Consider the following 57,671-nt stretch of genomic DNA (forward strand, 5'->3'; position numbering starts at 1 on the left):
TCTACTTTGCCCACCATCGACTGATGGAAATTGACCTGGGTAAAACGGCCTAAACTGTTACCCATGTCCTGGTACATGTGTCACCCATGTCTCCGGTCCATACAGCCACACAGAGAAAGGTGGCTCGGCTGCCGCAGGCAGACGAAAGCACTTCAGCTCTGAACGTCGCAGGCAAACCAGGAGCATCGCGCACAGGGTGCGCTCCTACGGCTGAGGGCGACGCCGGAACTTGGCGCCGCCTACAATGCGTAATCCCCAGCACCCCGGATCCCCCCATGCGCCCGTTCCGCGTCAAACGCTACCTGCTCACCGGCCTGCTCACCTTCATCCCGCTGTGGGTCACCTGGCTGGTGTTCAAGTTCGTGCTGGGCATGCTGGCTGGCATCGGCGCGCCGCTGGTGGCGGGCCTGCTGGGTACGCTGGCGCTGGTGGCGCCGCATGCGGCCGAATCACTGAAGATGGAGTGGCTGACCTTCATCCTTGCGCTGGTGATCACGCTGGTGGCGCTGTACCTGCTGGGCTTCATCGCGAACCGGGTGATCGGCCAGCGCTTCCTCAGCGCATTCGATGGCCTGCTGGCACGCATTCCGATCGTGCAGACCATCTACGGCGGCACCAAGAAGTTGATGGCGGTGCTGCAGAACAAGCCCAGCGGCATGCAACGCGTGGTGCTGATCGACTTCCCGCGCCGTGGCATGAAGGTGGTCGGCTTCGTCACGCGCATCATGGTCGAGGAAGGCAGCGGCCGCGAGATGGCGGCGGTGTATATCCCGACCACGCCCAACCCCACCGGCGGCTATCTGGAACTGGTGCCGGTGGACGAGCTGACGCCGACCGACTGGACCATGGACCAGGCAATGGCCTTCATCATTTCCGGTGGTGCGGTGGCGCCCGATACGCTGCCGGGACCGCCCGCGCAGCTGCGCCACGCTGATCCGGAGAACCAGGCATGAGCCTGCGCCATGTCTGGTGTTGCGCCCTGCTCGGCCTGGCAGCCAGCGCCACCCACGCCAGCGCAGCGAACCGCGCGGACTGGACCACGCCGACCGAAGCGGCGCAGTTCCGCACCACGCCGAGCTACGCCGACACGCTGGCCTATCTGCAACGCCTGCAGCGCGCGGCACCGGGGATGATCCATCTGGAGACTTTCGGCACCACGCCGGAGGGCCGGCCGATGACGGTGGTGATCGCCAGTGCCGATGGCCGCTTCGATCCGGCCAGCGCGCGGGCCGCGCACAAGCCGGTGGTACTGCTGCAGGCCGGCATCCATCCCGGCGAGATCGAGGGCAAGGACGCCGGCCTGATGCTGCTGCGCGATATCGCGATCAGCGGCAAGTATCCGCACCTGCTCGACCATGTGGTGCTGGTCTACATCCCGGTGTTCAGTGTGGACGGCCACGAGAATTCGTCGCCCTACCACCGGATCAACCAGAACGGCCCGGACAGCATGGGCTTTCGCGGCCAGTCGCAATACCTCAACTTGAACCGCGACTACGTCAAGGCCGATGCGCCGGAAATGCGCGCCTGGCTGAAGCTGTGGCAGCGCTGGCTGCCGGACTTCCTGATCGACGTGCACACCACCGACGGCGCCGACTACCAGTACGACCTGACCTGGTATGTCGAGGACCCGCACAAGCTCGATCCGGCGGTGAGCCAGTGGCAGCACGACGCCATCGTCAAGCACGCGATGCCGGCGTACGAGCAGCGCGGCCACCTCGCCTCGATCTACCTGGAATTCAAGGACGGTACGGATCCGCGCAAGGGCATCCGGAATTTCGGCTCCGGCCCGCGCTTCTCCACCGGCTACGCGGCGCTGCAAAACCGTCCGGCGCTGCTGATCGAAACGCACATGCTGAAGTCGTACGCGAATCGCGTGCACGCGGTGTACGACCTGGTGGAGCTGATGCTGGAGCAGGTCAACCGCGATCCCGGCGCCCTGCTTGCGGCGACGGCAAAAGCCGATGCCGACACCATCGCCCGCGCCGGCAACGCAGATGCCACGGTGCCGCTCACCTTCAAGGGCGATCCGATATCCACGCCGTACACGCTGAAGGGCTTTGCGTTCACGCTGAGCCACAGCGACATCTCCAACAGCGAGTGGATTCACTACCAGCCGGGCCAGCCGAAGACGTACACCATCCCGAACTGGAACGGCCTGCTGCCGGATATCGCGGTGACGCCACCGGCCGCCTACGTGGTACCTGCGCAGTGGCGCGTCGTCATCGACAGGCTCGATGCACATGGCATCGCCTACCGTCGCACCAGCCAGCCGATGACCATCCATGCCGAGGGCTATCAACTGGATGAGCCGCGCTGGGCGAACAAGTCGTTCGAAGGTCATCTGATGCTGCGCGACTTCAAGCTCCGCTCGCTGACACGCGAAGTGACCCTGCCGGCCGGCTCGGTGATCGTGCCGCTGAACCAGCGCGCCGCCAACGTGGCGATCCACCTGCTCGAACCGCAGGCGCCGGATTCGCTGCTGCAGTGGGGTTATCTCGACGCGATTTTCGAAGCCAAGGAGTACGGCGAACCGCGCGTGCTGGAAAAGCTGGCGCGCGAGATGCTGGCGAAGGATCCGGCACTGAAGGTCGCCTTCGAGCAGAAGCTGCACGACGATCCCGCCTTTGCCGCCGACAGTTACGCGCGGCTCAACTGGTTCTTCCTGCGCTCCCCTTGGTACACAGCCCAGCAGGTGGGGCAGTACCCGGTGCTGCGGCTGGATGCGGCGGAACTTGAAGCATTGCCCGACGCTTCCCACGCCCACCCCTGACCTATGACACTGTGCGACCCATGACGTTTGGCCTAGCGTCGACCGCCTTGACGGCCGCCAGGGGAAAGCGCGGGGCCCGCTCATGAAAGCTTTCCGGCGACCTGCCGGCATCCACCCAAACAGAGGGATATCCATGACCAAGCAGTATCTGAAGCCCATCGTGCTGGCGATCAGCGTGGCGCTTGCCCTGACTGCCTGCGGCAAGCAGGAATCCGCGCCGGCGCCGGCCCCGGCTGCCAGCAGCACCACCACAGCGGCGGCAGCCACCGCAACCGCCGCCGTGGATACCGGCAAGAGCATCTTCGACGTCAGCGAGCTGGACCCGAAGATCAACGCCTGCGCCGACTTCAACGGCTTCGTCAACAACCAGTGGGTGGCCGCCAACCCGATCCCGGCTGACCGCACCCGTTGGGGCGCCTTCGACAAGCTGGCCGAAGACAGCCTCAACACCCAGCACACGATCGTCGAGAACGCCGCCAAGGGCGCCAGCCAGGCGGCCGCCGGCTCGATCGAGCAGAAGATCGGCAACCTGTACAAGTCGGGCATGGATGACGCGGCGATCGACAAGGCCGGCTTCGATCCGATCAAGCCCAAACTGGGTCAGATCGACCAGCTGAAGAACAGCAAGGACGTGGTCGATTACCTGAACAGGAACTTTGCCCTCGGCGACATGCAGGTATTCCAGTTCGGCGCCGGCGCCGATTTCAAGCATGCCGAAACGCAGATCGGCTACACCTTCCAGGCCGGACTGGGCCTGCCGACCAAGGACTACTACACCGACCCCAAGCAGGCTGAGCTGCGCAAGGCCTACCTCGACTACATCGCCAAGACGCTTGCGCTGACCGGCGTGTCCGCTGCCGACGCGAAGCAGCAGGCTGATGAAGTGATGGCGTTCGAGACGAAACTGGCGGCCGCCTCGCTGGCGCCGGTCGAACTGCGCACGCCGGAAAACCAGTACCACTTCGTCAGCATCAGGGAAGCAGACAAGATCACTCCGCATTTCAGCTGGGAGAACTTCTTCAAGGCCCAGGGCGTCACCATCGACAAGGGCTTCTCGCTGTCGCAGCCGAAGTTCTTCGCCGAGTTCGACAAGCTGCTGGCCAGCGCGCCGGTCAGCCAGTGGCAGGCCTACCTGCGCTTCCACACCATCGATGACGCCTCCGACGCGCTGAGCAAGAACTTCCGCGACAACAAGTTCGCGTTCTACGGCAAGACCCTGGGTGGCCAGCCGGAACAGAAGGCGCGCTGGAAGCAGGTGCTCGGCACGGTCAACGGCTCGATGGGCATGGCGCTGGGCGAGCTGTACGTGAAGCAGGAGTTCACCCCGGAAGCGAAAAGCCGTGCCGAAGAGCTGGTGACCAACGTGCGCAATGCACTGAAGGCGCGCATCCAGAACCTCGACTGGATGAGCGATGAGACCAAGGCCAAGGCGATCGCCAAGTGGGATACCTTCCTGCCGAAGATCGGCTACCCGGACAAATGGCGCAGCTGGGACGGCCTGAACATCACCCCGGACAACTACTACGCCAACCTCGATGCGGCGGCGAAGTTCAATTACGACTACGACATCGCCAAGATCGGCAAGCCGACCGACCGCAAGGAATGGGGCATGACCCCGCAGACGGTCAACGCCTATTACAACCCGACCGACAACACGATCAACTTCCCGGCCGCGATCCTGCAGCCGCCGTTCTTCAACGCCAAGGCCGATGACGCGATCAACTACGGCGGCATCGGCGCCGTCATTGGCCACGAGGCCAGCCACGGCTTCGACGACGAAGGCAGCCAGTTCGATGGTGCCGGCAACAACGTCAACTGGTGGAGCAAGGACGACCGCGCCAAGTTCGACGCGCGCACGGCCAAGCTGGTGCAGCAGTTCAATGACTACACGCCGATCAAGGACCAGCCGGACGCGCACGTCAACGGCAAGCTGACCCTGGGCGAGAACATCGCCGACCTGGGCGGCTTGAACGTGGCCTATGACGCGCTGCAGGCGGCACTCAAGCAGCACCCGGAAGAAGCCGGCAAGAAGATTGATGGCTACACCGAGGACCAGCGCTTCTTCCTGAACTGGGCCCGCGTGTGGCGCGGCAACATCCGCGAGAAGCAGGCGCTGCTGCGCCTCAACACCGACCCGCACGCACCGGCTTCGCTGCGCGCGATCGGGGCGCCGTCGAACATGCCGGCGTTTGCCACCGCGTTCCAGTGCAAGCCCGGCGATGCGATGGTGCGCGGCGACGACAAGCAGGTGAAGATCTGGTAACCCGCCGCACATCCAGGCCGCAGTGCATCGCGACCTGACCACCCCGAGGCCCCGCATGCCCATGCGGGGCCTCTTGCTGCCGGCCCCGGGGCATCCGCCATGGTGCCTGCCCCCCTGACCTTTGACACTGTCTGCCCCATGACGTTTGGCCTAGCTTGAACGGGCATGTGTCCGCGTCTCGGGGGGATCCAGCGACGCGGCCGGACAAGCACACTCATCATCACTTCAAATGACAAAGGGAACTCCATGACCAAGCAGTATCTGAAGCCCGTGGCACTGGCCCTGGCCGTCAGCCTGGCGTTGACCGCCTGCGGCAAGCACGACGAAGCCAGCAATGCGCCGGCACCGGCCAGCACCGCACCGGCAGCCGCCAGCACCACCGCCGCGGCCGATCTGGGCAAGAGCATCTTCGATGTCAGCGAACTCGGCGCCGGCGCGCAGGCGTGCCAGGACTTCAACAGCTTCGTCAACGCCAAGTGGGTGGCGGCCAATCCGATCCCGGCCGACCAGACCGTGTGGGGCGCCTTCAGCGTGCTGCACGAGAAGAGCCTGGCCGACCAGCATCAGCTGGTGGACAACGCCGACAAGAACGCCGACAGCGCCAAGGCCGGTTCGATCGACCAGAAGATCGGCTGGCTGTACCACTCCAGCATGGACATGGACGCGCGCAACAAGGCCGGCTTCGATCCGATCAAGCCCGACCTCGCCGGCATCGACGCGCTGAAGTCCAACAAGGACCTGCCCGAGTGGCTGAACCAGTCCTTCGCCAAGGGTGATGGCGCGGTGTTCGCGTTCGGTTCGGGCGCCGACTTCAAGAACGCGAAGATGCAGATCGCGTACTCCGAGCAGAGCGGGCTGGGCCTGCCCACCACCGACTACTACACCGATGCGAACAAGAAGGACGTGCGCGACAACTACGTCAAGTATCTCGCCAAGCTGTTCGAGATGACCGGCAGCAGCGCCGCCGACGCGGCCAAGCAGGCCGCCCTGACGATGAAGTTCGAGACCGACCTGGCCCAGCACTCCATCCCGCGCGTGGAAATGCGCAAGCCGGAAAACCAGTACCACTTCGTGACCGTCGCCGAAGCGAACAAGCTCACCCCGCACTTCGACTGGAACGCGTTCTTCAAGTCGCAGGGCGTCACCATCGACAAGGGCTTCTCGCTGTCGCAACCGAAGTTCTTCGCCGAGTTCGACAAGCTGGTCGCCAGCGCGCCGATGGACGAATGGAAGGCCTACCTGAAGGCACGCACCATCTCCAACTCGGCCCCCGCCCTGTCCGAGCCGTTCGTCGATGCGCAGTTCGATTTCTACGGCAAGTCCCTGCGTGGCCAGCCGGAACAGCAGCCGCAGTGGAAGCGCTCGCTGGGTTCGGTCAACAGCGCGATGGGCCAGGCCCTGGGCCAGTTGTACGTCGCCAAGTACTTCACCCCCGAGGCCAAGGCCCGTGCGGAGGAGCTGGTCACCAACGTGCGTGACGCGCTGAAGACGCGCATCCAGAACCTCGACTGGATGAGCGCGGAAACCAAGACCAAGGCGCTCGACAAATGGTCGAAGTTCCTGCCGAAGATCGGCTATCCGCAAACCTGGCGCAACTGGGACGGCCTGACCATCAGCAAGGACAGCTACTACGCCAACATGCAGGCGGCCAGCAAGTTCAACTACGAGTACGACATCGCCAAGATCGGCAAGCCGACCGACCGCCAGGACTGGGGCATGACCCCGCAGACGGTCAACGCGTACTACAACCCGACCGACAACACGATCAACTTCCCGGCCGCGATCCTGCAGCCGCCGTTCTTCGATGCCAAGGCGGATGACGCGATCAACTACGGTGGCATCGGCGCGGTGATCGGCCACGAGGCCAGCCACGGCTTCGACGACCAGGGCAGCCAGTTCGACGGCGATGGCAACAACGTCAACTGGTGGACCGACGCGGACAAGAAGCAGTTCGAAGCGCGCACCGGCAAACTGGTTGAGCAGTTCAACGCCTATGCGCCGCTGGCCGATCATCCGGAACTGAAAGTCAACGGCACGCTGACCCTGGGCGAGAACATCGCCGACCTGGGCGGTCTGAACATCGCCTATGACGCGCTGCAGACCGCGCTGAAGAAGAACCCGGCCGAAGCCGCCTCGAAAATCGAAGGCTATACGCAGGACCAGCGCTTCTTCCTCAACTGGGCCCGCGTGTGGCGCGGCGACATCCGCGAGAAGGCGCAGATGGTCTATCTGAATGCCGATCCGCACTCGCCGATGAAGTTCCGCGCGATGGGCGCCCCGTCCAACATGCCGGCCTTCGCCACGGCGTTCCAGTGCAAGCCGGGTGATGCGATGGTGCGTGGTGACGACAAGCAGGTGAAGATCTGGTAATCCCGCGGCACATCATGGCGCCGTTCATCGCGCCATGAACCCGAAGGCCCCGCATGCGAATGCGGGGCCTTTTTCTTGGCGCGTCGGTGCCGATTCCGGTCGGTTCCCCATCGATCGCGTCTTCGGGTATTGCAAATCATTCTCATTAAAAATATCGTAGGACCCTTCTCCGGTCGTCATCGCCACGCGGTGGCGTGCCGGAACGCTGACCAGTTTCCCGACGCTTGAATGCCGGCTCACGCGGATTCTCATCTGCGCGCTTCCGGCTGACCTGAAAACCTGCACCCAGCCACTGCAAGACCCTTGCATCCGCCAGACCTGCCAGGCCCTGCCCGCATGCAAACCTGTTCACCCACGGAGTTCCCATGACACCGATCAAATCGCGCAAACACCTCGTCGGCTCACGCAAGCAGGACTTGACGACCAGCGCGCTGAAAGCGGCGACCCTGTTCACCGGTCTGGCACTGGCTTTCCCCGCGGCGGCCACGGACACCACGCCTGCCGCTTTTTCCGACGCCCAGGTGGCCCAGGCCAAGAACCTGCCGGGCGTCAAAGTGGAAGCCGTCACCGGCAACGACTACCGCGTCGACAGACTGTCGTCGCCGAAATACACGCAGCCGCTGCTGGACACCACGCAAACGATCAGCGTGATCACCAAGGAGCTGATCCAGCAACAAGGCGCCACCACGCTGACCGAAGCGCTGCGCAACAGCCCGGGCGTGGGCACCTTCTACGTCGGCGAAAACGGCAGCACCAGCACCGGCGACAGCATCTACATGCGTGGTTTCGACACGTCGGGCAGCATCTTCGTCGACGGCGTGCGTGATCTCGGTTCGATCTCGCGCGACGTGTTCAACATCGAGCAGGTGGAAGTGGCCAAGGGTCCGGCCGGCACCGACTACGGCCGCACTTCACCTACCGGGTCGGTGAATCTGGTCAGCAAGCAGCCGCAGCTGGGCAACGGCCTGTCCGGCTCGATCAGCTACGGCAGCGGCCAGCACCAGCGCGCCACCGCCGACTGGAACCAGACCCTTGGCGACAGCTCGGCGTTCCGCCTCAACGTGATGGGCCAGGACAGCGGCTCGCCCGCTCGCGACAGGATCGAGGCCAACCGCTGGGGCGTCGCGCCATCGCTGGCGTTCGGCCTGAAAACGCCGACCCGCGTCTACATCGACTTCCTGCACGTGCAGCAGAACAACCTGCCCGACGGCGGCGTGCCGACCATCGGCCTGCCCGGCTACAGCAGCCCGGATGCGACCCGCCCGTTCCTGACCAACGCGCCGAGGGTGGATCCGCAGAACTTCTATGGCACCCGCTCCGATCACGACGACGTCAAGGCGGACATGTTCACGCTGATCATCGAGCACGACTTCTCGCCGGACGTGGCACTGCACAACACCACGCGCTGGGGCCGCACCCATGAGGATTACCTGCTGACCTCGTTCATGGGTAGCGCGGCGAACCTGCTGACACCGGACCCCGATGACAGCTCGACCTGGACCATCGCGCGCAGCAATCCGACGTTCAAGGATCAGACCAACCGCATCATCACCAACCAGACCAACCTCACGGCCAATTTTGAAACCGGGGTGGTCACCCACAACCTCAGCGCCGGTATCGAACTGAGCCGGGAGAACGCAGATACCACCGGCCAGGCTGCGCTGGCCGGCTCGGCCTGGCCGGCCGCGAACCTGTATCACCCCGATGCCGATGTCAGCGGCCTCGTGCATGCCCGCAACGGCGCCAACGCGCACGGCCGCACGGACACCCAGGCGGCCTACCTGTTCGATACGCTCAAATTCAACGCGCAATGGCAGCTCAACGCCGGCCTGCGCATGGACCACTACCAGACCGACTTCCGCAGCATGGTCGTGTGCGGCTCGCGCAACGGCCCGGCCTGCGGCGCACTGCCAGCCGGCAGCGTGCTGCCGGGTGTGGACGCCGGCAAGTCCGGCAACCTGCCGAACTACAAGCTCGGCGTGCTGTACAAGCCGGTCCCGAACGGCAGCATCTACGCCAACTTCGCGGTGTCGCAGGAGCCGCCCGGTGGCAACACGCTGACCCTAAGCAGCGCAGCCAACAGCGCCGACAACCCGAACCTCGATCCGCAGAAGGCCCGCACGGTCGAACTGGGCACCAAGTGGGACCTGCTCGGCGAGAAACTGCTGCTGACCGGCGCGCTGTACCGCACCACCGTCAGCAATGACCTGGTGCAGGATCCGGTCGACCTGCAGTACTACCAGATCGGCAGGAAGCGGGTACAAGGCATCGAGCTGAGCATGGTCGGCAAGCTCACCGACGACTGGGCGGTAAGCGCCGGCTACACCACCATGGACGCCACGGTCACCACCGGCAAGGCGGTGTCCAACGATGGCTCCAGCGACCTGGCCTATACGCCGAAGAGCGCGTTCACCGCGTGGACCACCTGGCACCTGCCGTTCAACCTCACCCTCGGCGGCGGTGCACGCTACTCCGGTGCCATGAAGCGCGGCACCGACGGCGCGATCGGCACGCCGGCGTTCACCGGGGCGTACTGGGTGTTCGACGCGATGGCCAGCTACCCGGTCAACAAGCACGTCGACCTGCAGTTGAATCTGTACAACCTGTTCGACAAGGACTACGTCGCCGCGATCAACAAGAGCGGCTACCGTTACACCCCGGGCACACCGCGCGCGGCGATGCTCACCGCCAACATCCGCTTCTGACCATGCGACTCACCACCCTGCTCCGGTTGGCGCAGGGTTTCCGGAAACCGCCATGCTGCTGCATATCCCCGACGTACTCACGCGCGAACAGGTCAGCCGATTCCGTGCCGAGCTGGATGCCGCCGACTGGACCGACGGCCGCGAAACCGTCGGCGCGCAAGGCGCGCAGGTCAAACGCAACCGGCAGTTGCCGGATGCCTCGCCGCTGCGCCGGCGACTGGGCCAGTTGGTGTTGCAGGCGCTGGCCGACCATCCGCTCTATCACGCCGCGACGCTGCCGCTGCGCACCCTGCCGCCACGCTTCAACCGCTACGAAGGCGGCGGCGCATACGGTTTCCATGTCGACGGCGCGGTGATGGCACTGTCCGCCGACGCGCAACTGCGCAGCGACATTTCCTGCACGCTGTTCCTCAGCGAGCCGGACGAGTATGACGGCGGCGAACTGATCGTCAGCGATACCTACGGCGAGCACGAGGTGAAACTGCCTGCCGGCGACCTGATCGTGTATCCGTCCAGCAGCCTGCATCGGGTCACGCCGGTGACCCATGGTGCTCGCGTGGCCGCGTTCTTCTGGGTGCAAAGCCTGATCCGCGACGACGGCCGGCGGCGCCTGCTGTTCGAGCTGGATACCTCGATCCAGCGCCTGACCCGGTCCGGCGCCGACGCGGCTGCCGTGCTCCAACTCACCGGGGTCTACCACAACCTGCTGCGTCAATGGTCGGAGACCTGAGCCATCGCGCGAACCGTGCGAATGCACTCAACGGTTCCCACCGCGCGCCGCGGAGCGGATAATTGTCGACCCCCTGCAACAACGCGGCTGAAACATGTTTGTTCCTGGTCAACGCTGGATCTCCTCCGCTGAACCCGAGCTCGGCCTCGGCACCGTGTTGCGTGTCGAAGGACGCGGCGTGCAAGTGCTGTTCGCCAAGGCCGGCGTGTTGCGCCCCTATGCGGTGGATTCGGCGCCGCTGCTGCGCGCCGAATTCCGCGCCGGCCAGCGCGTCGCCGGCAAGGGCATCGCCTTCCTGGTCGAACGGGTCGAGATCCGCGACGACCTGCTGATCTACCGTGGAGAGGGTCGCGAGCTGCAGGAAGGTCAGCTGGACGACGAGCAAAGCGTGAGCCAGGCCGACGACCGCCTGATCGGCGGACGCACCGACACCGTGGCGCAATTCCAGCTGCGCCTGGAAGGGCTGAAGCGGCGTGCCGAGGCACGCCGTTCGCCGATGTGGGGCCTGGGCGCCGCGCGCATCGGGCTGGTGCCGCATCAGCTGCGCGTGGCCGGCATCGCTTCCGCGCGCCGCCCGCCACGCGTATTGCTGGCCGACGAAGTCGGCCTCGGCAAGACCATCGAGGCGGGCATGATCATCGCGCGCCAGCTGGCCACCGCCCGCGCGTCGCGGGTGCTGCTGCTGTTGCCCGACACGCTGGTGTACCAGTGGTTCGTGGAGATGCTGCGCCGATTCAACCTCAGCTTCGCGATCTACGACGAGGAACGCTGCGAGGCATTGACGCAATCCGACGACGAATCGTCCGGCAAGCCGGCCAACCCGTTCGAGGACGAACAACTGGTAATCGCCGACTTCGGCTTCCTGGAAAGCTCGCCGAAATACGCCCGGCAATTGCTGGAAGCGCCCTGGGACTTGCTGGTGGTCGACGAGGCCCACCACCTGGCCTGGACGCCGGAGTCGGTCAGCCCGCGCTACAGCATGGTCGAGCGGCTCGCCGCGGTGATCCCGGGCGTGATCCTGCTTACCGCCACGCCGGAGCAGCTCGGCCGCAGCGGTCACTTCGCCCGCCTGCGCCTGCTCGATCCGCAGCGCTATCACGATCTGGACGGCTATCTGGCCGAGGCCGATACTTTCCAGTCGCTGTCGAAAGTCGCCGACCGACTGCTCGAAGGCGAAGCGCTGGACGACGCGCAGCGTGCCGCGCTGGCGAAGGCTTTCCACGGCGACCCGGCGCTCACCGCGCAATTGGCCGACTCGACCCAGCCGGCCCACGCCCGCGAATTGCTGGCCGCGCTGATCGACCGGCACGGCACCGGCCGGGCGATGTTCCGCAACAACCGCGCTGGCGTGGGCGGCTTTCCCAAACGCCTGCCCGCATGGCACCTGCTGGATGCCGACACGGTGGACGAAGTGACCCGGCAGGCGCTGCTGGCCGAGTTCCACGCCGACATCCAGCAGCCGTCGCCGTTGCTCGAAATCGACTACAGCACCGATCCGCGCGTCGACGCGCTGGTCGCCCTGCTGGAACAGCACCCGCAGGACAAGTTCCTGCTGATCTGCCGCAGCCAGGCCAAGGTGCTGGCGCTGGAGGAGGTGTTGCGCACGCGCAGCGGCGTCGGCGTGGCGCGTTTCCATGAAGGTCTGGGGATCATCCAGCGCGATCGCAACGCGGCGTATTTTGCCCAACCGGACGGCGCACGCCTGCTGCTGTGTTCGGAGATCGGTTCGGAGGGCCGCAACTTCCAGTTCGCGCACCGGCTGGTGCTGTGGGACCTGCCGCTGGATCCGGACCTGCTTGAACAGCGCATCGGCCGCCTGGACCGGATCGGCCAGAAGCACGACATCAACATCCACATTCTTGCCGTGGCCGACAGCGCCCAGCACGTGCTGGCGCGCTGGTACGACGAAGGCATCGACGCCTTCCGCATCAGCCCGGCCGACGGCCGCGAGCTGCTGCGCCGCTATGGCGAGCCGCTGACCCGGCTGGCCGACGAGCATGCGCGCGGCGACGACAACCGCGACCAGGAGCTGGACGTGCTGCTGGCCGAAACCCGCGCCAGCCATGAACAGATGGCCGAGCTGATTCGCGGCGGCCGCGACCACCTGCTGGAACTGGCGTCCAGCCGCGACCTGCACGCCGACGAGCTGCAGCAGGCGTTCGCCCGCGAGGATCACGACCCGGGCCGCGATGCATTCGTGCAGCACCTGCTGGAGGCCTTCGGCATCCACCCCGAGGAGCTCGGTGGCCAGGTGCTGCTGCTCGACCCGCAATATCTTTCCACCGACGCACTGCCCGGCTTCGCCGAAGGCCCGCAATCCGTCACCTTCGCGCGCGACGTGGCGCTGGCGCGCGAAGACTTGCCGCTGCTGCGGCTCGACCATCCGCTGGTGGCCGGAGCGCTGGACCTGGCGCTGTCCGGCGAACAGGGCAACGCCGCCTTCATGGTCGACGACGTGCTGCCGCCGCGCAGCGCCCTGCTGCAGGCGGTGTTCCTGCTCGAATGCGTGGCCGATCGCCGGCTGGATGCCGAACGCTTCCTGCCGATCCTGCCGATCGTGGTCACCGTGGATACCCGGCTTGGCGAACGCGCCGACTTCGAGCCCAGCGAGATCGCCCTGCGCAAGGCCAGCGACCGCCATATCGAAGTGGTGCGCTACCGCAAGTTCCTCGGCAAGCTGGTGCCACCAATGCTGGAGCGCGCCGAAGCACTGGCCACCACGCGCGGACAGGCACGTATCGACGAAGCGGTGAGCCTGGCCACCGAAACCCTGGATGCGGAACTGTCGCGATTGCTGGCGCTGCGCGCGGTGAACCCGTCGGTGAGCGAGACCGAGATCGCCGCCGTCGCCGCCGAACGCACTGCACTGCTGGCCGCGTTGCCCGAGGCGCGCCTGCGCCTGGATGCCGTGCGTTTCGTGGTCAGCGCGGACTTCCTCGCCCTGCGCTGACCACACCCGCAAATTCGGCAAGGTCGGGCGGGCAGCGCCCCCTGTCGGCAACCTGTACGCGTTGTCGTCACCGCAGCAGGCGCCGCCTCGGCTTCCACGGCAGCCGCCCGCGCCAGTACTGGATCAGCACGATGCCGCCCAGCATGCCGCCGAGATGCGCGAAGTGGGCCACCCCCGGCTCGATACCAGTCACGCCCATGGTCAGTTCGGCGGCAGCGTACAGGCCCACGAACAGCCAGGCCGGCATCGGGATCGGCAGGAAGATCAGCATGACCTTCTCGTGCGGATACAGCATGCCGAAGGCCAGCAGCAGGCCGAAGATCGCCCCCGATGCCCCCAGCGTGGGTCCATACTCCGCTGGCGGGAAGAACCACAGCACCGCCAGTTGCAACAGCGAGGCCACGATCGCGCAGACGAAGTAGTAGATGGTGAAGTTGCGCGCGCCGAAGGTGCGCTCGATCGTGCCACCGAACATGTACAGCGCAATCATGTTGAACGCGATGTGGGTGATGCTGCCATGCATGAACGCACTGGTGACGATCTGCCACACGCCGAACAGGCCCGAACCCAGCGGCCACAACGCGAAATTCATCAGCAGCATCTGCCCCATCACCTGCTGCAGCAGGAACACCGCCACGTTGGCGATCAGCAGGTTGCGGGTTACCGGCGGCAAATCAAAAGGCATCGGCAGGTTCCAGGGAGCGCCTCGGCAAGGCGGTGGTGAGTCCGGATGCTGACCGCGCGATGCCGCTTTCGTTCATCCTCGAGGGTCAGAAAAAAGCCGCCTTTCGGCGGCTCTACGGAAAACGGGGGCGACCGGCTCAGCCCTTGTCGGCGACCTGCGCCATGGCTTCCGGGCGCTTGGCGCCGGCGAAGCGCTTGGCCCAATAGCCTTCCTTCAGGCTGGAAATCTCCACCGACTTGCCGGTGGCCGGCGAATGGATGAAGCGGCCGTTCGCGATGTAGATGCCGACGTGCGAGATGCTGCGCTTGCCGTGGGTGCGGAAAAACACCAGGTCACCCGGCTGCATGTCGGCGCGATTGACCTTGAGGCCAGCCAGGAACTGCGAGGCGGAATTGCGCGGCAACTGCATGCCGACGGCATGGGCGAACACGTAACGCACGAAACCGCTGCAATCGAAACCGGTGGAAGGGTCGCGGCCGCCACGCACATAACGGGTGTCGCGCAGGCCCATGGCCACGGCCAGCAGCGACTTGCGCAGATCGGTGATGTTGGCACCGACCGCCGCCGCCACGGCGTCCTGCCCGTCGGAGGCGGCAGCGCCATCGGCAGCGACGTCGTTGGCAAGCGTCGCGCTGGCATCGGGAATCACGGACTGGGCCAGCGCCGCCGTCGGGTTGAATGCCGGAAGTTCGCCCAGCATCGGCGCACTGAAACGTGTCGCGACGTTGCTGTCGATGACCGAGCCCAGCGGAGCGGGGGATTTGGCTTGAAGCGGAGCGGAAACCAGCAGCACGGAAAGGAGCGCGGTGGCGGCAGTCAGGTGCTTGAAAGACATGCTGGGGAAATTTCCTTGTTGTTCACAGGGTTGGCCGACCAGCAGTAGCCGACGACGTTACCGAGGAGTGAACTTAACAAGAAGATGGCGTGCAGATGTTCGATTGCGGTTAACTGAACTCTGCCGTTCCCTAAAAACGGGATCACCCGCACACTTTACACAAGTTACTGATTTTCAATACTTTGTATTCAAGTGTCGGCTTCTGAACCAGCGTGCGCCGCCGGCCGGGGCCGCTGGCCGAAGATCGCCGTGCCGACCCGCACTTCAGTCGCCCCCTCGGCAATGGCCAGCGGAAAGTCACCGCTCATGCCCATGGATAACCTTGAAATATCATGGCCTTGCAGCATCGACTGGTCACGCAGCTCGCGTAGCAGGCGGAAGCAGGCGCGCACCTCTGCCGGCTCGGTGGAGTGGATCGCCAGGGTCATCAGCCCGCGTACCCGCAGGCTGTCGAACCCGCGCAGGGCGTTCAGGAACCCGCCCAGTTGTTCAGCCGGCAGTCCGTACTTGCTGGGCTCACTCGAGGTCTTCACCTGCACCAGCACGTCGATCGCGCGGCCTTCGTGCTGCAGTCGGCGATCCAGCGCCTCGGCCAGATCCAGTCGGTCCAGCGACTGTACCTCGCTGACCAGCCGGGCCACCTCCCTGACCTTGTTGGTCTGCAGATGGCCGATCATCACCCAGTCGATGCCGCAATCCGCCAGCGGCGGTGACTTGTCGCGGATCTCCTGCACCTTGTTCTCGCCGAAGCGGCGCATGCCCAACGCCACAGCTGCGCGAATCAGGTCCGGACCGAACGTCTTGCTGACCGGAAGAATGGCGACCTCGGCCGGGTCACGCCCGGCCTCGTGGCAGGCCGCGTCGACCCGGCGCCGGATCTGCGCCCAGTTGTCGGCCAGCCAGCCATTGTCGGTGACCACGCCCGTGCCGCCCCGATCAGCCCTTGCTGCCGTGCTGGTGATGGCGCGCCACCACTTCGGCCACCACCATGCTGACCTTCTTGCCGGTGGGGATATGCAGGAATTCGTTCGGACCGTGCGCATTGGAATGCGGCCCCAGCACGCCGGTGATCAGGAACTGCGCCTGCGGGAATTTCTCGCCCAGCATGCCCATGAACGGAATGCTGCCGCCCTCGCCCATATAGGTAGCCGGCGCACCGAAATAGTGCTGCGAGGCATCGCTGACCGCCTGCTCCAGCCATGGTGACAGCGCCGGGGCGTTCCAGCCCGAACCGTCCTTCTCCAGCGTGAAGCTGACCTTGGCACCGTACGGCGGATCCTTCTCCAGCAGTTGCTTGACGAACTCGCCGGCCTTGGCACCACTCAGGGTGGGCGGTACGCGCAGGCTCAGCTTCACCGAGGTGAACGGGCGCAGCACGTTGCCGGCGCTTTCCAGCGGCGGGATGCCGCCGATGCCGGTGACCGCCAGTTGCGGGCGCCAAGTGCGATTGAGCACCAGCTCGGCCAGGTCCTTGGTGACCGGCTGCATGCCGTCGACCCACGGAAACTTGTCGTAGATGTCGTCGCCCAGCACTTCGGCGGACAGTTTCGCCTGATCGATGCGCTGCTGCGGGATCTCGACGTACAGCTCCTTCGGCTTGATCGTGCCGGTGGCCGGATCCTCCAGTCGCGACAACAGCTCGCGCAAGATGCGGAAGCTGGACGGCACCACGCCGGAGGCGTCGCCCGAATGCACGCCTTCTTCCAGCACCTGCACGCTGAGGTTGCCGCCGGTCATGCCGCGCAGCGAGGTGGTCAGCCACAGCTGGTCGTAGTTGCCGCAGCCCGAATCCAGGCACACCACCAGCGACGGGCTGCCGATGCGCGCGGCCAGGTGGTCGACGTAGAACGGCAGGTCGTAGCTGCCCGATTCCTCGCAAGCCTCGATCATCACCACGCACCGTGCGTGCGGGATGCCCTGTTCGTGCAGCGCCAGCAATGCCGCCAGCGAGCCGAAGATCGCATAGCCGTCGTCGGCGCCGCCGCGGCCGTACAACTTGTCGCCCTTGAGCACCGGCGTCCACGGACCCAGTCCGTCGGCCCAGCCGGTCATCTCCGGCTGCTTGTCCAGGTGGCCGTACAGCATGACGGTGTCGTCGCCCTGACCCGGCACCTCGATATAGATGAGCGGCGTGCGCCCTTCCAGCCGCACCACTTCCAGCGTGGCACCCGGCAGTTGGCTCAGCTTGGAGTGCGCCCAGGTTTCCATCAGCTTGACTGCCGCATCCATGTAGCCGTGCGCCACCCAGTCCTTGTCGAACATCGGCGACTTGTTGGGAATACGGATGTATTCAACCAGCTGCGGCACGATCTCATCGTCCCAAAGGCCGCTGACAAAGCGCGAGAGGCGGGCAGTATCCATGGGTTTCACTCCAGCAGGCGAACAAGAGCGCGATTGTACCAGTGCGTCTCCCGTGCACCGACAGACGCCCGGAAGCCACCCACAGGCGAAGGCGAGGATGGCGCACGCCAGCTGCGCGCGGACTCCGACTGTGCGCACTCCCGGGCGCGGCGCCATAGTGCGTCGGCGGCACCCGGATGCCGCCACCACCGCCCAAGGAGAAAGGACATGTTCAACAAACTCGCCGCTGTTGCGCTCGCGCTGGCTGTCGCCCTGCCCGGCCTGTTGCTGGCGGCCACCCCGGTCAATATCAACCAGGCCGATGCCGCCACCATCGCCAGGTCGCTGGACGGCATCGGCAAGTCGAAAGCCGAGGCCATCGTGGCCTGGCGCGAGGCGCACGGCCCGTTCAAGAAGGCTGACGACCTCAAGCACGTCAAGGGCATCGGCAAGGCCACGATCGAGCGCAACCGCTCCGCGATCCAACTGGGCGCGGACGAGGGCGCCGAAGCGGTCGCGCGGACCGAGGCACCGGCCAAGGCCAAGCCGGCCCACAAGAGCAATCCGGCCGCCAGCGAGGAATAATCCCGGGCACGGCAGCAGCCAGGCGGCGGGGTCCATGGCGGGCCGCGCCGCTTGCGTTACACTCGCGCGCCCATCCCACTGCTGCCCCGGTCATGATCCTGCCGCGTTATCACATCGCCGCGTCCGCCATCCGCGGCGCCGGCAACGGGTTGTTCCTGGACGAAGCGGTCGCCCGCGGCAACATCCTCACCGCGCCGGACGGCATCACGCAGACCTTCCGCTACACCGAGATCATGGCCACGCCGGCACTCCGCGCGCAGTTCCACGCCAGTGCCCGCTGGTTCGAGGATCGCTATACGTTGTCGCCGGACTGGCCGGACGAGTGCTACATCAACCACAGCTTCGCGCCCAACGGCCTGTGGCACCTGGGCTTCGTGTTCGCGCTGGCCGACCTGCCTGCCGGCAGCGAGATCACCGTCGATTACCGGCACCTGCTGCCGCCCGGCCAGGCCGAGGATTTTGTCGATTCGGTCACAGGTGAGACAATCACCGGATTGTCCTGGCAAGAAAGCCTCGCCAGCAGCACTCGTGCACTGGCCGAACTGCTGGCTGCCACCCCGCCCCGGACGTGACGGCTGATCGTGATGTTTGATATCCCAACTATTGAAACGGCGCGCCTGCGCCTGACCGCGCTGACCGAACGCCATTTCGACGACTACGCGACCATGCTGGCCGATCCCGCCAGCACGCGCTGGATCGGCGATGGCCAGCCGCTGGACCGCACCAACGCCTGGCGCTCGCTGGCGATGCTGCTCGGCCACTGGCAACTGCGCGGCTGCGGCATGTGGGCGCTGGAGCTGAAGGACAGCGGCGAGTTCATCGGCCGCGCCGGCCTGATGTACCCCGAGGGCTGGCCGGACCTGGAAATGGGCTGGATGCTCAAGCCCGAGCACCGCCACCAAGGCTATGCCACGGAAGCGGGCAATGCCGTGCTGGAATTCGCCTGGAACCATTTGCACGCACAACGGGTGATCAGCCTGGTGCGTATCGGCAACGAGGCTTCCGACCGGGTCGCCGAGCGACTGGGTGGCGAGCACATCGAAGACATGGACTTCTACGGCAGCCACAGCCACGTATTTGCCTACTACCCGCCGCACCGCGAGCATCGTCGCGCCTACGGCTGAAAGCCGCCGCGGATGCGGCGGAATCCGGCAAGTCACCCACGGGTTGCGGAGGGCACCAAGGCCCTCCGCCATCAAGTCACAGCGCCGGCGGCAACCCGCTGCCGCTGCGGGACGAGACCAGCGAACGTGCCACCTCGGCCAGCGCGAACAATCGCGCCACGCGAACCCAGCCAATCGCCAGCACCACCAGTTGGGCCAGCAGCACAGCCAGCACCAGCCCGACCGCGCCGACCGCCGGCGTATGCACGCGCCCGATACCGATCAGCATGGCGATCGCGTAGCCGATCACGCTGATCAGCAGATAGCTGAGCAAGGTGCTGAGCGGACGACGCAGCAATTGCATGAAGCCGCGACCCAGCGCCCGCGTGGCCGAGCGCAGCCCGCTGTCGGCGATGAAGGCGGCACGGCTGGACTCGACGATCGACTGCGCCAGCACGAACAGCACGCCGGCAACGAACAAGGCCAGGTGCGAGGTCCGGTCAGCCTGTGACTGCAGCACGGCCTTGTCGCCGGCGTCATCGGCCATGTGCATCGCCAGTCCGATCAGCGCTCCCATCACCACATAGGGCAGGATCGACCACAGCATCAGGCGGAACATGCGGCCGTACTCGACGATGCCGCACTGAAGCAGATGGCTGAATCCGAGCGTACGCCCTGCGCGCCCCGTGCCGATCACCATGCCGTTGAGGAAGGGTGACAGCAACGCGGTCAGCAGCACGCCCAGCAAGGCGATGCCGTTGAACCAGCTGGACATGTTCAGCGTCGACATGGCGTCACTGAACATGGTTCCGCTGAACCGCGTGGCCCATGCCTGGGCATGGATCGAATGATCGATCGCGCCGCTCAGTGCGCTCCAGAACGGCAGGCTGACCACGGCAGTCGGCAGCAACAACAACACTACCCACAGCAGCAGCAGACGCCACTGCATGGCGGCAAACGGCGCGCGCAGCAGGGCAGCCGAATCCACGCGGCGTGAAATGCGTCCTGTCTTCATCACAGCGTCCCCATCAAGGCGTAGAAAGTCTGAAAGAAGGAGGCGACATCCGCACTCCAGCGGCGCGAGGCGGTTCCATCAGCCTTGATGGTCCGACTGTCGTTCAGGCTGTTCGCATCCAGCACGATCTGCTGGCCGGGATCGACCGTGGCCGATACCGCCTTGACCGGCTTGATGAAGCTGATCCGCTTCCAGCGGCTGGCATCGTCCCAGTGCACCGTTTCGCTGCTGTCATCGGCAAACTTGACCAGCACGGTGCGCGGCACGGCCGCACCGGTGCGGCGCACGGTGATCGTCGACAGCCACGGATACGGACCGCCATGTCTGGCGTCCTTGTGGGCCTTTTTCCAGGCCGTGCGCGCGTCGTCGATCTGCTTGTCGATGTCCTTTGCGGTCAGCGTGACGCGCTTGCCGTCGCGCACCTCGGTGCCGGTGCGCGGCACCTGCTCCTCGTTGTCGATCGAGACCACGCTGGCATCGACCTTGTCGGTGCCATAGACCTGCGAGGCAAAGATCGCGTTCACCAGCTCCGGCTTGCCCGAACCCTCGGCCAGCGCATCACGCAGGTCGGCGGCATCGGGATGGCGGAACTTCCAGCGTTCGTAATACAGCTTCATCGCCTTGCCCATCACCTCGTGACCGAGCAGGTTCTCCAGCGTGCGCATGGTGGCCGCGGTACGCGAATACACCGAGCCGTAGCTGCTGCTGGACATGCGGTCCCACGAATTGGAGTCGAGCGAATCGGCGGGCACGCCGATGCCGACGACACCGGACAACCGCTCGGCCTCGAACGGAGTCAGCCGCGGTGCAAAACCCAGCTTGCTCAGCAGCGGCGTGGTGACCCAGATGTCCTGCTTGCGATCGACCAGCATGCGATCGTCCCAGTACTCGTTCATGCCCTCGTCGAGCATCGGCTCCTCGAACTCGTTCGAACCGAGCAGGCCCATGAAATAGCCATGGCCGAACTCGTGGATGGTGACGAAATCGATCGCATACTGGCTGACCGTGTCGGGGGTGATCCTGTCGTAACCCTCGGCGGTGAAAAACGTCGGGTACTCCATGCCGCCTGCCTCGCCGGCGTTGTACGGCGGCACCACGGCGGTGACCGTCTTGTACGGATACGCTCCCAGCGTGTCGGAGAAATAGCTCAGCGAATCGGTGGTGGCCTTGAGCACCGGCTGCGCGCTCGCCTCGTACTCGGGCGGGTAGATCACCTGCACGTCGACCTTGGGGCTGCCCGGACCGGTCCAGCTGGTGCGCTGCACCTTGTAGCCCGGCGCGGCAACCCAGGCGAAGTCCTCGACATCGTTCTGCACGAAGTGGTGGGTGAGCTTGTCGCCGTCGGCCACCGGCGCGCCCAGTTCCTCGCCCACCGCGCCGACGGTATAGCCCTTGGGCACGGTCAGCTTGACGTCGTAGTTGCCGTAATCGGCGTAGAACTCACTTTGGAAGTGGAATTCGTGCGCGTTCCAGCGCGGCGCCGTGGCACCGCGTTCACCGGGCAGCTCCAGCACGGCGATCTTCGGGAACCACTGGCCGACCAGATGGAAATCGCCGAACCAGCCGGTGCGCTCGACCACGCGCGGCAGCTGGTCGTGGAAGTCGATATCCAGACTCAGCGTGCCCTGCGCCGGCACCGCCTGCGGCAGGTCCAGCTCGACCACCGTCTTGTCGGTCTTCGGACCGCCGTCGGGCTGCACGAAACGCCAGCTCACGTTCTGGCCGCCCTGCTGCACCTTGTTCAATTCGATGTAGCCCCACTCGCCCTTCTTCAGGCTGGCGTTGCCGCGCGAATGGCCGCTGCCGGAAAACATCCGGCGCTCGGTGAAGAACGTGCTGCCCGGGCCCTCGAAGGCATTGAGGTACAGGTGCAGATAGATCCTGCTGACCGGCTGGTTGCTGCGGTTGCGCCAGGTCATCGTCTGCTTTGCGTCGACCGTGTGCTTCGCTGGATCCAGCGTCGCCTGGATGGTGTAGCTCACCACCTGGTCGGACAGCGTGGCCGGATGCGCGCCGCGCGGACCGCCCCACGCGTCGGGCGCGCTGGGCACCTGGAAGTTCGCCGCGTTTGGCGCAACAAACGGAATGTCGGCAACGACCGGACTGGCACCGGCCGGCGCACTGGCCGTGGTGCTCGCCGAGGCAGGCGCCGATGTCTGTGCCCACGTCATCACCGGCAACACCGCAACCGACAAGGTTACGGCACACAGGTATCCCCACTTGCGTGCAATTGGCCGCATGGCGTCACTCCCCTGGACAATCCGTACAGATTGCGCCCGCCAGGGAAACGACACATAGGCCATTGGTCATGCGTCCCGTGCGAAAGTTCCTGCCTCACGCAACGAGGGGCCGGCATCAGTACACGTCGCGCCGATAGCGTCCCTGCTCGCGCAACTGATCGACCTGGCGCGCTCCCAGCAGGTCATGCAATACCGCATCGACGCCCGGCGCGAGTCCATCGAGGCTGCCGCAGACATACACCGCCGCGCCCGCGTCGACCCACGCCCGCAGTTCGTCGGCGGCCTCGCGCAGTCGCTGCTGCACATGGATGCGTTCAGCCTGGTCGCGCGACCAGGCGAAGTCGGCGCGCTCGATCCCGCCATGCACCATCCAGTTTTCGATGTCTTCGCGATAGAGAAAATCGCGTGCCGCCTGACGTTCGCCGAACAGCAGCCAGTTGCGCCGATGGCCGGCCGCGATACGGGCCTTCAGCAAGGCGCGCAACGCGGCCAGCCCGGTACCGTTGCCGATCAGGATCAGCGGACGCCCATCGCGCGGCGCGTGGAAGTTCGTGTTGCTGCGCACGCGCAGCGCGATCTCGGCGCCGATCGGCGCGTGTTCGGTGAGCCAGCCCGAGCCGAGGCCGAGATAGCCACCGCGACCACGCATCTGGCGCACCAGCAGATGGACCGCAGCGTCCTCCGGCAGCGAGGCGATCGAATACTCGCGATGGGGCAGACGCCGCAGCAGCGCAGCGGCGGCCTGCTCGTCCAGCCCGTCGACCTCGCCCGCCTCGGGCAGCCGACAGCGCGCCAGCAGTTCGGCCAACGGCAGTCGCTGCCGCTCGAACAATACCGGCACACACCCATCCATTCCCCGTGCCGACAACCAGTCCGCTACCCGCTGCGCCGGATGGCAGGGACCGATCTCGACCAGGTCGCCGGCCTGCCAGCTGGCGCTGCCCTGCAAGGGTTGCAGCGCGAGGTGAAAACACGGCTCACCGATGCTGCCGCCATTGAGCAGGCGGCGTTCGGTCAGGCGCCAGCGCTGATACTTCGGCGCCTGCCAGTCCGGCAGGTCGCTGACCCCGGACAGCGTCGCCAGGTGGTGCTGCCAGTGACGCAGGCTGGCTTCGTCCTCGCTGTCCACTTCCACCGGATCGAACAGCGCCTGCGCCCCGCTGGCCTGCAGCCACCGTTGCAGTTGGCGACCGAACCCGCAGAAGTCGTCGTAGTCGCTGTCGCCCAGCGCGAGCAGAGCGTAGCGCAGGCCGGCGAGCTCAGCCGGCTGCTGCATGGCCAGCCGGCTGAACTTCAACGCCATGTCCGGCGGCTCGCCATCGCCGGTGGTGCTGGCCACGATGAGCACGCGGCCCGCGTGGCGCAGGTCGTCGGCGGTTACGCTGTCGATGCCGTCCACCCGCGCCGGGATGCCGGCGGCCTGCAGGCTCTGCAGGGTCCGTCGTGCCAGCTGTTCGGCAAAGCCGGTCTGGCTGGCATAGATCACCCGCACGCTGACATCCGCCAGCGCGGCGCGCGCGGCGCCGGCCGTGTGGGTGATGCGCGACTCCACCGGAGTCATCGCCACATCGAGCACGCCGGTCGGCTTGCACTGCGCCGACGCTCGCCGATGGCGCAGCCAGCCGAACAGGGTCAGCCAAGCGAGAATTTCCAACGCACCGGCCAGCCAGCGTTCGCCGCCCGGATCGCGCCAGACCAGTCCATCCGCCTGCAGCAGCAAGAGCAGCACGCAGAGCAGGCCGAAACCAGCCAACAGCAGCGCGCTGCTGGCCGTTGCACCTTTTTCCGTCACTTCGCCGAGTGGCTTCATGGCTGCAGCTGCGCGACAAAGACGGGCGACACGCGCTGCTCGAAACCCTGTGCGGTGTGCACGATCACCAGCACGGCCAGACCGCGCTCGCGCGCCACGGCCGGCCGCCGGGTCTGCACCCGTGCGCCTTCAACTCGCCTCGCACCTCGACCACCAACGACCTCACGCCCATCCGCTGGAGATAGCGACCCACGGCGACGTGGGCATGCCGCCGCTCCTCCAGCCAGTCGGTCAGCGCGAACAGCAGCAGCCCGATCAGGCACAGCGCCGAGCTGATCCAGTGTCGCTGCAGCACTTGCCGTATCCAGAACGCACGGCGTCGCGAGTGGAGTGATTCGGCAGGTGGTTGCAGCTGACCCATGGATGTCCGTGTTTCGTGCGCTGCCGCCTCCGCCGGGAACTGTGGCGGACAAGCGGGGTCTTGATGAGCGCAGAATGATTGTATTCGGAGCGACCCGAACAGGTCGTCATTAGATAGTAAACAAGAATCAATCGCAACTACGGCCGGCACGAAACACGCCCGCCTGCTGCGTTCATCCATCCGCGGAGTATCCGGTGCGCATTCTTCTGGTCGAGGACGACTCCTCCATTGCCGAAGGCATCTGTGCGTCGCTGCGTCATGGCGGTCACGCGGTGGACCATGTCGCACGCGGCAACCACGCGGACGCGGCCCTGCGCGATCACGATTACGACCTGCTGGTACTGGATCTGGGCCTGCCCGCGCTCGACGGCGGCGAGGTGCTCAAGCGGTTGCGCAGCCGCGGCACCAGCATGCCGGTACTGGTGGTCACTGCGCGCGACGGCCTGAGCGAGCGCATCCGCGTGCTCGACCTCGGCGCTGACGACTATCTGGTGAAACCCTTCGCGCTGGCCGAATTCGAGGCGCGCGTGCGCGCCCTGCTGCGACGTGCCGGCAGCCAGGGCAAACCCGAACTGCAACTGGGCCGGCTGCGGGTGGACCTGCCCGGCCATCGCGCCTGGATCGAGCAGACGCCGCTGGATCTGACTGCCCGCGAATTCGGTCTGCTGGAGGCGCTTGCCCTGCGTGCCGACCGGGTGACCAGTCGGGCGCAGCTGGTCGCCGCCCTGTGCGACTGGGACCAGGAACTGACCGACAACGGCCTGGACATCGCGATCCATCGCCTGCGCCGCAAACTGCGCACCAGCGGCACTGGCGTGCGTACCATCCGCGGACTGGGTTACCTGCTTGAAGAAATGGACGAGACCGGGAACGCTTCTGCATGAGTTCCTCCCGTCTTCCTTCCTCGCGCCCCAGCCTGCGCCGGCGACTGCTGCTGCTGTTGCTGATTCCGATGGGTGTCCTGCTGCTGCTGGATGCCCTGCTGAGTTATGGCGTGGCACTCACCTACTCCAACCGCGTGCACGATCAGGACCTGCGCGAGGATGCGCAAACCCTGGCAACCATGGTCGGCAACCAGCAGCTGGGCGACGAATTGTCGCCGCAAGCGCGTTTCCTGCTGGAATACGATCCGGGCGGCCGCAGCTACTTCAGCGTGCGCAGCAACCTGCACGGCCTGCTGGCAGGCAACGAGGCATTGCCGCAGCCCGCGCAGGTGCCACCCATCGGTGCGCGACCGATCCTGTATGACACGAAACTGGCCAAGCGCGCCTTGCGCGCCGCGACCGTGCAGGTCGCGGCCACCCACGACCCCGGCGACAATCTGGTTGTGACCTTTGCCGAAACGCTGCATGAGCGCCATCAGCAGGCCCGCGACATCCTGCTGCTGGCGACGGTGATGCAGACGCTGCTGATCATCTGCGTGCTTTCGCTGGTCTGGTTCGGCGTGGGCCGCGGCCTGCGCGTGCTGGAACCGCTGACGGCACGGCTGGCCGCGCGCAGCCACGAACTGACCCCGATCGACGCCGTCGACGTACCGGCCGAAATCCAGCCACTGACGCAGACCATCGACGCGCTGTTCGGGCGTCTGCGCAACATGCTGGCACTGCACGATCGCTTCATCGCCGACGCCGCGCACCAGCTGCGTACGCCGCTGGCCGGCCTGAGCCTGCATGTCGAACACGCGCTGGCCGATCCACGACCGGAGGCGGTGCACGACGCCCTGCAGCACATCCAGCGACTGACCCGGCGCGCCACCCGCACCTCGACGCAACTGCTGGCGCTGACGCGGGCGCAGACACCGTCGCTGGAGACCGGGGAGAATCAACTGCTCGACCTGGCCCGATTGATTCCCGATGCCGTGGCGCAACGCGTGCACGAGGCCATCCGGGCAGGCGTGGATCTCGGCTACGAGGGCGCTGCCGAGGCACGCCCGATCGTCGGCGATGCCGCCTGCCTCAACGATTTGCTGGACAATCTGATCGACAACGCCGTGCGCTACGCGGGTCGGGGCAGTGTGGTCACCGTCAAGCTGCGTGGACTTGCCGATGGCGGCACCAGCCTCAGTGTCGAGGACGATGGCCCCGGAGTACCCGCAGAATTGCTGCCCCGCCTGAGCGAGCGCTTTTTCCGCGCCGCCGGCAACAATGAAGAGGGCAGCGGACTGGGACTGGCAATCGTCCAGCGCATCGCCAAGCGGCATAACGCCAGCGTGACCTGCGAGCTGGTCGAGCCACACGGTTTGCGTGTGGAGGTGCGCTTCCACCCGTCTGCCTCGCCGCACGGCACGCGACTGGACGACAATCTTCAAGGCGATGATCCGGCTTGAGCCGGTTGCTCGCTATCATTGCAAAGTGGAAAGAAAGCTTTCCCTGCCACAATCCTGCCAATCCGTGGAAACACCACAGGGAATCCGAGCACCGTGCTACACCGATTGACCAAGGCCGCATGGAGCAACCGCTGGCGTACCTGGCTTTCCGTCACTGCGTTCACCATGCTTGCCGGCTGTGCGGCGCCGCTGCCCCGACTGACGCCGCCCATACCCCCGCAATGGCAACACCAGATCGCCCGGGACCAGGCGCAGCCGACCGACCTGCATGGCTGGTGGCATGCCTTCAACGACGCCACGCTCGACGCTCTGGTCGAGCGTTCAGTGGCCGGCAATCTCGACCTAGCGCAGGCCGCCGAACGCCTGCGCGCCGTGCGCGTGATGCACGCGAGTTCAGGCGCGCGCTACCTGCCCTCGCTGCGCGCCAGCACCAATGACGTGATCGATCCCGATGCCAGCGCTTCCTATTTCCTGGTCGGCTTCGATGCCAGCTGGGAGCTCGGCCTGTTCGGCCGCGCCGAGGGGACCCGGCGCGAGGCACAGGGCCAGCTCGACGCCGGCATCGCCGACCTGCGCGCCACCCGCGTGACCCTGGTGGCCGAAGTGGCGCGCGAATGGATCAACCTGCGTACCGCGCAGCAGCAGGAACAACTGTTGCTGCGGATCAGCGCGTCGCGCCGACACGCCCTGCAACTGGCGCAAACGCGGCAACAGCTCCAGCTCGCCGCACCCGACGCGACAGACCGCGCCCAGGTCGCGCTCGCCCAGGCTGAATCGGCCCTCATCGCGCCACGTGAGGCGATCAACGCCAGCGCTTGGCGACTGGCGGTGCTGCTCGGCCAGAACCATCCCGACCCGAGCTGGCTGCAGGCAGGCCCGCCACCGGAGCTGGGCAACTGGGAAATCGACAGCACCCCGGCCAACCTGCTGCGCAGCCGGCCGGAGATCGCCCGCGCCGAGGCCGATGTGTTGAGCGCAGCGGGTGAGCTGGCGACAGCCCATGCCGACCGGTTCCCGCGGATTGGCCTGGGCGGCTCGATCAACTGGTCCACCGACATCAACAACAACCATCGACGTTCCACCACGCCGAATGCGATCGCTGCGTTCGGGCCGGAGATAAGCATTCCGCTGTTCGACTGGGGCATTCGGCTGGCTGCGGAAAACGCTCGCGATCATCAACTGAAAGCCAGCGTGCTGGCCTACCGACAAGCGGTGCTGCAAGGTGTAGCTGAAGTGGAGACCGCGCTCGGCAGCGTGCAGCAACAGCGGCTGCGCGAACAGCACAGCCGGCAAGCCTGGCAGGCATTGCAACGGGTCGATCAGTCGACGCAGAAGCGGGCCGCCCTGCAACTGGCCAGTCCGCTCGATCGCAACGAAAGCCGGCTCGCCGTGGACCAGGCCGCACTCGACCTGGCCGACGCCCGCGCCGGGCACGACCTCGCCTACGTCGCCCTGTTCAAGGCACTCGGCGGCGCACCGCTGCCAGCCTCCGGCGATCCGGACGAGACCGTGGAAGTTGTTCCGGCCGCAGGCACTGCCGCCAAGGCCCGGCACTGATGGTCGCGCTCGCCCGCAAGACGCTGATCTACGAGTGGCGACGCTTCCTGCCGGCAATGCTGGCGGTCGGTTTCGCCGGCCTGCTGCAGTTGCTGCAGATCGCCCTGGTGCTGGGCATCTTCGGCAGCACCAGTCTGTACGTCACCGGTTCGTCGGCCGATGTCTGGGTGGGTTACCCCGGCACCCAGAGTGTCGGGCTTGGCCGCTCGATCGATGCCGACGTTGAATCGCGCATGCTGACCGACCCGCAGGTGCAGCGGGTCGAACCGTATCTGTGGGTCGACGGCGACTGGCGCGGGCCACGTGAGACGGGTGGCGTATCGGTATTCGTTTCGGGCATCGATCCGGCGGCCGACGCCCTGATGTTTTCCAGGGTGTTGCCGCCCGCCCTGCGGGCCAGGCTGACCGAACCGGACGCGATCATCATCGACCGTTCCGCGCTGGACCAGCTCGGCGTCGGCATTGGCCAGAGCGCCACCATCAACGGGCGGCGCGTGCGGGTGGTCGGCATCAGCACCGGGTTGCGCGCGCTGGGCGGAGTCAACGTGCTGTGCTCGCTGGATACCGCGCGACGGCTGGACAATGACGCGGCCGACAACGGCCCGACCTACCTGGTCGCCAGCCTGCGCGATCCCTCCCAGGCCGGCGCGGTGGCGGCACGCCTGCGTGGCGCCACGTCGTTCGGCCCTTATACGGCCTGGAGCGCCAGTGATTTTGCCAGGCAATCGGTGCGCTACTGGTTGTTCGACACCGGCGCCGGCGCCGGCGTGATGTTTCTCGCCGGCATCGTGTTCCTGGTCGGGGCGGCGATCACCAGCCAGACCCTGATCGCCGCGGTCAACGGCTCGATCCGCGAGTACGCCACCCTCAATGCACTCGGCGTGGGCGTGAGCGCCTTGCGCAAGGTGGTGCTGGAACAGGCGTTCTGGGTCGGCGCGCTGGGGCTGCTAGGCGCCAGCGTGCTGGGCATCGTGCTGCTGTTGCTGGCGCGCAGCCAGGATGTGCCGGTGGTGCTGAGCGTACCGGCCGCGCTGATCTGCATCGCGCTGGTGATGGGGCTGGCGGCGGTGTCCGGACTGGCCGCCATGCGCAGCCTGCGCCGCGCCGATCCGGCGACCTTGCTGAGATGAGCGCAATGCATTCCACCCATGCCATCGAAGCGACACCTCCGTCCGCGCTGCAGGCCACGGAAGTCAGCAAGGCGTTCGTCTCCGGCCAACAGCGCACGCAGGTGCTCGATCGACTCACCTTGAGCATCGAGGCAGCCGAACTGACCCTGATCTCCGGACCCTCCGGCTGTGGCAAGAGCACCTTGCTGGCGATCCTCAGCGGCCTGCAGCAAGTCGATGGCGGCCGGGTACATGCGCTCGGCAGCGAACTGGGCCAGCTCGACCTGCGTGAGCTGGAGCGCTTCCGCCTGCAACACACCGGCTTCGTGTTCCAGGGCTTCAACCTGTTCCCCGCGCTCAGTGCGTTCGAGCAGGTCGAGCTGCCGCTGAACCACATGGGGCTCACCCGCACCGAGGCGCGTCGGCGCGCCCGGCAGTCGCTGGAAGAAGTCGGCCTGGCACAACGCATGCTGCTGCGTCCTTCGGAGCTGTCCGGTGGCGAGAAGCAACGCGTGGCGATCGCCCGTGCGCTGGCCAAGCAGCCGGAACTGCTGTTCGCCGACGAACCCACCAGCGCGCTCGACGCCGCCAACGGCCAGATCATCATCGACATCCTGCACCGCATCGCGCACTCCCACGGCACCACAGTGCTGTGCGTCAGCCATGATCCACGCCTGGTCGTCCACGCCGACCGCGTGCTGGCGATGGAAGACGGCCGCATCCTCAGCGACCGGCGCAACCATGCGCCACTTTCCGATCCCGAGGGAATTCCTTCATGAAGCCGTTCGCGTCATTTCACTCGCGGCATCTGCCACGGCGGCCGCACGCCGGCGGTCTCGCGTTCGCCGTTGCCGTGTTGCTCGCCGGCTGCTCCGCCGCCGATGCGCCGCCCGCCGGCAACGCCCAGCCCACGCCGGCCTACGCCGCCGTTGCCCGTGGCCGGATCGACATCGAAGGTGGCCTGCTCAACCTGACCATGCCGCGCGAGGGCATCCTCGCCAGCGTCGACGTGCATGAGGGTGAACAGGTCCGCCAAGGACAGTTGCTGGCCACGCTGGATACCGAGCCGGCCCGGCTCGCCGTGGCGGGCGCCCAGGCGGAACTGGAGCAGGCGCAGGCACAGTCGAAACTGCTCGACATCAAGCTGGCCGCCGCCAGACAACGTGCGCAACGGCTCGCCGCGGCGGTCGCCGCCGGCGCCGGCGATGGCCAGAGCGCCGACGATGCACGCGAGGCAGCCGCCCTGCTCGACGCCGATCGGCAAGCCAACCGCGCCGCCATCGACATCGCCAGCCAGAAGCTCGACCAGGCCCGCTACGAGGTGAAGCAGCGCAGCCTGTTCGCGCCGTTCGGTGCCGAGGTGATCCGGGTGGCGGCCCAACCCGGCGCCAGCGTGTCGTCTGCCACGGGGCCGCTGTTCGTGCTGCTGCCGCAAAAGCCGCGGATCGTTCGCGCCGAGCTCAACGAGAGCTTCGTCGGCGCGATCCGTCCGGGCATGCCGGCCGAAGTCGTGGCCGACAGCGCGGGCAGGCCCGCCCCGTGGCCCGCGCACGTCTTGCGCATCGGCCAGATCTACGGTCCGGCGCAGCTCGAGAACGATCCACAGGTCCGCGCCAACGCGCGCACCGTGGAGTGCGTACTCGCCTTCGACCAGCCGCAGACATTGCGCATCGGCCAGCGGGTGATCGTGCGCTTCGGCGCCGCACCGGTCGCCGCCACGGCGTCATCGAAAGACTGAGGAAACCGCGCTCTGGCACGCTGTTAACCCAGGATGGTGAGCGTGTGCCCGTTCGCCGCGAAAAACGCAGGACGATTGAGTGATCCAGCAAACCGACTTCTTCTTCGAGGGTGGCCGCAGCGGCGTGTTGCTGATCCACGGACTCACCGGCACGCCGATGGAAATGCGCCTGCTCGGCAAGGGCCTGAACCGGGCCGGCTTCACCGTGCACGGCATGCAGCTGGCGGGTCACTGCGGCAACGCCGAAGACCTGCTCGCCACCGGCTGGCGCGACTGGTACGCCAGCGTGCAGGCGGCGGCCGACGAGATGCTCGGCAAGGTCGACCACCTGTTCGTTGGCGGGCTGTCGATGGGCGCGTTGCTGGCGCTGAAGCTGGCCGCGGATCGCCCGCGGCAGATCGCCGGCGTCGGCGTGTATGGCGCCACCTTCCGCTACGACGGCTGGAGCATCCCGCACATGGCGCGACTGTCGTTCCTGCTGCCGCTGCTGAAGAAGCTCGGCATCGGTCGCAACCGCAGCTTCATGGAACAGCCGCCCTACGGCATCCGCGACGAGCGCCTGCGCGCGCAGGTCAGCACGGCGATGCTCAGCGGCGACAGCGCCGCCGCCGGCCTGCCCGGCAACCCGTGGTATTCGCTGGCCGAAATGTATGGCCTGGCCGCCGACGTGCGGCGGCAGTTGGCGCAGGTGCATGCGCCGTGCCTGGTCGCGCACGCCAGTGACGACGACGTGGCCAGCGTGAAGAACGCCGAGCTGGTGATGCGCGGCGTCAACGCGCCCACCGAACTGCTGCTGCTCGACGACAGCTACCACATGATCACCATCGACAAGCAGCGGCGCACCCTGATCGAACGATCGGCCGCGTTCTTCGATCGCATCGTTGCCGCCGACAGCGCCCAGCGCATCGCCGCCTGAGCATGCCCGTGACCGGCTCCCTCTCTGCCTTGGTGGTCGGCCTGTGGCTGCTCAACATCGTGCTGGACACCGGTGGCCAGCTCGCCTTCAAGGCGGCCGCCGGCGATCCCGCCGCCGGTGACGGGCTGGCACGCTGGAAACACATGGCGGGGCGCCCCTGGCTGTGGTTGGGCGTTGGCTGCTACGTGATCGAATTCCTGGTGTGGATCGCCTTCCTGTCGCTGATCCCGCTGTCCGAGGGCGTGCTGCTGGGTTCGATCAACATCGTGGCGATCATGCTGGCCGGACGCTTCCTGTTCGGCGAGAAGCTGACCCGGCTGCGCGTCATCGGCATCGCGCTGGTGACGCTGGGCGTGGCCATCGTGGGGCTCGCCGGATGAAGCGCTTCTACCTGTTCGGCTTCCTGCTGCTGATGGCCTTCGACACGCTGGCGCAGGTCAGCTTCAAATATGCCGGCAGCCAGGCGCTGCCGGTGCAGGCCAGCGTGGCGTGGCTGTTGCGCGTGTTCGGCCAGCCGTGGGTCTACGGCGCGGTAATCGGCTACGTCGGCGCGTTCTTCACCTGGATGGCCTTGCTCAAGCACGCGCCGATCGGACCGGCCTTCGCCGCCTCGCACCTGGAGGTGGTGTCGGTGATGCTGCTGTCGGTCTGGCTGTTCGACGAGCACCTCACCCTCGCCCGCGTGCTGGGCGCCAGCGCAATCATCGCCGGCATCGTCTGCCTGGGCCTGGCGGAAAGCCGCGAACAGGTGCCCGAGGCGGAGTCCGCTCCGGCACAAGCCTGAGCGCTCCGCTACGCTGCGCGCATGCTGCCCCGTCGACACGAGTTGCCCCCCACCGCCGGAATGCCGCTGCGGCTGGGTGACCTGCGTCCGGGCGCGCCGACCCTGGCCGCCGAGATCGCCGCACAGCTGGGCACGCCACCGCTGCAACTGGAATGTTCGGGCACCGCTTGCCTGCTGATCGCGCTGACCACCTTGCGCGAACGCCACCCGCAACGCCACCGCGTGGTGGTGCCGGCGTTCACCTGTCCGCTGGTGGCGATTGCCGTGCACGCCGCCGGACTCGAATTGCATCCGTGTGACCTGCGCGCCGGTCACTACGACATGGACCCGGCCGCCCTGCGCGCGACCTGCGACGAACGCACGCTGGCAATCATCCCCACCCATCTGGCTGGTCGGGTCGCCGACGTCGCAGACGCGCTGGCCGTGGCCCGCAACGTCGGCGCGTACGTGATCGAGGATGCCGCGCAGGCGCTGGGCGCACGTCGTGCCGGTGTCAGCGTCGGCCTGGCCGGTGATATCGGTTTCTTCAGCCTGGCGGCCGGCAAGGGATTGTCGATCTACGAAGGCGGCCTGCTGCTGGCGCGCGATCCGCAGTTGCGCGAGCAGCTCGCGCGCACCGCCGCACGCATCGTGCCGCCCAGCCTCGGCCGGGAATGGCGACGCAGCATCGAACTGCTCGGCTATGCCGCGTTGTATCGGCCGCGCGGCCTGCGGCTGGCCTACGGCAATCCGCTGCGGCGCGCCCTGCGGCGTGGCGATGAAGTTGCCGCCGTGGGCGACGATTTTCCGCTGACGATTCCGCTGCACCGGGTCGGGCGCTGGCGACAGGCCGTGGGCGCACGCGCGGCCATTCGCCTGCCGGCATTCCTCGACCAGCTGTCCGCGCAGGCGCGACATCGCCTGCCGCGGTTGCGCCAGATCGCCCGCATCGAGGTACTCGATGACCCGCCCGGCACGCAAGGCACCTGGCCGTTCTTTCTGCTGTTGCTTCCTGCCCGCACGCATCGCGACGCCGCGCTGGCCCGGTTGTGGTCATCCCGCCTCGGTGTCAGCCGCCTGTTCATCCATGCCCTGCCCGACTATGACTATCTGAGGGACATCGTGCCCGCACAGGCAGTGCCGCATGCCCGCGATTTCGCCGCGCGCAGCCTGACCATCGGCAACAGCTTGTGGGTGGACGACGAGGAGTTCGAGACGATCTGCCGCACGCTGGAGGCCGTGTTGGCCTGACTCAGCCGGAGAGGCTGGCGATTGCCGTCAGCAACCTCAGGTTCAGCGCATGCTGTTGCGCCTGCCACTGCGCCAGCATCGCCGGATCGATCTGCGGCTGCTCGTCCATCGCCGACAACCGTCGCTTCCACCAGCTGCGGTAGCGGTAGTGCGAGACCTCGCCATTGATGTCGCTGCCGACCAGCCCGTGGCGCAGGCTGCCGATCAGGGCCTGCGCGTGCTCGACCCGCAGACGGCCCTGGTCCCAGTTGGTATGCGCCACCTCGGCGGCAAACACGTCCTTGTCGATCGACAGGTAGCTCGGCGCCCGCAGGCTGCGCTGCGTTTCGACGAAGGCGTCGACCATCGCATCCGCGGTGTCAAAGCCATGAAACGCCTGCGCCAGTCCGAGCCGGCGCGACCAGCCGGTGTCCACACCGATGCTCCAGTAGCTCAACTTGCCGCGACGCAACGGGGTCAGGTAGTTCTCCCAGGCGTGGCCGGCGCCGATATCGGCCGAGGTGATGCCCAGCACATGCACATGGCTGACCTGCGGCAGCATCGCCACCTTGCGCACCCACGAACCGCAATGCACGCCGAACGGGAAGCGCATGTTGTCCGGATGGTTGTCGAGCACCACCACCTGGAACGATTCGTTCGCGCCGAGCCGTTCGATCAGCGGCCAGCTGAGGTGGTGGAAGTCGCCGCTGCCGGTGAAGACAGTGCCGTAGCGCGTCGGCAGCAGTTCATCCAGCATCGCGCGAAAGCGCTGCATGGTCGCCAGCGAGCAGCCGAAGCGGATCGCCTCCTGCCAGTGCTCCAGCGCCAGCACCAGCCGATGGCGCAGCGGCCCGACCGACGAATCGATGTCGAGCACCACCGGACGATTTTCCAGCTCAGTCATCAACGCCCTCCGCATGCTCCTGCCACTGGCGATCACTTTCGAAATGGTTGCCCAGCCGGCGCAACAGCAGACGCAACAGCGGATTGCGCGCATACACCGCGTGGCGGGTGAAGGTCATGCTGGCACCGAGGAAGGACTTCACTTGCGGGTCGGTCCAGCCGGCCACGTAATGGGTGAGCGCGCGCTGGCGCGCGTAGTCGAGGTTGTGCATCCAGCTGACGAAATACAGGTTGTGCTCGCGTGCCTGCGGATAGGCGAAACCGACGTATTTGTCGATCAGCTTGCCGCCGTATTCATAACAGAGATTCCAGCCGATCATCTGCCCTGCGTGTCGGTAGACGAAAACCACGCCAGCGCTGGCGGCATCGCGCAGCACGGCCCGGAAGAAATCCACCCCGAGTCGGTCGAAGTGGGTTTCGCTTTGCGCGTACACGTTGTCGAACAGCGCGTAGAAGGCGGCCACGGTGGCTTCGTCATCGAAACGCGCATCCCCGGTTGGCACCGCCTCGATCTGCAGGTCGCCCAGCGAGCGCAGCTTGCGCCTGATGTTCTTGCGCCGGCCGGACGACAAGCGCGCCAGATACTCGTCGTTCGAGCCGAAGTCGATCGGCACCCAGGCCAGTGCCTGGCCTTCCAGCAAGACGAAGCCCTCGGCCGCGCAGGCACGGGCCAGCGCCCGCGCGTGGGCGTTGCCGGCATCGTCCAGCAGCGGCGAATCCAGCGCGATGTCCTTCACGATCAGCAAGCGGCACTGCCGTCCCCACGCCGTCTTCAAGTCACGCGCCAGTACCGCAGGCTCGATTCCCGGCGGCAGCGGCGCGTACTCGGACACCGTGGTGCCGGCAAAACGCGTGCGCCAGCGCAGCAGTCGGCCCCACCAGCGATAGCCCGGCAACCCGGTGACACGCCGGCGCAGACGGTCGTCGGCGGTGGTCAGCAGGTCGAACGGCGCCACGAATCCGGGCATCCCCTGCGGCGAGCTGTCAGCCATGAAGCCGGCTGGCGGATGCGCCATGAAGTGGCCCAGCAGGGCATCGGGTTCGAGTTGGGCGATGAAAGGCATGGGTAAGACAGACGTCCTAGACTGACCGGGACATGACATCGACCACCACCAGGGATTTCGTCGCCATGAATGATCCGATCCAGCAGCAGGTATTCGAACTCATCGCCGCGCAGGCCAAGGTCGAGGTCACCCGGGTCACGCCCGAGTCGACCCTGAAGGACCTGGGCGTGGCCTCGCTGGAGGCGATCGAGTTGATCTTCGACATCGAGGAACACTTCAACATCAGTTTCCCCGACCAGCAAGGTGCCAACTTCGACAGCGACACCGTGCAGAGCCTGCTCGACGCCGTGCGCAAGGGGCTCGACGACAAGGCCGCGGCGAGCGAGGGAACGCCCTGATGTCGCAGCTTGCGCAGCGCCGCGTGGCGATCACCGGCATGGGTGCGATCAGTGCGCTGGGTATCGGCGCCACTGCGTTGTGGCAAGGCCTGCGCGAAGGCCACAGCGGCATCGCTCCGTTGCGACATGCCGATGCGGCGCGCCTGCGCGTGAAGATCGCGGCCCAGGTGCCGGCCAGTTTCGACCCGGCGACGGGCATCGACGAACGCACCCTGCCCCTGCTCGATCGCACCTCGGAATTCGCGCTGCACGCCGCGCGCGAAGCGATCAGCCAGTCCGGCCTGGAGTTCGGCGCGAACGGGCTCGGTCTGCGCACCGCGGTGATCGTGGGTACCGGCGTCGGCGGCGAGACCACCCAGGACGAACAGAGCCGGCGCCTGTATGCCGAGAACGCCAGCCGTACCCATCCGCTGAGCATCGTGCGCCTGATGACCAACGCCTCGGCCAGCCAGATCAGCATCGCCTGGGGACTGCGTGGGCCCACCTTCGCGGTGGCCAGCGCCTGCGCCTCGGCCAACCACGCGATCATCCAGGCCGCGCAGATGATCCGCTGGGGTCTGGCCGACGTCGCCATCACCGGCGGCACCGAAGCCTGCCTGACCTATGGCGCGCTGAAGGCGTGGGAGGCGATGCGCGTGCTGGCCGACGACACCTGCCGCCCGTTCAGCGCGAACCGGCGCGGCCTGGTGCTTGGCGAGGGCGCCGGCATCTTCGTGCTGGAAGCGATGGAACATGCACGGGCGCGCGGCGCCACCATCCTGGCCGAGCTGGCCGGCAGCGGCATGACCGCCGACGCCACCGACATCGTGATGCCCAGCGCCGAGGGTTCCTCCGCGGCGATGCGCCAGGCGCTGGCCGATGCCGGTCTGGTTGCGGAGGACGTCGATTACGTCAACGCCCACGGCACCGGCACCCAGGCCAACGACGCCACCGAAAGCCGCGCGATCCGGCTCGCCTTCGGCGCGCATGCCGATCGCCTCGCGGTGTCCTCGACCAAGTCGATGCACGGCCACGCGCTGGGTGCTTCCGGCGCGCTGGAACTGGTCGCGGTGATCGGCGCCCTGCGCGATGGCGTGGTGCCGCCGACCGCCAACCTGGACCAGGCCGATCCCGCCTGCGACCTCGACTACGTGCCCAACGTCGCTCGCGAGATGCCGGTACGCGCGGCGATCTCCAACTCGTTCGCCTTCGGCGGCCTCAACGCGGTGCTGGCGCTCAAGCGCGCGCCGTAACAAGGCTTCCCGTGGCAACACACAAAAGAACCCGGCGGTCGCCCGCCGGGTTCTCTTTGCGCGTGATCTGCGCGCGAGCGGCATCAGCCCTTCTTGGCCTTGGTCAGCAACTGGTCCAGCAAGCTGATCGCCAGATCGATCTCTTCATGGGTGATGTCCAGCGACGGTGCAAACGTGATCACGTTCTTGTACCAGCCGCCCACGTCGAGCACCAGGCCGATCTTCTTGCCGTTGTGCTCCAGGTCGCCGGCCAGGCCGATGTCCACCATCTTGTCGAGCAGCGCCTTGTTCGGCGTGAAACCGTCGTCGGTGCAGATCTCCGCGCGCAGGGCAAGGCCCAGGCCGTCGACGTCGCCGATCTCCTTGTGCCGTTTCTGCAGGTCGCGCAGGCCTTCGAGGAAATGTGCGCCCTTCTTCGGCACTGTCGTTTCGTAGTCCAGCTCGTAACCCATCTTGATCACTTCCAGGCCCAGCGAGGTGCCCAGCGGATTGGAATTGAACGTGCTGTGGGTCGAGCCCGGCGGGAATACGGTCGGGTTGATCAGCTCCTCGCGCGCCCACAAGCCGGACAGCGGATTGAGGCCATTGGTGAGTGCCTTGCCGAACACCACGATGTCCGGCGTCACGCCGAAGTTCTCGATCGACCACAGCTTGCCGGTGCGCCAGAAGCCCATCTGGATCTCATCGGACACCATCAGGATGCCGTACTGGTCGAGCACTTTCTTCAGGCCCTTGAAGAAACCCGCCGGCGGGATCACGTAGCCGCCGGTGCCCTGGATCGGCTCGACATAGAACGCAGCGTATTCGCACTGGTTGGTCTTCGGGTCCCACACGCCGTTGTATTCGGTCTCGAACAGGCGGGCGAACTGGTTCACGCAGCTGTCCGAATATTCCTCGGCCGTCATCCCCTTCGGGCGACGGAACGGATACGGAAACGGCAGGAACATCGCGCGCTCGCCGAAGTGGCCGAAACGGCGGCGATAACGGTAGCTGGAGGTGATCGACGACGCACCGAGGGTGCGACCGTGGTAGCCGCCCTCGAACGCGAACATCAGGCTCTTGCCGTTGCTGGCGTTGCGCACGATCTTCAGCGAATCCTCGATCGCCTGCGCGCCACCGACGTTGAAATGCACGCGACCGTCCAGGCCGAACTTCTTCTTTGCGTCCAGTGCGATCGTCTTGGCCAGCTCGATGCGGGTCTGGTGCAGATACTGACTGGCCACCTGCGGCAGCAGGTCGATCTGGTTCTTCAGCACGTTGTTGAGACGCTTGTTGCCGTAGCCGAAATTGACCGCCGAGTACCACATCTGCAGGTCAAGGAACGGTACGCCGGCGCTGTCATACATGTAGCTGCCTTCGCAGGTACGGAAGATTTTCGGCGGGTCGACGTAATGCACGGTGTCGCCAAACGAGCTGTATTTCGCCTCGTCGGCCAGCAACTGGGCGTCGTCGATCACCACGGAGGTGTTCTTGTCGAAAGCATTCATCGGAAGTCCGGAGTCGGGGGAGCGGGGAGAGAGAAGCGCGCGACGGAGCGATCAGGCCGTGGTGGCCAGGGCCGGCGCGGGGAGCCGATCGAACAGGCTGCCCTCAAGCAATTGCGGCAGGAATTCGAGCGCATCCTCGAAGCCGGTGATCGGCACATAGGGAATGCCGGCGGCGCGGCAGTGTTCGATGAGGCGATGCTTGGCGAACACGAAATCGACGCGGTCGGCGGCACAGAAATCCGACGCACCATCGCCGATCAGCAAGGTCCTGGCACCGCTTTCGCGGGCCTCCACCACACAGGCGCATTTGCAGGTGCCGCTGCGACAGCCATCGGCCTGGAACGGCGAGGTCAGCTGCCATTGCCGCGGCGGCTCGCCGGGCGCCAGGTGGTTGGCCGCCAGCGGCAGGTCGTCCAGGCCGTAGCGGGCGAGGATCCGGTGGATCGCGTAGTCCAGGCCATCGCTGACCACGCGGATCGGCACGCCGAGCTCGCGCGCCTTCGCCACGAAGCCCGGAAACGCGTGATCGATCCATACCTCGGACAGATGCGCATCCAGTTCGGCACGACTCATCTGCAGCAGATCGACCTGACCGGCCATGCATTCGCGCGAACCGATCCGGCCGGCGCGCCAGTCCTGCTCCAGCACTTCCCAGCCGGGGCGGCCGAAGCGGTCGAGCAGCGAGTCGATCACGTCCTCGACGGAGATGGTGCCGTCGAAATCACACAGGATGGTCCAGCCAGGTGCAGGCATCGCGAACTCACATCAGCAGCAATGTGGGCCAGCTTAGGAAGGCTGCCTTTCCAGCTCCTTTCCGTGGCTCCCACGCATCCGCAACAGGCTTCTAAGCAAACCGAAAGCCGGCCTGCGTAGCTTTGGTCGACAAAGACCAGTCGGCCTGCCTGGTCGGGGAGAAACCCATGCGAGCCCTGCCATCGCTATTGTTCTGCATTGCCCTCCTTGCCTCGGGCCGCGCCCTCGCGTCCGGCGGCCCGCTGGGCATCGACCATCGCATCCATTACGACAACAGTGGCATCTGGAAGCGCACGAACCAGAATGTGCTGATCTACGGCACGATCACCACGGTGGTCGGTGGCGCGCTGGTGTTTGGCGACCAGGACAAACTGGGCGATACGTTCTGGCGTTCGGTGGATGCGCTCGCCGTGACCAGCATCAGCACGGAAGGGCTGAAGCTCGCCTTCCAGCGCGAACGCCCGTCGCAGACCAGCGATCCGAGCCACTTCTTTGCCGGTACCCACGCGCAAAGCTTTCCCAGTGGCGAGGTGGCGGCGATCTCGGCGGCGGTGACGCCGTTCATGGTGAATTATGGCCAGGACCACCCGGCGGTCTATGCTCTGGCCTTGCTGCCGGTCTATGACGCCATCGCCCGGGTGAAGACCCGCGGCCACTGGCAAAGCGACGTGCTGGTCGGCGCAGCGCTGGGCACCGGCGTGGGCATCTGGGCCTCGCACCGAAGCTCTCCCCTGATCATCGGCTGGCTGCCGGGCGGCTTCCAGGTCGGCTTCATCCACCATTTCAAATGATGCGAGGCAAATACCTCGCCACACCTCATTCAGCTGCGAGCCCGTGCCGCGTCATGGCACAGCGACGCAACGTCCGCCGGGTCAGCCTGGTGCTCGCCATGGCGGCAAGCCTGGCCGGCTGCGCCACCTATGCCGATCTGCTGCTGAATGATGGTGCCGGGGCCGCCAGCGTGACGCAACTCGTCGCGCCAGCGTCGGCCATGCCGCTGCCCGCATTGACGACACACCGATTCGATCCCGCTGATGGACTGGACGTCACCGAGGTGGCGATGCTGGCGGTGGCCAACAGTCCGCCGTTGCGCGTCAAGCGCGACGAGCTGGGCATCGCGCAGGCGCAGGCGTTTGCCGCCGGCCTGCTGCCCGATCCGCAACTGGCGTTGTCGGCGGATTTTCCACGCCAGTCCGGTGCCGGCCTCAGCACCGCTTACAGCCTCGGGCTCAGCGCAGACATCAGCGCCTTGCTGACGCGATCCTCGCGCCTTGCCGCGGCGCGCAGCCAGACCGGCCAGGTCAACCTCGATCTGTTGTGGGCGGAGTGGCAGACGGTGGCACAGGCGCGCTTGCTGTTCGACCAGGTGGTGAACCTGCGCGCGCAGCAGGTTCGACTCGAGCAAGAGCAGGCGGCGCTTTCCACGGTCGGCGGCTACATCCACAGTGCGCTGCAAGCGGGCAACCTCACCTACGACAGCGCCAGCGCCGGCCTCAATGCCGAAGCCGATGTGCACAAGCGGCTGGCCGATACGGCGATCGCGTTGCATCAGGCACAAGGCGATCTGCACCTGCTGCTGGGGCTGGCACCGACCGCGAAGCTCGACCTGGTCGGCACGCCGTATTTCAGCCAGCCCACGCCGGCACAGGTGCAAACGGCGCTGGATGACCTGCCGCGGCGGCGGCCGGACCTGCTGGCCTTGCGCGCCGGCTACGAGTCACAGCAGGCCAAGCTGCGCAGCGCGATCCTGGCCCAGTTCCCGGCATTGAACATCGGTTTCAATACCGCGCGCGACACCAGCGCGGTGTACACCAACGGCCTGGGCATCGGCATCACGCTGCCGCTGTTCGACCGCAATCGCGGCAATATCGCGATCGAAAAAGCCACCCGCCAGCAGCTGCATGACGACTATGCAGCGCGGGTGCTCGGCACGCGCAGCGACATGCAGCGGATCACCCGCGACCTGGCGACGCTGGACGGTCAACTCGCCACGCTCGCCGCGCATGCGCAGCAACTGGATCAGGCCCGCGCCTCCGCCGAGGGGGCCTGGCAAGCCGGTGCGCTGGACTGGCCAACGTACCTGGCGATTCGCAGCAACGCCCTCGGCGCCGATCTCGACCTGCTGAGTGCGCAACTGGAGCGCGCCAGGCAGTCGATCGCACTGGAAGCACTGCTGGGCAACACCGACCTGGCCGCTACCCATCCCGTCTCCACGCAAGCATCCACGCCATGAATCGTTTCGTCATTCTTTGCCTGTTGTGCATGACCCTGCTGTGCGGCCTGTTGTTGGGCTGCGGCAAGGCCACACCGGATGATGACGACGAAGCGGCGGCGCCCGCGGGCGAGGTGGTGGTGACCACCGCCATCCCAGCGCGACAGACCTTCCACGACAGCATCGAAGCCTGGGGCAGCGCCGCCGGCGATCCGCAGCACGCACGCTCGATCAGCCTCGCCCACGGCGGCCAGGTCACCGCGCTGCAGGTGGCGGCGGGGCAGACCGTGAAACGCGGCCAGCCGCTGTTGACGATCGCGCCTGACCCGGCCACGCGCAGTGCGTATCAGCAGGCGCAGACGGCGCTGACCCTCGCCACCGGCGAACTCAAGCGCACTGAACAACTGGCCTCGCAGCGGCTGGCCACGCAATCGCAACTGGCCGCGGCGCGCAAGGCGCTGGCCGACGCGCAGTCGGCACTCCAGGCGCAGCGTGCGCTGGGTGGTGGCACGGCCAGCGAAACGGTCGATGCACCGGCCGACGGGGTGGTCACCGCCCTGCAGGTCGGCCTGGGCGAACGGGTGGCGGCCAATGCGCCGCTGCTCAGCTTCACGCCCACGCAGGCCCTGCTCGCCCTGCTCGGCGTGCAACCGGAAGATGGCGCACGGCTGCGTCCGGGCATGTCGGTGCAATTGCAGCCGGTGTACGGCGCGAAGGATACCTTTGTCGGCACGCTGCGCATGATCGGCCAGTCGATCGATCCACAGACCCATCTGCTCAACGCCCAGGTCGAATTGCCCGCCGCTGCCAGCGCCAGCCTGATCGCCGGCGCACCGCTGGATGCGCAGATCCAGACCGCGGATTTCAGCGCCTGGTCGGTGCCGCGTGGCGCTGTGCTGCATGACGAGCATGGCGACTACCTGTTCCAGGTCGAGCACGGCCATGCCAGGCGGATCGCCGTGAAGCTGCGCAGTGCGCAAGGCGACCCGCTGGGCGTGGACGGGCCGCTGGACGCGAAGGCGAGGGTGATCGTGCTGGGCGTGTATGAACTCAACGACGGCGATGCGGTGCGGGAGTCGGCCAAGTGAGTCTCACCGCATGGATGCAGCTGCATCGACGTTCGCTGCTGTTTCTGGCCTTGATGCTGGCGCTCGGCGGGATCGCCAGCGCGTTGCTGATGCCGGTGGCGCTGTTTCCGAACGTGGCCTTCCCGCGCGTGCAGCTGACCCTGGATGCAGGCGACCGCCCGGCCGACCAGATGGCGATCGAGGTGACCACGCCCGTCGAGGAAGCGGTGCGCCGGGTACGCGGCGTGCGCGACGTGCGTTCCACCACCAGTCGCGGCAGCGCGGATATCGCGATCACCTTCGACTGGGGCGCCGACATGGCCGCCGCACTGCAGGAGGTCAACGGCGCCGCCAGCCAGGTGCTGCCGCAACTGCCGCCCGGCACCCAGCTGTCGACCCGGCGCATGGACCCCACCACCTTTCCGGTGCTGGCCTACAGCCTGCGCTCACATACGCAGTCGCCAGGCGCGTTGCATGACCTGGCCGAATACCAGTTGCGCCCGTTGCTGAGCGGCATCAACGGCGTCGTCCACGTCGACGTGCAGGGCGGCGAAGTGGCCGAGTTCCACGCCGATGTCGATCCGGGCAAGCTGCGCGCGCTGAACCTGAGCCTGGTCGAGGTGGCAGCCGCGGTCAGCCATGCCGCCACGATCCAGGCGATGGGCCGGGTCTCCGACCACTACAAGCTTTACCTGCTGCTGGCCGACAACCAGCCGAAGACGCTCGACACGCTGCGCAACATCGTGTTGCGCGCCGACGCCGGCGGGCTGGTGCGGCTGGCCGACGTGGCGCGCGTCAGCCTGAGCCACACGCCGCAGTGGATCCGGGTCAACGCCGACGGCCAGGACGCCGTGCTGCTGCAGGTCTACCAGCAGCCGGCCGGCAACAGCGTACAAATTGCCGGCGAGGTGAAGCAGCGCCTCGCCGATTTCGCGCCGCAGATGCCGGCGGGGGTGACGGTCGCCAACTGGTATGACCAGACCCAGCTGGTCACCGGCGCGGCCAGCAGCGTGCGCGATGCGATCCTGATCGGCATCGTGCTGGCCGCTCTGGTGCTGTTCGTGTTCCTGCGCAATACGCGGGTGATCCTGATCGCGCTGATCGTGGTGCCGTCGGTGCTGGCCATCACCGTGCTGCTGCTGCGCGTGCTCGGCATGAGCTTCAACATGATGACCCTGGGCGGCATGGCGGCCGCCGTCGGACTGATCATCGACGACGTGATCGTGATGCTCGAGCACATCATGCGCCGGCTGCATCAGGGCGAAGGTCACGTGCACGAACGCGTGGCCAATGCCGCATGGGAATTCACCCGCCCGCTGACCGGTTCCAGCGCGGCGACCGTGGTGATCTTCCTGCCGCTGGCCTTCCTGTCCGGCGTCACCGGCGCATTCTTCAAGGCGCTGTCGCTGACCATGGCCAGCGCGCTGATCATTTCCTGGCTGCTGACCTGGGTGGCCGTGCCGCTGCTGGCCGAGCGCTTCCTCGATCGTCGTCACCTGGTCGAGCATCCGCCGTCGCGCTTCACCACACGCATGATGGACGGCTATCACCGGATACTGGACCGCTGGCTGAAACGGCCATTGCTGGTGCTGCTGCTGATCGTGCCGATGCTGCTGGTTGGCGGCTTTGCGTTTACCCGGGTGAACACCGGCTTCATGCCGAAAATGGACGAAGGCGGTTTCATCCTCGACTACCTGTCCAAACCCGGTACGTCGCTGGAGGAAACCAATCGCCTGCTCAACCAGGTCGAGACGATCATCCGCGCCAATCCCTACGTCGACACCTACTCGCGGCGCACCGGGCTGCAGCTGGGCGGCGGTCTCACCGAAGCGAACCAGGGCGACTTCTTCGTGCGCCTGAAGAACGGCTCACGGCCATCGACCGAGGAGGTGATGACCCAGGTGCGCACGGCGGTGGAAGCACAGGTGCCGGGACTGGACATCGACCTGGCGCAATTGATGGAAGACCTGATCGGCGACCTGGTGGCCGTGCCGCAACCGATCGAGGTACAGCTCTACAGCGACGATCCCGGCCAGCTCGAAGCCACCGCCACCAAGGTCGCCGCCGCGATCGGCAAGATCAACGGCGTGGTCGGCGTGCTCGACGGCATCAACCCGGCAGGCGATGCGCTGACCGTGCAGGTCGACCCGGCCAGGGCGGCGCTGCAAGGGCTCGACCCCACCGCGGTGACCGACCAGGTCGCCGCCGCGATCGACGGCACGGTCGCCGCGCAGCTGCCGGTCGACGGCAGGGTGGTGGGCGTGCGCGTGCGCCTGCCCGATGCTGCGCACCAGCGGCTTGACCAGGTCGCGGCGCTGCCGATCCGCGCCGCGGACGGCCATCTGTTTCCGCTGTCGCAGGTGGCTACGCTGCAGCAGGTGCAGGGCCAGCCGGAAATTTCCCGCGACAATCTCAAGCGCATGGTCGCGGTGACCGGACGCATCAGCGGGCGCAGCCTTGGCGCGGTGATCGGCGACGTCAAGCATGTGCTGACTCAGCCCGGCCTGCTGCCGAAGGGACTGTACTATCAGCTCGGTGGCGTCTATCAGCAGCAGCAGCAGGCCTTTCGCGGCTTGACCATCGTGATGCTGGCGGCGATCGCACTGGTGTTCACCCTGCTGCTGTTCCTCTATGAAAGCTTCCGCGTGGCGCTGGCGATCATGGCGATGCCACTGCTGGCGTTGCCCGGTGTGTTCGCCGGCCTCTGGCTGACCGGCATCGAGCTGAACATCTCCTCGATGATGGGCATGACGATGATCGTCGGCATCGTCACCGAGGTGGCGATCTTCTATTTCTCCGAGCTGCAGGATGCCGAAAGGGAGCAGGTCGAAGTGGAGCACGTCGAGCACCAGCAGAGCGCTGCGCTGCACGGTGCCCTGCACGAAGCGGGCAAGCACCGCACCCGGCCGATCCTGATGTCCACCCTCGCCGCGATCCTGACCCTGCTGCCGCTGGCGCTGGCGCTCGGCCAGGGCTCGCAGATGCAGCAGCCGCTGGCGGTGGCGATCATCTCCGGCATGCTGCTGCAGCTGCCGCTGGTGCTGCTGGTGATGCCGGTGCTGTATGCGCTGCTGCGTCGTCGCGACAGGACGGCGCCGAGTCCAGGTTCAACCGGGCCTGCACTCGCAGGCTGATGTTCCCCGCCCTTCCTCCAAGGTGACCGCCATGCAAAGACTGCTAAGTTCCCTCCTGCCCGCCTCATTGTTGCTGCTGGCCATCCCCATGGCCGCCACCGCCGCATCACCCAGCGCGGCACCGCGGCTGCTGTCGACCCTGCCGCTGGGTGGCCCGGGTGGCTGGGACTACCTCAGTTTCGACGCGCCGCATCGGCTGCTGTTCGTCAGCCGCGGCGATCGCGTGCTGGTGATCGATGTCGATCACCACCGTCAGGTGGGCACGATCGCCGATACCCAGGGTGTACACGGCATCGCGATCGCCGACGATCTGCAGCGCGGCTTCACCAGCAACGGCAAGAGCGCGTCGGTGACCGAATTCGATCTGACCACCTTCAAGACCCTGGCCACCATCAGCGGCACCGGCGAAAAGCCCGACGCGATCGTCTATGACCAGCCCTCGCATCATGTGCTGACCTTCAACGGCAAGAGCCACTCGGCCAGCGTGATCGACCCGGCCAAGGGTGCGGTGATCGCCACGATCGGCCTTCCCGGCAAGCCCGAGTTCGCGGTGTCCGACGGTGCCGGCCACATCTACAACAACATCGAGGACAAGTCCGAGCTGGTCGAGATCGATACTGGCAGCAACAAGGTGTTGCACGTATGGCCGCTGGCGCCGTGCCAGTCGCCCAGTGGGCTGGCCATCGACACCCGGCATCACCGTCTGTTTTCGGTGTGCGACAACAAGGTGATGGCTGTCACCGATGCGCTCGACGGCCACCAGGTCGCCAGCGTGCCGATCGGTGAAGGTCCCGACGCGGTGGTGTTCGATGACGCCGAGTCGATGATCTACAGCTCCAACGGCGAAAGCGGCACGATTACCGCGGTGCACCAGGACGATGCCGATCACTACCAGGTGAGCGCCACGATCCCCAGTCAGGTCAGCGCGCGCACGCTGGCACTGGATCCGAAGCTGCATCGGCTCTATCTCTCTGCCGCGCGTTTCGATACCGCGCTGCAGCCCAATGGCCGCCACGCGATCGTGCCAGACAGCTTCGGCATTCTGACGGTGGGGCGACACTGATCACCGCGACCCATGGCGCGGACTGACTGGGCCGGACTTGCTGATCCAGATCCAACGCAGAGAGTTCATGGAACCCACTCACGCCATGCGTGAGATGGGCCATGCCATGGCCAGCAGTACTCATTTTGCCGGATCGAGCAAAGTCGAGACTCTGTCGGCATTCGCTCGCACCGACAACATGCTGCTGCACCATTGCGCAGCCGCCGTCGCCACGCTCACGGCATCCATCCCGCGCGTATCCAGCGCGGCATTGGCGCCGCCATAGGGGGCGTACTTGGCCGGATCGGTGACCGAAAACAGCCCCAGCGTGGGGGTGCCGCTGGCGGCGGCCAGATGCATGACGCCGCAGTCGGCGCTGATGACGCCATCCATGCAGGCGGTCATGGCCGCCATCCGGCGCAAATTGCGCGAATAGTACGGCGTCAGTCGCGAGCCCAGTTGCGAGCGGCCATGGGCCGCCAGCAGATCAATCAAGCGCACCTGCGGGCACAGCGACTGGAAGGTATCCACGAAGCTCTGCCACCAGTCTTCGCCGTAGCACTTGGCGCCGGTCGCATTGGGGAAGATCGCCAGCGTTGCCCCGCACTGTTCGCGCGAGCCCCCGCACAGCCTTGCCAGGACCTCGGCCGCCTCGCGCTTTTCATCGGGCGTCAGATCGAGATTGAGTGGTGGATAGTCCGGTCGCGACGCGCGGCCACAAGCCTGACGCAGCAGGAACACACTGCGATGCGCCAGATGATCGGGCCAGGTCAGCGCGAACCACGCGGAGGCGGGATTCAACTTCGGGTCGGGAAATCCCAGCTTGTACCGGGCCTGCGCCAGCGCCAGCACGATGCGACCGGACTGCGATCCGTTGCAGGCATCGATGGCCAGGTCGTAACGGGATCGTCGCAGTGCCCGCAGCACGCCCGCCGACAGCCACAGATGGCGGGCGATCTTCCCCGGCAGCACGAACACGGTGCGGACGCTGAATCGGTGGGCATACAGGCAGTCGGTCGCGTAGCTGCCCAGAATGTCGATTTCGGCACCCGGGTAGAGCGCCTCGATTTCCGCAATCAGCGGGCTGATCAGCACGCTGTTGCCGAGCCGGTGGTTGGGCCGGCACACCAGCACCCGGTGAATGCCGGCTTGCGGCAAACCGCCAGGTTCGCACAAGGCGTGACCGACCCGACGGAACCGGCGGCGCAGGATCGACGCGGCCCAGGCACGTCCCCGCGCATCCCATGAAACGGACGCTTTCCGGTAGTCGGCAGCCGGCAGCGGCGCGGCGACGAGAGAACGGAGGCTGTCGAGGATGCTCATGACAACAGCATGGCGCCCGTCGCTTTCAGGACGCTTACTGATCCGTAAGCATCCGGTTAATCGGCCGGCCGCAGGCACCGCCGGTTGCCCTTGCGACGACACAGCGGGAACGCCACCCCACGGCGAGCAGCCATGCGACCACCACGGTGCTCAGCGAAGATTCCACGGGAAGGCGCGATGAGGCGCGCAAGCGGCCTGGCGGGAACCGACGGGGCTCAGTCCGGTCACTTGAGGTGCCGGCGCGAAGTGGCTCGACGGATGCCACTCTTCCTCGCTTGCACAGGCGCCGCGGCGCCCAGCGTCCTGACGAACTCAGCGGCAATGACGCTCATGCTGAAGTGCTCGCGCACATATTCCTGCGCAGCCACGCCCATCGGCAGTCGACGGGCCGCATCGCACATCTCGAGGATCGCAGTGCGCCACGCATCGACATCCCCAGCGGGCAGCAGCAAGCCAGTAACGCCCGGTTTCAAGGTTTCAGGGGCGCCGCCAACGTTGCTCACCAGCACCGGGATGCCGGCCGCCTGCGCCTCCACCGAGGTGCGCCCGAACGTCTCCGCAGCGATGGAAGGGAAAGCCAGCATCGACATCGCGCTGTAGTAGGGATGGATGTTGTTGATCCAGCCAGGAAAATGGTGGCGGTCTCCGCCAGCAAGGGCGGCAGCCCGATCCATCAGCGTCTGCGCATCCGGACCGGAACCCAGCCAGAGGCAATGCAGCCTGGGCTGCTGCTCCATGGCCGCCGTGACGGCTTCAAACAAGGGGAAGATTCCCTTGCCGTGGTGGATGCGACCGCAGTAGCCAAGCACGATGGCGTCATCGGCAATGCCCAACGTGCGCAAGATATCGCTGCGCGTCCCGGCGTCGCGTTGGCACAATGCCATGTTCACCGGGTTGTAGAGCAATTGGACGCGCTGCGGCGGCACGCCGCGCTCAAGATAGGATTGCCGCGCATAGTTCGAGACGGCGAAGAAGCGTTGCGCCAGACGTGGCAACAGATAGCCCGATAGCCGCTTCATCGGTGGAACACGATGGCGGAACAGCGCGACGGGTATTCGCAGCAACCGTCCAATGACGATCAAGGGCCAGTATTCCTTGCCGAAATTGCCTATCAACCAATCCGGGCCAGCTTGCCTCGCCGCGGCGAGCACCTTGACGTAACCGCGCAGATCCAGCGCATTTCGGAACGTCGCCCGGTACAGGTGAACATCGGCATGAGCCAGTTCCTGTTCAATCAGTCCGGCCGGCGAGGTCGCCACGCTGACCTCATGGCCTGCCTCAACCAATGCCTGCGCCAGCGCGACGAAGTGGGTTGCCGCCCCGCTCTTCTCGGGATTTGTGCCGACCAGCAGGAACTTCATGCGCGACGATCCTCATAGCGCGTCAGTACGCGTGCAGCAAACTGGGGCAGCAGATGATGCCGCGCGACCTGAACCCGGGGCAGTTGCCACAGGTCGGCACCGGCCACCGCGCGACCGCGATGGGTGCTGGTGGCGGCCTCGTAGCCGGCGGTCCGCACGGCAGCGGCCACACGATCATCAACATCACCATAGGGATAGCAAAACTGCGTTACCGCCCTGCCCAGGCGATTCTCCAGCTCTGTCTTGCTGCCATGAATCTCGTCTTGCAGCGCGGCATCGGTGCAGTGAGTCAGACGCGGATGCGTGCGGGTATGGGCACCGACTTCCATGCCGGCATCATTCCAGCGTTGCAATTGGGCAACCGACATCAGTGGCTTCCTGATGCCCAGCCGCTCCGCATCCCATCCGTTGAAACGACCGATGCTGCCGCTGACCACATAGGTCGTGGCGCTGAAACCGAACTGCTGCAATACCGGAAGCGCCGCGTCGAGATTGTCGACATAGCCGTCGTCGAGCGTGATGGCGACCACGCGACCCCGACGCTCTCCGCGCAGGTACGGCATCGCAGCCGACATCGACAACCCCTTGTAGCCAAGCCGCTGAAGCAGCCACATTTGCCGCGCGAATTTTCCGGGATTCACATACAGGCTGCGATAGACGTGCAGACCGGTCGGCACTGGCGCAATGTTGTGATACATGAGGATGGGTATGGCTTTGTCGCCCACTTTCTTGCGCTGGTTCATGCCTGCATCCGAGACGGCCATGTTGGTGGCGAGCGACTGAGCGAACGGGATATTGACGAGCATCGGGTCACCCCGTTCCACGCTGCCGCGCTCGCGGCGACCTGGGCGCCACCGGTCTCATTCGGGAACAGGACAAACCAACCAGCCTCTCGCAGCACTTTTTCCGGACGCAGCCCGCGTCGGCATTTTCGGCTCGCCCGGCTTTCACGGTGCTTACAGAGTGAGTAGATCGCGCGTCCACGGCCTGCGCCATGGAAAGCGCCAAGACGATGCTCACGCAGGCATTTCAGCCGGTGTACGGAATGCTCACCTTCACCCGCAATCCGCGGCCGAACGGCGAATCGAGCAATTCGATGCTGGCGCCATGCAACTCGGCGGCGCGCTGCACGATCGACAGGCCCAGGCCGTAGCCTTCGACGTGACCGGTCGGCTCGCGATGGAAGCGGGCAAACACCGCGGCACGCCGTTCCGGCGGGATACCCGGTCCATCGTCGGCCACATCGATGATGGTGAACTGCGCGTCTTGCGACAGCGACAGTTGCACCTGGCCGCCCGCCGGCACGTGACGCATGGCGTTCTCGATGAGATTGCGCAGCAAGGCTCCGAGTGCCGCCTCGTGACCGCGTACCCAGATCGCCTGGTTGTCGTGAGTGAAGCCCAGCTCCGCGCCGCTCTCGGCGATGACCGGCGTCAACTCCTCGATCACGCCGATGGCCACGCCGACCAGGTCGATCGAACGACACTGTTCCGAAGCCACGCCGGATTCCAGCCGGGCCAGGGCCAGCAGCTGTTCGACCCGCCGGGCCAGCGCGGCCACGTTGTGCCGCGCACCGGCCAGACTGGTGGCGGCTTCCGCGGAATCGCGGGTGGCATTGGCGCTTTCGATGTTCAGCATGATCGAGGCCAGCGGCGTACGCAGCTCATGCGCGACATCGGCACTGAAGCGGTGCTCGCGTTCCAGCGCATCGGCCAGACGTTGCAGTTGTCCGTTCAGTGCGTCGAGTACGGGCCGTAATTCCAGCGGCGCGTGTTCCAGCTCGATCGGCTGGCGGCTGCCCAGCGGGCGCGAGCCCAGCGCCTCGGCCAGCGATTCCAGCGGACGCAGTCCGCGCTTGACCGCCCACCCCACCAGCAAGCCCAGCAGCGGCAGGCCGATCAGCAAGGACAGGGCATGGTCGAACCACAGCGCCCGCAGGATGTCGTGACGGCTGTCGTAGCGTTCACCGGTGCGGATCACCACGCCATCAGGCCGGTCCTTGAGGGTGAACAGACGCCAGCGATATCCGCTGGCGTCGATGTCCCGAAAATTCGCATCGCCGGCCCGGGGCGGCGGCAACGCGGAGAGATTGGTGGTGGCCATGATCAACCGGCCAGAGGCGTCGAACACCTGAAAACCGACTTCGGACTCGAACGAGTACCGGCCTCGCTGCACGGCCGGCGCTTCCGGCACTTCGATCGGTACCAGCCTGTCGTCCTGATCGCGACCGTCCAGCGCTTCGGTTCCTTCCTGGCCGATGATGACCTGCAGCGTGCGGGCGGACTGCGCCAGTCTTCCATCGGACAGCTCATTGACCTCCTGCATGGTGCGCCGGAAGCTGAGCACCGCCAGCGGCAGCAACACCGCGATCATCACCAGGATGATCAACCAGCGCAGCCGGCCACGCAGGCTCGACCGGATCATTCAACCTCCCGCGGAATCATGTAGCCGAATCCGCGCACCGTACGCACGGTGTCATAACTGAGCTTCCTGCGCAGCGTATGCACCAGCACCTCCAGGGCATTGTCGCCGACCACGTTGTCCAGACCATACAGCGAGTTGACCAGGCTTTCGCGGCGCACCAGCTTGCCGGCGCGCTCCATCAGAATCTGCAGCAGCGCAAATTCGCGCCGGGTCAGTTCGATCGCCTCGCCACGAAAGGCCACCTGCGAGGTGCCCAGGTCGAGCGCCAGCGCGCCGACTTCGATACGATTGACCGCCAGCCCCTGCGCGCGCCGACCCAACGAACGAATCCTCGCGCACAGCTCGTCCAGGTGGAACGGCTTGATCAGATAGTCATCCGCGCCGGCATCCAGCCCATGCACGCGCGCCTGCAGGCCATCGCGCGCGGTCATCACGATAATCGGCGTGGTTACATGCGCACGGCGTGCCTCGACCAATACCTCAAGCCCGTCCATGCCGGGCAGGCCCAGATCAAGCAGCACCAGATCGGCCGTCTCGTCACGCAGGGCGATCAGGGCTTCGCGGCCGTTGCGCAGCCAGCTGACCGTGTAAGCCAGGCGTTCCAGCGCACGCTGGATCGCCGCGCCCAATTGCAGGTCGTCCTCCACCAGGATGATGTGCACCCGACCTCCTTCGCGCCGCGACTCGATACCAGGCTGTGCTGTACGGCACCCGATCTTGCCGTGACTATGCGGCAAGTGGCTTGCGAAATGCTTGGGTGAAGCAGGTGGGGCGGTCGAACCCTCGCTCTGGATGCGCGCCGCGGTCGGCATCAACAAGGGCCGTGACAAGGCGACCGACAGGATATCAGCGGTCGTCGCGGGTCCAGATGACGCCGTCTGCCTCGCGCACCGGGAAGCTGGCGATCGGCTCATACGCGGGCGGTTTGGTCACCGCGCCGGTGCGCAGGTCGAACCGCGCGCCGTGGCGCGGGCATTCCACCTCGAAGCCGAACACCTCGCCGCCGGCAAGATCGCCGCCGTCGTGGGTGCAGGTGTCTTCCACCGCGTACAGCGCGCCGTCGATGTTGTACACCGCGATCGGCGTGTCGCCGTCCCATACCACCTTGTATTCGCCCGGCAGGAACTCGCTGCGCGTGCCGACTTTCACCCAGTCGCTCATGCCGCCACCTCGCCGAAATCCTTGCGCAGCACTTCGAAGCGCAGGTCATCGCGACGGGGGATGCCGAAACGCTCATCGCCGTAAGGGAACGGCTGGTATTCGCCGGTGCGGCGGTAACCGCGTCGACCGTACCAGGCGATCAGCTCCTCGCGCTGCACGATGACGGTCATGCGCATGCCGCCGCAGTGCCATTCCTCGCGGGCGATGCGTTCGGCCTGGGCCAGCACCTGCTTGCCCAGGCCGCCGCCCTGCTGCACGGGATCGACCGCGAACATGCCGAAGTAGCCGTTGCCATCGCGCTGTTCCACATGGCAGCTGGCCAGCAATCGCGCGCCGGTTTCAGCCAGCAACACGCAGCTGCCGGGGCGTTCGATCAACGAGCGGACGTCGGCCGCGTCGGTGCGCTGGCCATCGAGCAGGTGCGATTCGGTGGTCCAGCCACGCCGGCCGGACTCGCCACGATAGGCGGATTCGACCAGCGCCACGATGGCGTCGACATCGGCGACGGTGGCGCGGCGGAAAAGTGGGGGAGCTTGTTCGGTCATGCGCGAATCTTAATGGGTTGCGTGCCGATGCCACCATGATCTGGGGCAGTCACGGGTGGTCAGGCCCGCAGGCCGCCCTCGCGGCCGGCTTCGTAGATTTTCAGATGGGCGTAGACGACGGCCAGCAGCGAAGATTCGTCGGTGTTGCGCCCGGCACGCGCCAGCATGTCGCCGATGACGTGATCGGCCTCGATCGGATAACCGTGCTGCAGATCGCGCAGCATCGAGGCGGCCAGCGGCGAACCGGCTTCGCCCAGGATGGCGCGGGCGCGGGCCAGCACGCGTTCGTCCGGCGCATGCCCGGCCCGTTCCGCCACCGCCCGGCATTCCTCCAGCAGGGCGAGTACGGCCGCGCGCCCACCGGGTGCAGCCACGATCTCGCCGATCGAACCACGCAGCAGGCAGGTGATGCCGGCCAGCGTGGCCAGGAATATCCACTTGTCCCACATGTCCTGTACCACGGCGTGGCTGGGACGCGCATCGAAGCCGGCGTCGGCAAACGCCTGGGTGATCGCCTGCATCCGCGGCGATGCGCTGCCGTCGCGCTCGCCGAAGGTAATGCTGTGCAGCTGGTTGAGATGTTGCACCACCCCCTGTGCATCGAGCGTGGCGGAAATCACGCACTGGCCGCCCAGCACATGCTGCGACCCGAAGGCCTGGTCCAGCAGATCCAGCTGCCGCATGCCGTTGAGCACTGGCAGGATCGCGGTCTGCGGGCCCACCGCCGGCGCGATGTCGATGATCGCCTGCTCCAGTGCATACGCCTTGCAGCTGAGCACGATCAGGTCGAACCGCTCGCGCAGCTCACTGGCCAGCAGGGTCGGCGGTGCGGCCAGCTCGGCGTTGCCGCCGGCGCTGCTGCGGATGACCAGCCCATGTTGCGCCAGCTGCTGCGCGCGCCTTTCACGCACCAGGAAGGTCACGTCACGTCCGTGCTGCAACAGGCGCCCGCCGAAATAGCCGCCGGTGGCGCCGGCACCCACGATCAGTATGCGCATCTCAGTCTCCCGTCGGTGCGGCTTCCGCCGCCCGGTGCATGCTTGCAGCCTGCGCGTCCTTGTCGCTCCACAAGGTATTCATCCACGCCTTGACGCGGCCGCGAAACGCCGCGTCATCGTCGTAGCTGCCGATCAGCCCGGCATCGATCGGGCGCTCGCGCACGTGCACGCGGATGTCGTGCACGCGGCCGGCGATCAGGTCCATCAAGGTGCAGGGACCTTCCGGATAAACAATGGTGACGTCGACCACCGCGTGCAGCGCCTGGCCCATCGCATCGAGCACGAAGGCCACGCCGCCGGCCTTCGGCCGCAGCAGGTAACGGTACGGTGAGGACTGCCCATCGTGCTTGGCCCGGGTGAAGCGTGTGCCTTCGGCGAAATTCATCACCGACACCGGCATGTGGCGGAATTTCTCGCAGGCACGCCGGGTCGCTTCGCGATCCTTGCCCTGCAGTTCGGGATGCCGCAGCAGGGTCTGCCGCGAGTAGCGCTTCATGAACGGGAAATCCAGCGCCCACCATGCCGGACCCAGCAAGGGCACCCAGATCAACTCCTGCTTGAGGAAGAAACGCAGAAACGGAATGCGCCGGTTGAACACCTTCTGCAACACCGGGATGTCCACCCAGCTCTGGTGGTTGCACAGCACCAGGTAGTTGCCGTCGCGGCGCAGACCCTGCAGCCCGTCGACCTGCCACTGGATGCGCGTGAAGAGGTTGAACAGGGCGTTGTTGACGCCGATCCAGCTTTCCGCGATGCCGACCAGCACGCGCGAAAGCATGCGCCGCACGCCGGTCAATGGTACGACCACCTTGAGCAGCGCCAGCGCGAACAGCGGCAGCACATGGATCAGGATATTCAGCAGGAGCAGCAGCATCGCCAGCGGGATGCGCAACACGGCAGGGAGGGAGGCGAACATGGGCAGGTTACGCTACGGAAGCTGGCGACCATGATGCCTTGCGCAGGCCCGAAGAGCCATGCTCGCCGCGCACGAAGCGGCTGCCGGCTTCACATCAGCAGCTTGCGCACCTTGAGCAGGGCCACGATGAAGGCGTCGACCTCCTCACGCGTGTTGTAGAACGCCAGCGACGCCCGCAAGGTGGACGGCACCCCGAAGAATTGCATCAGCGGATGCGCGCAGTGATGCCCGGAACGCACCGCCACGCCCTGCAGATCGAGCAAGGTGGCCAGGTCGGTGGACTGGGCGCCCTCGATCAGGAACGAGATCACCGCCTCCTTCTCCGCCGCCTCGCCGACGATGCGCAGGCCGGGGATCTGACGCAGGCGCTCGGTGGCGTAATGCAGCAGTTGCTGCTCCCAGGCATGGATCGCCGCGAAACCCACCGATTCGTAATAGTCGATCGCCGCGCCCAGCCCGACGAAGCCGGCGATGTTCGGCGTGCCGGCTTCGAACTTGTGCGGGGGCGCCGCGAACGTGGTGCCGTCGAAGCGCACTTCGCGGATCATCTCGCCGCCACCGAAGAACGGCGGCATCGCCTCCAGGTGTTCGCGCTTGGCCCACAGCGCGCCGGTGCCGGTGGGGCCGAGCATCTTGTGCCCGGTGAGCGCGTAGAAGTCGCAGCCCAGCGCCTGCACGTCGACCGGCCGGTGCGGCACCGCCTGCGAGCCGTCGACCAGCAGCGGAATGCCGCGCCGGCTGCACTCGCGCGCGATCTCGCGTACCGGGTTGACCGTGCCCAGCACGTTGGAGACGTGGGTGACGCAGGCCAGCTTCACCTCCGGCGTCAGCATGGCGATGTATTGCTCGACGATCAGTTCGCCGCGCGCGTCGATCGGCGCGGCCTTGACCGTGGCACCGCTGCGTTGGGCGACCAGCTGCCACGGCACGATGTTGGCATGGTGTTCCATCACCGTGGTAAGGATCGCGTCGCCCGCCTCCAGTCGCGGCAAGGCGAAGCTGTAGGCGACCAGATTGGTCGCCTGGGTGGTGCCGGAAGTCAGCACCAGTTCGTCGCGCGAAGGCGCATTGATGAAGCGCGCCAGCTTGTCGCGCGCGCCTTCGTAGGCGGCCGTGGCTTCCTCGCCCAGCTGATGCACCGCGCGCGACACATTGGCGTTGTGCTCGCGATAGTGGGTATTCATCGCCTCGATCACCGACAACGGTTTCTGGCTGGTGTTGGCGTTGTCGAAGTACACCAGCGGCTTGCCGTGCACCGTGCGCGCCAGCAGCGGGAAGTCCGCGCGGATGCGCTGGACGTCGAAGACGGT

Annotated in this window: 48 protein-coding genes and 1 pseudogene (1 of these 49 running past the window's edge); 27 read left to right on the top strand and 22 right to left on the bottom strand. The window is 66.4% G+C overall.

Features of this window, described 5'->3' with window-relative positions:
* Nucleotides 1-275: 275 nt before the first annotated feature.
* From ACQGNJ_RS04475 to rapA, 7 genes are all read left to right on the top strand, one after another.
* On the top strand, nt 276-953 hold the full coding sequence (locus tag ACQGNJ_RS04475; RefSeq protein ID WP_426688036.1) for a DUF502 domain-containing protein: 678 nt from the start codon (nt 276-278) through the stop codon (nt 951-953).
* Nucleotides 950-2,770 carry a M14 family metallopeptidase gene (locus ACQGNJ_RS04480; RefSeq protein ID WP_426688037.1) on the top strand — a complete coding sequence of 607 codons (1,821 nt, stop codon included), beginning with the start codon at nt 950-952 and terminating at the stop codon, nt 2,768-2,770. The genes ACQGNJ_RS04475 and ACQGNJ_RS04480 overlap by 4 nt, the downstream gene beginning before the upstream one ends.
* 133 nt (nt 2,771-2,903) lie before the next feature.
* On the top strand, nt 2,904-5,033 hold the full coding sequence (locus ACQGNJ_RS04485) for a M13 family metallopeptidase (protein WP_426688038.1): 2,130 nt from the start codon (nt 2,904-2,906) through the stop codon (nt 5,031-5,033).
* A gap of 246 nt (nt 5,034-5,279) precedes the next feature.
* A complete protein-coding gene (locus ACQGNJ_RS04490; RefSeq protein ID WP_426688039.1) occupies nt 5,280-7,403 on the top strand; it encodes a M13 family metallopeptidase in 2,124 nt (707 codons plus the stop codon).
* A gap of 365 nt (nt 7,404-7,768) precedes the next feature.
* Complete coding sequence (locus tag ACQGNJ_RS04495; RefSeq protein ID WP_426688040.1) at nt 7,769-10,108, top strand: catecholate siderophore receptor Fiu; 2,340 nt, start codon at nt 7,769-7,771, stop codon at nt 10,106-10,108.
* A 52-nt stretch (nt 10,109-10,160) separates the two neighbouring features.
* Complete coding sequence (locus tag ACQGNJ_RS04500) at nt 10,161-10,838, top strand: Fe2+-dependent dioxygenase (protein WP_426688041.1); 678 nt, start codon at nt 10,161-10,163, stop codon at nt 10,836-10,838.
* Nucleotides 10,839-10,932: 94 nt separating this feature from the next.
* Nucleotides 10,933-13,788: an RNA polymerase-associated protein RapA gene (rapA, locus tag ACQGNJ_RS04505; RefSeq protein WP_426688042.1), complete on the top strand. Its 2,856-nt coding sequence runs from the start codon at nt 10,933-10,935 to the stop codon at nt 13,786-13,788.
* Between the two features lie 67 nt (nt 13,789-13,855).
* On the opposite strand, the gene ACQGNJ_RS04510 is transcribed toward rapA, so the two are convergent.
* The 4 genes from ACQGNJ_RS04510 to ACQGNJ_RS04525 form a co-directional block, all read right to left on the bottom strand.
* Nucleotides 13,856-14,473 carry a rhomboid family intramembrane serine protease gene (locus tag ACQGNJ_RS04510; RefSeq protein ID WP_426688043.1) on the bottom strand — a complete coding sequence of 206 codons (618 nt, stop codon included), beginning with the start codon at nt 14,471-14,473 and terminating at the stop codon, nt 13,856-13,858.
* A 136-nt stretch (nt 14,474-14,609) separates the two neighbouring features.
* Nucleotides 14,610-15,308: a C40 family peptidase gene (locus tag ACQGNJ_RS04515; protein WP_426688044.1), complete on the bottom strand. Its 699-nt coding sequence runs from the start codon at nt 15,306-15,308 to the stop codon at nt 14,610-14,612.
* Between the two features lie 188 nt (nt 15,309-15,496).
* On the bottom strand, nt 15,497-16,228 hold the full coding sequence (locus tag ACQGNJ_RS04520) for a YggS family pyridoxal phosphate-dependent enzyme (RefSeq protein WP_426688045.1): 732 nt from the start codon (nt 16,226-16,228) through the stop codon (nt 15,497-15,499).
* A gap of 16 nt (nt 16,229-16,244) precedes the next feature.
* Nucleotides 16,245-17,669 carry a M20 family metallopeptidase gene (locus ACQGNJ_RS04525; RefSeq protein ID WP_426688046.1) on the bottom strand — a complete coding sequence of 475 codons (1,425 nt, stop codon included), beginning with the start codon at nt 17,667-17,669 and terminating at the stop codon, nt 16,245-16,247.
* Between the two features lie 207 nt (nt 17,670-17,876).
* On the opposite strand from ACQGNJ_RS04525, the gene ACQGNJ_RS04530 reads away from it, so the two are divergent.
* From ACQGNJ_RS04530 to ACQGNJ_RS04540, 3 genes are all read left to right on the top strand, one after another.
* Nucleotides 17,877-18,233 carry a ComEA family DNA-binding protein gene (locus ACQGNJ_RS04530; protein ID WP_426688047.1) on the top strand — a complete coding sequence of 119 codons (357 nt, stop codon included), beginning with the start codon at nt 17,877-17,879 and terminating at the stop codon, nt 18,231-18,233.
* Between the two features lie 92 nt (nt 18,234-18,325).
* Nucleotides 18,326-18,805 (top strand): SET domain-containing protein-lysine N-methyltransferase, encoded by a 480-nt coding sequence (locus ACQGNJ_RS04535; protein ID WP_426688048.1) that lies wholly within the window; start codon nt 18,326-18,328, stop codon nt 18,803-18,805.
* A gap of 12 nt (nt 18,806-18,817) precedes the next feature.
* Entirely contained in the window at nt 18,818-19,357 is a 540-nt protein-coding gene (locus ACQGNJ_RS04540) for a GNAT family N-acetyltransferase (protein ID WP_426688049.1), read from the top strand.
* Between the two features lie 76 nt (nt 19,358-19,433).
* Here the strand turns inward: ACQGNJ_RS04540 and ACQGNJ_RS04545 are convergent, their stop codons facing one another.
* The 4 genes and pseudogenes from ACQGNJ_RS04545 to ACQGNJ_RS04560 form a co-directional block, all read right to left on the bottom strand.
* Entirely contained in the window at nt 19,434-20,351 is a 918-nt protein-coding gene (locus tag ACQGNJ_RS04545) for a hypothetical protein (protein WP_426688050.1), read from the bottom strand.
* Entirely contained in the window at nt 20,351-22,591 is a 2,241-nt protein-coding gene (locus tag ACQGNJ_RS04550) for a M1 family metallopeptidase (RefSeq protein WP_426688051.1), read from the bottom strand. Before ACQGNJ_RS04550 ends, ACQGNJ_RS04545 begins: the two co-directional genes overlap by 1 nt.
* A gap of 115 nt (nt 22,592-22,706) precedes the next feature.
* Nucleotides 22,707-24,401: a flavodoxin domain-containing protein gene (locus ACQGNJ_RS04555; RefSeq protein WP_426688052.1), complete on the bottom strand. Its 1,695-nt coding sequence runs from the start codon at nt 24,399-24,401 to the stop codon at nt 22,707-22,709.
* 229 nt (nt 24,402-24,630) lie between these two features.
* Nucleotides 24,631-24,762: pseudogene (locus tag ACQGNJ_RS04560) on the bottom strand (PepSY-associated TM helix domain-containing protein); the annotation flags it as partial.
* Between the two features lie 194 nt (nt 24,763-24,956).
* Here ACQGNJ_RS04560 and ACQGNJ_RS04565 point away from each other — a divergent pair.
* The 10 genes from ACQGNJ_RS04565 to ACQGNJ_RS04610 all read left to right on the top strand — a co-directional run bounded on the left by ACQGNJ_RS04565 (nt 24,957) and on the right by ACQGNJ_RS04610 (nt 34,422).
* Nucleotides 24,957-25,646 (top strand): response regulator, encoded by a 690-nt coding sequence (locus ACQGNJ_RS04565; protein ID WP_426688053.1) that lies wholly within the window; start codon nt 24,957-24,959, stop codon nt 25,644-25,646.
* Complete coding sequence (locus ACQGNJ_RS04570; RefSeq protein WP_426688054.1) at nt 25,643-27,088, top strand: sensor histidine kinase; 1,446 nt, start codon at nt 25,643-25,645, stop codon at nt 27,086-27,088. Before ACQGNJ_RS04565 ends, ACQGNJ_RS04570 begins: the two co-directional genes overlap by 4 nt.
* A 93-nt stretch (nt 27,089-27,181) precedes the next feature.
* On the top strand, nt 27,182-28,645 hold the full coding sequence (locus ACQGNJ_RS04575) for a TolC family protein (protein ID WP_426688055.1): 1,464 nt from the start codon (nt 27,182-27,184) through the stop codon (nt 28,643-28,645).
* On the top strand, nt 28,645-29,775 hold the full coding sequence (locus ACQGNJ_RS04580) for an ABC transporter permease (RefSeq protein ID WP_426688056.1): 1,131 nt from the start codon (nt 28,645-28,647) through the stop codon (nt 29,773-29,775). Before ACQGNJ_RS04575 ends, ACQGNJ_RS04580 begins: the two co-directional genes overlap by 1 nt.
* Before the next feature lie 5 nt (nt 29,776-29,780).
* Entirely contained in the window at nt 29,781-30,533 is a 753-nt protein-coding gene (locus ACQGNJ_RS04585) for an ABC transporter ATP-binding protein (RefSeq protein ID WP_426688057.1), read from the top strand.
* A complete protein-coding gene (locus ACQGNJ_RS04590) occupies nt 30,530-31,492 on the top strand; it encodes an efflux RND transporter periplasmic adaptor subunit (RefSeq protein WP_426688058.1) in 963 nt (320 codons plus the stop codon). Before ACQGNJ_RS04585 ends, ACQGNJ_RS04590 begins: the two co-directional genes overlap by 4 nt.
* Before the next feature lie 79 nt (nt 31,493-31,571).
* On the top strand, nt 31,572-32,408 hold the full coding sequence (locus ACQGNJ_RS04595; protein WP_426688059.1) for an alpha/beta hydrolase: 837 nt from the start codon (nt 31,572-31,574) through the stop codon (nt 32,406-32,408).
* Between the two features lie 2 nt (nt 32,409-32,410).
* Entirely contained in the window at nt 32,411-32,788 is a 378-nt protein-coding gene (locus ACQGNJ_RS04600; RefSeq protein ID WP_426688060.1) for a DMT family transporter, read from the top strand.
* A complete protein-coding gene (locus ACQGNJ_RS04605; protein WP_426688061.1) occupies nt 32,785-33,192 on the top strand; it encodes a DMT family transporter in 408 nt (135 codons plus the stop codon). The genes ACQGNJ_RS04600 and ACQGNJ_RS04605 overlap by 4 nt, the downstream gene beginning before the upstream one ends.
* A 21-nt stretch (nt 33,193-33,213) precedes the next feature.
* Nucleotides 33,214-34,422 (top strand): DegT/DnrJ/EryC1/StrS family aminotransferase, encoded by a 1,209-nt coding sequence (locus ACQGNJ_RS04610; RefSeq protein WP_426688062.1) that lies wholly within the window; start codon nt 33,214-33,216, stop codon nt 34,420-34,422.
* A 1-nt stretch (nt 34,423) separates the two neighbouring features.
* Here the strand turns inward: ACQGNJ_RS04610 and ACQGNJ_RS04615 are convergent, their stop codons facing one another.
* Nucleotides 34,424-35,305, bottom strand: coding sequence for a hypothetical protein (locus ACQGNJ_RS04615; RefSeq protein ID WP_426688063.1), 882 nt, complete (start codon nt 35,303-35,305; stop codon nt 34,424-34,426).
* A complete protein-coding gene (locus ACQGNJ_RS04620) occupies nt 35,298-36,368 on the bottom strand; it encodes a GNAT family N-acetyltransferase (RefSeq protein WP_426688064.1) in 1,071 nt (356 codons plus the stop codon). Before ACQGNJ_RS04620 ends, ACQGNJ_RS04615 begins: the two co-directional genes overlap by 8 nt.
* A gap of 65 nt (nt 36,369-36,433) precedes the next feature.
* On the opposite strand from ACQGNJ_RS04620, the gene ACQGNJ_RS04625 reads away from it, so the two are divergent.
* Nucleotides 36,434-36,706 carry a phosphopantetheine-binding protein gene (locus ACQGNJ_RS04625; protein WP_426688065.1) on the top strand — a complete coding sequence of 91 codons (273 nt, stop codon included), beginning with the start codon at nt 36,434-36,436 and terminating at the stop codon, nt 36,704-36,706.
* Complete coding sequence (locus ACQGNJ_RS04630; RefSeq protein WP_426688066.1) at nt 36,706-37,938, top strand: beta-ketoacyl-[acyl-carrier-protein] synthase family protein; 1,233 nt, start codon at nt 36,706-36,708, stop codon at nt 37,936-37,938. Before ACQGNJ_RS04625 ends, ACQGNJ_RS04630 begins: the two co-directional genes overlap by 1 nt.
* A gap of 83 nt (nt 37,939-38,021) precedes the next feature.
* Here the strand turns inward: ACQGNJ_RS04630 and ACQGNJ_RS04635 are convergent, their stop codons facing one another.
* Entirely contained in the window at nt 38,022-39,425 is a 1,404-nt protein-coding gene (locus ACQGNJ_RS04635; protein ID WP_426688067.1) for an aspartate aminotransferase family protein, read from the bottom strand.
* Nucleotides 39,426-39,476: 51 nt separating this feature from the next.
* Nucleotides 39,477-40,178 carry an MtnX-like HAD-IB family phosphatase gene (locus ACQGNJ_RS04640; RefSeq protein WP_426688068.1) on the bottom strand — a complete coding sequence of 234 codons (702 nt, stop codon included), beginning with the start codon at nt 40,176-40,178 and terminating at the stop codon, nt 39,477-39,479.
* Nucleotides 40,179-40,345: 167 nt separating this feature from the next.
* On the opposite strand from ACQGNJ_RS04640, the gene ACQGNJ_RS04645 reads away from it, so the two are divergent.
* From ACQGNJ_RS04645 to ACQGNJ_RS04665, 5 genes are read left to right on the top strand one after another with little or no spacing between them, the layout of a single operon-like run.
* Entirely contained in the window at nt 40,346-40,969 is a 624-nt protein-coding gene (locus tag ACQGNJ_RS04645) for a phosphatase PAP2 family protein (RefSeq protein WP_426688069.1), read from the top strand.
* Nucleotides 40,970-41,022: 53 nt separating this feature from the next.
* Nucleotides 41,023-42,411: a TolC family protein gene (locus ACQGNJ_RS04650; RefSeq protein ID WP_426688070.1), complete on the top strand. Its 1,389-nt coding sequence runs from the start codon at nt 41,023-41,025 to the stop codon at nt 42,409-42,411.
* Nucleotides 42,408-43,478, top strand: coding sequence for an efflux RND transporter periplasmic adaptor subunit (locus ACQGNJ_RS04655; protein ID WP_426688071.1), 1,071 nt, complete (start codon nt 42,408-42,410; stop codon nt 43,476-43,478). Before ACQGNJ_RS04650 ends, ACQGNJ_RS04655 begins: the two co-directional genes overlap by 4 nt.
* On the top strand, nt 43,475-46,591 hold the full coding sequence (locus ACQGNJ_RS04660; protein ID WP_426688072.1) for an efflux RND transporter permease subunit: 3,117 nt from the start codon (nt 43,475-43,477) through the stop codon (nt 46,589-46,591). Before ACQGNJ_RS04655 ends, ACQGNJ_RS04660 begins: the two co-directional genes overlap by 4 nt.
* 31 nt (nt 46,592-46,622) lie before the next feature.
* The gene (locus ACQGNJ_RS04665) at nt 46,623-47,654 is read left to right on the top strand and encodes a YncE family protein (protein WP_426688073.1); all 1,032 of its coding nucleotides are present in this window, start codon (nt 46,623-46,625) and stop codon (nt 47,652-47,654) included.
* A gap of 120 nt (nt 47,655-47,774) precedes the next feature.
* Here the strand turns inward: ACQGNJ_RS04665 and ACQGNJ_RS04670 are convergent, their stop codons facing one another.
* The 10 genes from ACQGNJ_RS04670 to ACQGNJ_RS04715 form a co-directional block, all read right to left on the bottom strand.
* The gene (locus ACQGNJ_RS04670) at nt 47,775-49,034 is read right to left on the bottom strand and encodes a glycosyltransferase family 9 protein (RefSeq protein ID WP_426688074.1); all 1,260 of its coding nucleotides are present in this window, start codon (nt 49,032-49,034) and stop codon (nt 47,775-47,777) included.
* 146 nt (nt 49,035-49,180) lie between these two features.
* Nucleotides 49,181-50,317, bottom strand: a complete 1,137-nt coding sequence (locus ACQGNJ_RS04675; RefSeq protein ID WP_426688075.1) for a glycosyltransferase family 4 protein — start codon at nt 50,315-50,317, stop codon at nt 49,181-49,183.
* On the bottom strand, nt 50,314-51,060 hold the full coding sequence (locus tag ACQGNJ_RS04680) for a polysaccharide deacetylase family protein (RefSeq protein ID WP_426688141.1): 747 nt from the start codon (nt 51,058-51,060) through the stop codon (nt 50,314-50,316). Before ACQGNJ_RS04680 ends, ACQGNJ_RS04675 begins: the two co-directional genes overlap by 4 nt.
* 286 nt (nt 51,061-51,346) lie before the next feature.
* Nucleotides 51,347-52,741: a sensor histidine kinase gene (locus tag ACQGNJ_RS04685; RefSeq protein ID WP_426688076.1), complete on the bottom strand. Its 1,395-nt coding sequence runs from the start codon at nt 52,739-52,741 to the stop codon at nt 51,347-51,349.
* Nucleotides 52,738-53,403, bottom strand: a complete 666-nt coding sequence (locus ACQGNJ_RS04690; protein WP_426688077.1) for a response regulator — start codon at nt 53,401-53,403, stop codon at nt 52,738-52,740. Before ACQGNJ_RS04690 ends, ACQGNJ_RS04685 begins: the two co-directional genes overlap by 4 nt.
* Before the next feature lie 184 nt (nt 53,404-53,587).
* Nucleotides 53,588-53,902 (bottom strand): non-heme iron oxygenase ferredoxin subunit, encoded by a 315-nt coding sequence (locus tag ACQGNJ_RS04695; protein ID WP_426688078.1) that lies wholly within the window; start codon nt 53,900-53,902, stop codon nt 53,588-53,590.
* Entirely contained in the window at nt 53,899-54,447 is a 549-nt protein-coding gene (locus tag ACQGNJ_RS04700; protein WP_426688079.1) for a GNAT family N-acetyltransferase, read from the bottom strand. Before ACQGNJ_RS04700 ends, ACQGNJ_RS04695 begins: the two co-directional genes overlap by 4 nt.
* 59 nt (nt 54,448-54,506) lie before the next feature.
* Nucleotides 54,507-55,445 carry a 2-dehydropantoate 2-reductase gene (gene panE / locus ACQGNJ_RS04705; protein WP_426688080.1) on the bottom strand — a complete coding sequence of 313 codons (939 nt, stop codon included), beginning with the start codon at nt 55,443-55,445 and terminating at the stop codon, nt 54,507-54,509.
* Between the two features lies 1 nt (nt 55,446).
* The gene (locus ACQGNJ_RS04710) at nt 55,447-56,361 is read right to left on the bottom strand and encodes an acyltransferase (RefSeq protein ID WP_426688081.1); all 915 of its coding nucleotides are present in this window, start codon (nt 56,359-56,361) and stop codon (nt 55,447-55,449) included.
* A gap of 89 nt (nt 56,362-56,450) precedes the next feature.
* Nucleotides 56,451-57,671, bottom strand: the 3' portion of a protein-coding gene (locus tag ACQGNJ_RS04715; protein WP_426688082.1) for a cysteine desulfurase. It continues 24 nt past the right edge of the window; only the last 1,221 of its 1,245 coding nucleotides appear in the window; its start codon lies off the right edge, out of view; its stop codon occupies nt 56,451-56,453.

This window comes from Rhodanobacter ginsengiterrae, assembly GCF_050026815.1.
In the GTDB taxonomy this organism is placed as follows: domain Bacteria; phylum Pseudomonadota; class Gammaproteobacteria; order Xanthomonadales; family Rhodanobacteraceae; genus Rhodanobacter; species Rhodanobacter ginsengiterrae.

Bases quoted from the DNA above. Each gene is read 5' to 3' on its own strand.
- panE (WP_426688080.1), bottom strand. From the start codon at position 55,445: ATGCGCATACTGATCGTGGGTGCCGGCGCCACCGGCGGCTATTTCGGC.
- ACQGNJ_RS04630 (WP_426688066.1), top strand. From the start codon at position 36,706: ATGTCGCAGCTTGCGCAGCGCCGCGTGGCGATCACCGGCATGGGTGCG.
- ACQGNJ_RS04710 (WP_426688081.1), bottom strand. From the start codon at position 56,361: ATGTTCGCCTCCCTCCCTGCCGTGTTGCGCATCCCGCTGGCGATGCTG.
- ACQGNJ_RS04550 (WP_426688051.1), bottom strand. From the start codon at position 22,591: ATGCGGCCAATTGCACGCAAGTGGGGATACCTGTGTGCCGTAACCTTG.
- ACQGNJ_RS04650 (WP_426688070.1), top strand. From the start codon at position 41,023: ATGGCACAGCGACGCAACGTCCGCCGGGTCAGCCTGGTGCTCGCCATG.
- ACQGNJ_RS04700 (WP_426688079.1), bottom strand. From the start codon at position 54,447: ATGACCGAACAAGCTCCCCCACTTTTCCGCCGCGCCACCGTCGCCGAT.
- ACQGNJ_RS04590 (WP_426688058.1), top strand. From the start codon at position 30,530: ATGAAGCCGTTCGCGTCATTTCACTCGCGGCATCTGCCACGGCGGCCG.
- ACQGNJ_RS04500 (WP_426688041.1), top strand. From the start codon at position 10,161: ATGCTGCTGCATATCCCCGACGTACTCACGCGCGAACAGGTCAGCCGA.
- ACQGNJ_RS04600 (WP_426688060.1), top strand. From the start codon at position 32,411: ATGCCCGTGACCGGCTCCCTCTCTGCCTTGGTGGTCGGCCTGTGGCTG.
- ACQGNJ_RS04605 (WP_426688061.1), top strand. From the start codon at position 32,785: ATGAAGCGCTTCTACCTGTTCGGCTTCCTGCTGCTGATGGCCTTCGAC.
- ACQGNJ_RS04665 (WP_426688073.1), top strand. From the start codon at position 46,623: ATGCAAAGACTGCTAAGTTCCCTCCTGCCCGCCTCATTGTTGCTGCTG.
- ACQGNJ_RS04685 (WP_426688076.1), bottom strand. From the start codon at position 52,741: ATGATCCGGTCGAGCCTGCGTGGCCGGCTGCGCTGGTTGATCATCCTG.
- ACQGNJ_RS04555 (WP_426688052.1), bottom strand. From the start codon at position 24,401: ATGAAGCCACTCGGCGAAGTGACGGAAAAAGGTGCAACGGCCAGCAGC.
- ACQGNJ_RS04675 (WP_426688075.1), bottom strand. From the start codon at position 50,317: ATGAAGTTCCTGCTGGTCGGCACAAATCCCGAGAAGAGCGGGGCGGCA.
- ACQGNJ_RS04640 (WP_426688068.1), bottom strand. From the start codon at position 40,178: ATGCCTGCACCTGGCTGGACCATCCTGTGTGATTTCGACGGCACCATC.
- ACQGNJ_RS04645 (WP_426688069.1), top strand. From the start codon at position 40,346: ATGCGAGCCCTGCCATCGCTATTGTTCTGCATTGCCCTCCTTGCCTCG.
- ACQGNJ_RS04485 (WP_426688038.1), top strand. From the start codon at position 2,904: ATGACCAAGCAGTATCTGAAGCCCATCGTGCTGGCGATCAGCGTGGCG.
- ACQGNJ_RS04510 (WP_426688043.1), bottom strand. From the start codon at position 14,473: ATGCCTTTTGATTTGCCGCCGGTAACCCGCAACCTGCTGATCGCCAAC.
- ACQGNJ_RS04610 (WP_426688062.1), top strand. From the start codon at position 33,214: ATGCTGCCCCGTCGACACGAGTTGCCCCCCACCGCCGGAATGCCGCTG.
- ACQGNJ_RS04570 (WP_426688054.1), top strand. From the start codon at position 25,643: ATGAGTTCCTCCCGTCTTCCTTCCTCGCGCCCCAGCCTGCGCCGGCGA.
- ACQGNJ_RS04655 (WP_426688071.1), top strand. From the start codon at position 42,408: ATGAATCGTTTCGTCATTCTTTGCCTGTTGTGCATGACCCTGCTGTGC.
- ACQGNJ_RS04545 (WP_426688050.1), bottom strand. From the start codon at position 20,351: ATGAAGACAGGACGCATTTCACGCCGCGTGGATTCGGCTGCCCTGCTG.
- ACQGNJ_RS04615 (WP_426688063.1), bottom strand. From the start codon at position 35,305: ATGACTGAGCTGGAAAATCGTCCGGTGGTGCTCGACATCGATTCGTCG.
- ACQGNJ_RS04475 (WP_426688036.1), top strand. From the start codon at position 276: ATGCGCCCGTTCCGCGTCAAACGCTACCTGCTCACCGGCCTGCTCACC.
- ACQGNJ_RS04625 (WP_426688065.1), top strand. From the start codon at position 36,434: ATGAATGATCCGATCCAGCAGCAGGTATTCGAACTCATCGCCGCGCAG.
- ACQGNJ_RS04515 (WP_426688044.1), bottom strand. From the start codon at position 15,308: ATGTCTTTCAAGCACCTGACTGCCGCCACCGCGCTCCTTTCCGTGCTG.
- ACQGNJ_RS04495 (WP_426688040.1), top strand. From the start codon at position 7,769: ATGACACCGATCAAATCGCGCAAACACCTCGTCGGCTCACGCAAGCAG.
- ACQGNJ_RS04540 (WP_426688049.1), top strand. From the start codon at position 18,818: ATGTTTGATATCCCAACTATTGAAACGGCGCGCCTGCGCCTGACCGCG.
- ACQGNJ_RS04635 (WP_426688067.1), bottom strand. From the start codon at position 39,425: ATGAATGCTTTCGACAAGAACACCTCCGTGGTGATCGACGACGCCCAG.
- ACQGNJ_RS04580 (WP_426688056.1), top strand. From the start codon at position 28,645: ATGGTCGCGCTCGCCCGCAAGACGCTGATCTACGAGTGGCGACGCTTC.
- ACQGNJ_RS04530 (WP_426688047.1), top strand. From the start codon at position 17,877: ATGTTCAACAAACTCGCCGCTGTTGCGCTCGCGCTGGCTGTCGCCCTG.
- ACQGNJ_RS04490 (WP_426688039.1), top strand. From the start codon at position 5,280: ATGACCAAGCAGTATCTGAAGCCCGTGGCACTGGCCCTGGCCGTCAGC.
- ACQGNJ_RS04680 (WP_426688141.1), bottom strand. From the start codon at position 51,060: ATGAACCAGCGCAAGAAAGTGGGCGACAAAGCCATACCCATCCTCATG.
- ACQGNJ_RS04480 (WP_426688037.1), top strand. From the start codon at position 950: ATGAGCCTGCGCCATGTCTGGTGTTGCGCCCTGCTCGGCCTGGCAGCC.
- rapA (WP_426688042.1), top strand. From the start codon at position 10,933: ATGTTTGTTCCTGGTCAACGCTGGATCTCCTCCGCTGAACCCGAGCTC.
- ACQGNJ_RS04620 (WP_426688064.1), bottom strand. From the start codon at position 36,368: ATGCCTTTCATCGCCCAACTCGAACCCGATGCCCTGCTGGGCCACTTC.
- ACQGNJ_RS04525 (WP_426688046.1), bottom strand. From the start codon at position 17,669: ATGGATACTGCCCGCCTCTCGCGCTTTGTCAGCGGCCTTTGGGACGAT.
- ACQGNJ_RS04585 (WP_426688057.1), top strand. From the start codon at position 29,781: ATGCATTCCACCCATGCCATCGAAGCGACACCTCCGTCCGCGCTGCAG.
- ACQGNJ_RS04695 (WP_426688078.1), bottom strand. From the start codon at position 53,902: ATGAGCGACTGGGTGAAAGTCGGCACGCGCAGCGAGTTCCTGCCGGGC.
- ACQGNJ_RS04535 (WP_426688048.1), top strand. From the start codon at position 18,326: ATGATCCTGCCGCGTTATCACATCGCCGCGTCCGCCATCCGCGGCGCC.